Annotated in this window: 51 protein-coding genes (2 of these 51 cut by a window edge); 23 read left to right on the top strand and 28 right to left on the bottom strand. The window is 34.5% G+C overall.

Features of this window, described 5'->3' with window-relative positions; genetic code table 11:
• On the top strand, nt 1–827 hold the 3' portion of the coding sequence (locus ACF3OB_RS00500; protein WP_392447872.1) for a hypothetical protein. It extends 463 nt beyond the left edge of the window; the window shows 827 of its 1,290 coding nt (coding positions 464–1,290); the start codon falls outside the window, past its left edge; its stop codon occupies nt 825–827.
• 17 nt (nt 828–844) lie between these two features.
• Entirely contained in the window at nt 845–1,708 is an 864-nt protein-coding gene (lepB, locus tag ACF3OB_RS00505; protein ID WP_392447874.1) for a signal peptidase I, read from the top strand.
• Between the two features lie 86 nt (nt 1,709–1,794).
• Here the strand turns inward: lepB and ppk1 are convergent, their stop codons facing one another.
• Entirely contained in the window at nt 1,795–3,876 is a 2,082-nt protein-coding gene (gene ppk1 / locus ACF3OB_RS00510) for a polyphosphate kinase 1 (RefSeq protein WP_095893091.1), read from the bottom strand.
• 270 nt (nt 3,877–4,146) lie between these two features.
• Here ppk1 and ACF3OB_RS00515 point away from each other — a divergent pair, with 270 nt between their 5' ends.
• The 4 genes from ACF3OB_RS00515 (at nt 4,147) to ACF3OB_RS00530 (ending at nt 7,986) form a co-directional block, all read left to right on the top strand.
• On the top strand, nt 4,147–5,028 hold the full coding sequence (locus ACF3OB_RS00515; RefSeq protein WP_392447877.1) for a DUF4835 family protein: 882 nt from the start codon (nt 4,147–4,149) through the stop codon (nt 5,026–5,028).
• A gap of 65 nt (nt 5,029–5,093) precedes the next feature.
• Nucleotides 5,094–6,752, top strand: a complete 1,659-nt coding sequence (gene recN, locus ACF3OB_RS00520; RefSeq protein ID WP_172919514.1) for a DNA repair protein RecN — start codon at nt 5,094–5,096, stop codon at nt 6,750–6,752.
• A gap of 24 nt (nt 6,753–6,776) precedes the next feature.
• Entirely contained in the window at nt 6,777–7,340 is a 564-nt protein-coding gene (locus tag ACF3OB_RS00525) for an NfeD family protein (protein WP_042010335.1), read from the top strand.
• Between the two features lie 145 nt (nt 7,341–7,485).
• On the top strand, nt 7,486–7,986 hold the full coding sequence (locus ACF3OB_RS00530) for a DUF4112 domain-containing protein (RefSeq protein WP_392447878.1): 501 nt from the start codon (nt 7,486–7,488) through the stop codon (nt 7,984–7,986).
• Nucleotides 7,987–8,070: 84 nt separating this feature from the next.
• Here the strand turns inward: ACF3OB_RS00530 and guaA are convergent, their stop codons facing one another.
• From guaA to ACF3OB_RS00545, 3 genes are all read right to left on the bottom strand, one after another.
• On the bottom strand, nt 8,071–9,600 hold the full coding sequence (guaA, locus tag ACF3OB_RS00535) for a glutamine-hydrolyzing GMP synthase (protein WP_042010330.1): 1,530 nt from the start codon (nt 9,598–9,600) through the stop codon (nt 8,071–8,073).
• A 260-nt stretch (nt 9,601–9,860) separates the two neighbouring features.
• The gene (locus ACF3OB_RS00540) at nt 9,861–10,091 is read right to left on the bottom strand and encodes a DUF6341 family protein (protein ID WP_042010327.1); all 231 of its coding nucleotides are present in this window, start codon (nt 10,089–10,091) and stop codon (nt 9,861–9,863) included.
• Between the two features lie 45 nt (nt 10,092–10,136).
• Nucleotides 10,137–11,063: an ABC transporter ATP-binding protein gene (locus ACF3OB_RS00545; protein WP_392447880.1), complete on the bottom strand. Its 927-nt coding sequence runs from the start codon at nt 11,061–11,063 to the stop codon at nt 10,137–10,139.
• 179 nt (nt 11,064–11,242) lie between these two features.
• On the opposite strand from ACF3OB_RS00545, the gene ACF3OB_RS00550 reads away from it, so the two are divergent.
• Both ACF3OB_RS00550 and ACF3OB_RS00555 read left to right on the top strand, forming a co-directional pair.
• Nucleotides 11,243–11,611 (top strand): BlaI/MecI/CopY family transcriptional regulator, encoded by a 369-nt coding sequence (locus ACF3OB_RS00550; RefSeq protein WP_095896040.1) that lies wholly within the window; start codon nt 11,243–11,245, stop codon nt 11,609–11,611.
• A 37-nt stretch (nt 11,612–11,648) separates the two neighbouring features.
• Nucleotides 11,649–12,842, top strand: a complete 1,194-nt coding sequence (locus tag ACF3OB_RS00555; RefSeq protein ID WP_392447882.1) for a M56 family metallopeptidase — start codon at nt 11,649–11,651, stop codon at nt 12,840–12,842.
• A gap of 506 nt (nt 12,843–13,348) precedes the next feature.
• On the opposite strand, the gene pheS is transcribed toward ACF3OB_RS00555, so the two are convergent.
• Entirely contained in the window at nt 13,349–14,368 is a 1,020-nt protein-coding gene (pheS, locus tag ACF3OB_RS00560; RefSeq protein ID WP_172914327.1) for a phenylalanine--tRNA ligase subunit alpha, read from the bottom strand.
• Nucleotides 14,369–14,765: 397 nt separating this feature from the next.
• Between pheS and ACF3OB_RS00565 the strand changes: the two genes are divergently transcribed.
• Nucleotides 14,766–15,986: a 6-bladed beta-propeller gene (locus ACF3OB_RS00565; protein WP_095911575.1), complete on the top strand. Its 1,221-nt coding sequence runs from the start codon at nt 14,766–14,768 to the stop codon at nt 15,984–15,986.
• Between the two features lie 95 nt (nt 15,987–16,081).
• Complete coding sequence (locus ACF3OB_RS00570) at nt 16,082–17,302, top strand: 6-bladed beta-propeller (RefSeq protein WP_392447884.1); 1,221 nt, start codon at nt 16,082–16,084, stop codon at nt 17,300–17,302.
• Between the two features lie 263 nt (nt 17,303–17,565).
• Here ACF3OB_RS00570 and purH read toward each other — a convergent pair whose 3' ends face one another.
• Nucleotides 17,566–19,098: a bifunctional phosphoribosylaminoimidazolecarboxamide formyltransferase/IMP cyclohydrolase gene (gene purH / locus ACF3OB_RS00575; protein WP_042005533.1), complete on the bottom strand. Its 1,533-nt coding sequence runs from the start codon at nt 19,096–19,098 to the stop codon at nt 17,566–17,568.
• A 76-nt stretch (nt 19,099–19,174) separates the two neighbouring features.
• Here purH and ACF3OB_RS00580 point away from each other — a divergent pair, with 76 nt between their 5' ends.
• The gene (locus ACF3OB_RS00580; RefSeq protein WP_042005541.1) at nt 19,175–20,419 is read left to right on the top strand and encodes an ABC transporter permease; all 1,245 of its coding nucleotides are present in this window, start codon (nt 19,175–19,177) and stop codon (nt 20,417–20,419) included.
• A 19-nt stretch (nt 20,420–20,438) separates the two neighbouring features.
• Here the strand turns inward: ACF3OB_RS00580 and ACF3OB_RS00585 are convergent, their stop codons facing one another.
• On the bottom strand, nt 20,439–20,798 hold the full coding sequence (locus tag ACF3OB_RS00585) for a YraN family protein (RefSeq protein WP_042005531.1): 360 nt from the start codon (nt 20,796–20,798) through the stop codon (nt 20,439–20,441).
• Between the two features lie 2 nt (nt 20,799–20,800).
• On the bottom strand, nt 20,801–22,201 hold the full coding sequence (locus tag ACF3OB_RS00590; RefSeq protein WP_042005539.1) for an MATE family efflux transporter: 1,401 nt from the start codon (nt 22,199–22,201) through the stop codon (nt 20,801–20,803).
• Between the two features lie 126 nt (nt 22,202–22,327).
• Between ACF3OB_RS00590 and ACF3OB_RS00595 the strand changes: the two genes are divergently transcribed.
• Together ACF3OB_RS00595 and coaD are read left to right on the top strand one after the other, a co-directional pair.
• Nucleotides 22,328–23,308: a D-alanine--D-alanine ligase gene (locus ACF3OB_RS00595; protein ID WP_095893080.1), complete on the top strand. Its 981-nt coding sequence runs from the start codon at nt 22,328–22,330 to the stop codon at nt 23,306–23,308.
• Between the two features lie 64 nt (nt 23,309–23,372).
• Entirely contained in the window at nt 23,373–23,834 is a 462-nt protein-coding gene (coaD, locus tag ACF3OB_RS00600; RefSeq protein WP_392447887.1) for a pantetheine-phosphate adenylyltransferase, read from the top strand.
• 13 nt (nt 23,835–23,847) lie between these two features.
• Here the strand turns inward: coaD and dusB are convergent, their stop codons facing one another.
• The 6 genes from dusB to ACF3OB_RS00630 form a co-directional block, all read right to left on the bottom strand.
• The gene (gene dusB, locus ACF3OB_RS00605; protein WP_392447889.1) at nt 23,848–24,825 is read right to left on the bottom strand and encodes a tRNA dihydrouridine synthase DusB; all 978 of its coding nucleotides are present in this window, start codon (nt 24,823–24,825) and stop codon (nt 23,848–23,850) included.
• A gap of 6 nt (nt 24,826–24,831) precedes the next feature.
• Nucleotides 24,832–25,572 carry a 23S rRNA (guanosine(2251)-2'-O)-methyltransferase RlmB gene (gene rlmB, locus ACF3OB_RS00610; RefSeq protein ID WP_392448791.1) on the bottom strand — a complete coding sequence of 247 codons (741 nt, stop codon included), beginning with the start codon at nt 25,570–25,572 and terminating at the stop codon, nt 24,832–24,834.
• A gap of 107 nt (nt 25,573–25,679) precedes the next feature.
• Complete coding sequence (locus ACF3OB_RS00615; protein WP_392447891.1) at nt 25,680–27,338, bottom strand: MBOAT family O-acyltransferase; 1,659 nt, start codon at nt 27,336–27,338, stop codon at nt 25,680–25,682.
• An 8-nt stretch (nt 27,339–27,346) separates the two neighbouring features.
• Nucleotides 27,347–28,801, bottom strand: coding sequence for a lipase (locus tag ACF3OB_RS00620; protein WP_042005538.1), 1,455 nt, complete (start codon nt 28,799–28,801; stop codon nt 27,347–27,349).
• Nucleotides 28,802–29,200: 399 nt separating this feature from the next.
• Nucleotides 29,201–30,322, bottom strand: a complete 1,122-nt coding sequence (gene ribB, locus ACF3OB_RS00625; protein ID WP_095893076.1) for a 3,4-dihydroxy-2-butanone-4-phosphate synthase — start codon at nt 30,320–30,322, stop codon at nt 29,201–29,203.
• Between the two features lie 56 nt (nt 30,323–30,378).
• On the bottom strand, nt 30,379–30,933 hold the full coding sequence (locus tag ACF3OB_RS00630) for an RsmD family RNA methyltransferase (RefSeq protein WP_172914320.1): 555 nt from the start codon (nt 30,931–30,933) through the stop codon (nt 30,379–30,381).
• A 345-nt stretch (nt 30,934–31,278) separates the two neighbouring features.
• On the opposite strand from ACF3OB_RS00630, the gene ACF3OB_RS00635 reads away from it, so the two are divergent.
• Nucleotides 31,279–31,785, top strand: coding sequence for an outer membrane beta-barrel protein (locus ACF3OB_RS00635; RefSeq protein WP_042005518.1), 507 nt, complete (start codon nt 31,279–31,281; stop codon nt 31,783–31,785).
• 83 nt (nt 31,786–31,868) lie between these two features.
• On the top strand, nt 31,869–32,834 hold the full coding sequence (locus tag ACF3OB_RS00640) for a CPBP family intramembrane glutamic endopeptidase (protein ID WP_172918435.1): 966 nt from the start codon (nt 31,869–31,871) through the stop codon (nt 32,832–32,834).
• A gap of 205 nt (nt 32,835–33,039) precedes the next feature.
• Here ACF3OB_RS00640 and ACF3OB_RS00645 read toward each other — a convergent pair whose 3' ends face one another.
• The 3 genes from ACF3OB_RS00645 to ACF3OB_RS00655 all read right to left on the bottom strand — a co-directional run bounded on the left by ACF3OB_RS00645 (nt 33,040) and on the right by ACF3OB_RS00655 (nt 37,845).
• Nucleotides 33,040–34,320: a Glu/Leu/Phe/Val dehydrogenase gene (locus tag ACF3OB_RS00645; protein ID WP_392447894.1), complete on the bottom strand. Its 1,281-nt coding sequence runs from the start codon at nt 34,318–34,320 to the stop codon at nt 33,040–33,042.
• Nucleotides 34,321–34,972: 652 nt separating this feature from the next.
• Entirely contained in the window at nt 34,973–37,093 is a 2,121-nt protein-coding gene (locus tag ACF3OB_RS00650) for a beta-N-acetylglucosaminidase (RefSeq protein WP_392447896.1), read from the bottom strand.
• Between the two features lie 71 nt (nt 37,094–37,164).
• Nucleotides 37,165–37,845, bottom strand: a complete 681-nt coding sequence (locus tag ACF3OB_RS00655) for an SDR family NAD(P)-dependent oxidoreductase (RefSeq protein ID WP_095911571.1) — start codon at nt 37,843–37,845, stop codon at nt 37,165–37,167.
• A gap of 364 nt (nt 37,846–38,209) precedes the next feature.
• Here ACF3OB_RS00655 and ACF3OB_RS00660 point away from each other — a divergent pair, with 364 nt between their 5' ends.
• Entirely contained in the window at nt 38,210–40,138 is a 1,929-nt protein-coding gene (locus tag ACF3OB_RS00660) for a S9 family peptidase (protein ID WP_392420564.1), read from the top strand.
• A gap of 333 nt (nt 40,139–40,471) precedes the next feature.
• Here ACF3OB_RS00660 and ACF3OB_RS00665 read toward each other — a convergent pair whose 3' ends face one another.
• The 6 genes from ACF3OB_RS00665 to dnaA all read right to left on the bottom strand — a co-directional run bounded on the left by ACF3OB_RS00665 (nt 40,472) and on the right by dnaA (nt 46,471).
• Nucleotides 40,472–41,995, bottom strand: a complete 1,524-nt coding sequence (locus tag ACF3OB_RS00665; RefSeq protein ID WP_392447898.1) for a catalase — start codon at nt 41,993–41,995, stop codon at nt 40,472–40,474.
• 240 nt (nt 41,996–42,235) lie between these two features.
• A complete protein-coding gene (locus tag ACF3OB_RS00670; protein ID WP_042006955.1) occupies nt 42,236–42,955 on the bottom strand; it encodes a YebC/PmpR family DNA-binding transcriptional regulator in 720 nt (239 codons plus the stop codon).
• A 58-nt stretch (nt 42,956–43,013) separates the two neighbouring features.
• A complete protein-coding gene (locus ACF3OB_RS00675) occupies nt 43,014–43,667 on the bottom strand; it encodes a phosphatidylserine decarboxylase family protein (RefSeq protein WP_042006957.1) in 654 nt (217 codons plus the stop codon).
• Between the two features lie 152 nt (nt 43,668–43,819).
• A complete protein-coding gene (locus ACF3OB_RS00680) occupies nt 43,820–44,530 on the bottom strand; it encodes an SAM-dependent methyltransferase (RefSeq protein ID WP_392447901.1) in 711 nt (236 codons plus the stop codon).
• A complete protein-coding gene (locus ACF3OB_RS00685) occupies nt 44,530–44,997 on the bottom strand; it encodes a low molecular weight protein-tyrosine-phosphatase (RefSeq protein WP_095911568.1) in 468 nt (155 codons plus the stop codon). The genes ACF3OB_RS00680 and ACF3OB_RS00685 overlap by 1 nt, the downstream gene beginning before the upstream one ends.
• A gap of 55 nt (nt 44,998–45,052) precedes the next feature.
• On the bottom strand, nt 45,053–46,471 hold the full coding sequence (gene dnaA, locus ACF3OB_RS00690) for a chromosomal replication initiator protein DnaA (RefSeq protein ID WP_042006962.1): 1,419 nt from the start codon (nt 46,469–46,471) through the stop codon (nt 45,053–45,055).
• A gap of 182 nt (nt 46,472–46,653) precedes the next feature.
• Between dnaA and ACF3OB_RS00695 the strand changes: the two genes are divergently transcribed.
• A complete protein-coding gene (locus ACF3OB_RS00695; RefSeq protein WP_095912642.1) occupies nt 46,654–47,070 on the top strand; it encodes a thioesterase family protein in 417 nt (138 codons plus the stop codon).
• Here the strand turns inward: ACF3OB_RS00695 and ACF3OB_RS00700 are convergent.
• Both ACF3OB_RS00700 and ACF3OB_RS00705 read right to left on the bottom strand, forming a co-directional pair.
• The gene (locus tag ACF3OB_RS00700; RefSeq protein WP_392447902.1) at nt 47,067–47,897 is read right to left on the bottom strand and encodes a rhomboid family intramembrane serine protease; all 831 of its coding nucleotides are present in this window, start codon (nt 47,895–47,897) and stop codon (nt 47,067–47,069) included. The genes ACF3OB_RS00695 and ACF3OB_RS00700 overlap by 4 nt on opposite strands.
• A 22-nt stretch (nt 47,898–47,919) precedes the next feature.
• Nucleotides 47,920–48,822 carry a NifU family protein gene (locus ACF3OB_RS00705; RefSeq protein WP_042006965.1) on the bottom strand — a complete coding sequence of 301 codons (903 nt, stop codon included), beginning with the start codon at nt 48,820–48,822 and terminating at the stop codon, nt 47,920–47,922.
• A 224-nt stretch (nt 48,823–49,046) separates the two neighbouring features.
• On the opposite strand from ACF3OB_RS00705, the gene ACF3OB_RS00710 reads away from it, so the two are divergent.
• From ACF3OB_RS00710 to ACF3OB_RS00725, 4 genes are all read left to right on the top strand, one after another.
• Nucleotides 49,047–49,478 (top strand): cupin domain-containing protein, encoded by a 432-nt coding sequence (locus tag ACF3OB_RS00710; protein ID WP_231554065.1) that lies wholly within the window; start codon nt 49,047–49,049, stop codon nt 49,476–49,478.
• 23 nt (nt 49,479–49,501) lie between these two features.
• Nucleotides 49,502–50,263, top strand: a complete 762-nt coding sequence (locus ACF3OB_RS00715) for a class I SAM-dependent methyltransferase (RefSeq protein ID WP_095894399.1) — start codon at nt 49,502–49,504, stop codon at nt 50,261–50,263.
• 94 nt (nt 50,264–50,357) lie between these two features.
• Nucleotides 50,358–51,812 carry a sodium:solute symporter gene (locus ACF3OB_RS00720; protein WP_042344562.1) on the top strand — a complete coding sequence of 485 codons (1,455 nt, stop codon included), beginning with the start codon at nt 50,358–50,360 and terminating at the stop codon, nt 51,810–51,812.
• A gap of 151 nt (nt 51,813–51,963) precedes the next feature.
• On the top strand, nt 51,964–52,860 hold the full coding sequence (locus ACF3OB_RS00725) for a DUF6607 family protein (protein ID WP_392447905.1): 897 nt from the start codon (nt 51,964–51,966) through the stop codon (nt 52,858–52,860).
• 181 nt (nt 52,861–53,041) lie between these two features.
• Here ACF3OB_RS00725 and rlmH read toward each other — a convergent pair whose 3' ends face one another.
• From rlmH to ACF3OB_RS00740, 3 genes are all read right to left on the bottom strand, one after another.
• The gene (gene rlmH / locus ACF3OB_RS00730; RefSeq protein ID WP_095894397.1) at nt 53,042–53,515 is read right to left on the bottom strand and encodes a 23S rRNA (pseudouridine(1915)-N(3))-methyltransferase RlmH; all 474 of its coding nucleotides are present in this window, start codon (nt 53,513–53,515) and stop codon (nt 53,042–53,044) included.
• Nucleotides 53,516–53,727: 212 nt separating this feature from the next.
• Nucleotides 53,728–55,134 carry a S1C family serine protease gene (locus ACF3OB_RS00735; RefSeq protein ID WP_042006971.1) on the bottom strand — a complete coding sequence of 469 codons (1,407 nt, stop codon included), beginning with the start codon at nt 55,132–55,134 and terminating at the stop codon, nt 53,728–53,730.
• Between the two features lie 112 nt (nt 55,135–55,246).
• Nucleotides 55,247–55,954 carry an AAA family ATPase gene (locus tag ACF3OB_RS00740; RefSeq protein WP_392447908.1) on the bottom strand — a complete coding sequence of 236 codons (708 nt, stop codon included), beginning with the start codon at nt 55,952–55,954 and terminating at the stop codon, nt 55,247–55,249.
• A gap of 318 nt (nt 55,955–56,272) precedes the next feature.
• Between ACF3OB_RS00740 and csx27 the strand changes: the two genes are divergently transcribed.
• Nucleotides 56,273–56,932, top strand: coding sequence for a CRISPR-associated protein Csx27 (gene csx27 / locus ACF3OB_RS00745; RefSeq protein WP_392447910.1), 660 nt, complete (start codon nt 56,273–56,275; stop codon nt 56,930–56,932).
• An 8-nt stretch (nt 56,933–56,940) separates the two neighbouring features.
• A protein-coding gene (gene cas13b / locus ACF3OB_RS00750) for a type VI-B CRISPR-associated RNA-guided ribonuclease Cas13b (RefSeq protein ID WP_392447912.1) crosses the window boundary here: on the top strand, nt 56,941–57,671 show its 5' portion. The gene runs 2,845 nt beyond the window's last position; 731 of the gene's 3,576 nt are visible here — the first part of the coding sequence; it begins with the start codon at nt 56,941–56,943; its stop codon lies off the right edge, out of view.

A 57,671-nucleotide genomic window follows, 5' to 3' on the forward strand; every position in this document is an offset into this window, starting at 1 on the left:
TAGGGCAAACTATGTTGCTTGGTGACGTGCGAAAAAATCCTTTTTGTATCGGTTTTAACATCCCACAGCAAATACGCCGTAGCCCCGAAAAAATGCTTTTAGAAACAGATAAAACGCTTAAAAACAATGGTATACTTTTTAAATCTCCTTTGTACTTCTATGGATTTTCCATGTTAAAATTAACACACCCGCTATTTGAAAAAAACACCTCTAAGTTTGTTTTTGAAAAGGTTGATGATGAGTATCTTACCGAAAATGCTCATACAATTTTGGAATACAAGCAAGTGAAAGAAATATCGACCATTATGGGAAAATGTTCTAACATGAGCGGAAAAATATGGTTAGATGAAAATAATAAAATATTCAAAGAAACCGCTTCATTTGATGAAGATAATGTCTCTCGGCATATTTTAACCGTTGAATATGTAATTATTGGGGAATATCACTACCCTTCCAAAATTTCATACCACCAATTTGCTTTGACAAGAGAAGTGATTAGTCAAAAAACACACATACAACTGACGCACATCACTCCTGTGAAAAATGAATATGACGGCAGACACGGCTTCTTAAGTGAAATGTATCTGTATCCATCGCTGAAATATGATTCCAAATTTTGGAAGAAATACCCCATTGAAAACACCACAACCTATGATGATTTAAATAAAATGGCTGAAGGCATGTCGTTAGATGCCTTTTTTAGGAAAGCAACTGATTCCCCCGAAAATTTATTCAACAAACAAGGCGAAAATTACAAATACATAATAGACAGAGTCATCCCTACTATGGAATATTTCAAAAAAATTAGAGATAGAGATATGAAATAATATAATACGATTTTAAAATGAGGAATTATCCTAAAGTAACTTCAAAAATCATTACTTTACTATCGTATTGGATTATTACCTTTGGATTGTATGTTTTGATACGCATCTTCATTTTTGACTTCCATAGCGTTTCTTCTGTGTCGATGTCCCCTACAATTCTTCCAGGAGATCATATTATCGTAAACAAATTAGTTTACGGAGCCCGACTTTATAATATTTTTGATATTACAGATGGGGAAAGAACAACAATTTATCGATTGAAAGGATTTCAAAAAATAAAACGAAATGACATTGTTGTTTTCAATATGCCGTATCCAAAAACAAGAGAGAAAATGGAAATGCAATTACATAAGTTCCTCATCAAACGATGTATCGCTTTACCAAAAGATACCCTTTACATAAGAAATGGAGTTTATCATATCAACAATGATTCAACTATTCGTGTAGGCTATCTAAAAATCCAAGATAAATTGGAGAAAATAAGAAACACGTTTAATCATAAGCTATTCCCAAAAGACAGTTTGATTGATTGGACAATTAAAGATTTTGGGGGATTATACATTCCACAAAAAGGAGATGTGCTAAAACTGAATAGAACCAATGCAATTCTTTATAAAAACATAATTGAGTGGGAAAAAAATAGACCTCTTATTTTTGAAAATAATATGTTATGGGAAGATAAACAACCTTTATCCACACATACTTTTGAACATAACTATTATTTCATGGTGGGGGATAACGCTTCTGAGTCAAGCGATTCACGCCATTGGGGACTAGTGCCAGAAGAGTTTATTACTGGCAAGGCGTGGATTATCTGGAAATCAAAAGATTTACACAGATCTCAATGGCGATATAGTCGATTTTTCAAACTTTTGAAATAAACTTCAAACCATAAATATTCAAAAAGTTTAAACTCTGTGCCTAAATTTTATTGACAACCCAAGCACTGTAAATATTTAATATTATCCTACAAATCCCTATCTTGGGCGTAATAATCGTACATCGCCACTTGCGAACGAACTTTTAAATCGTCATTTCGGCGGTAGGCATTATCTTGTTTTTGTGAGATAATACGTGCTTTCACATTGTCCGACCATCCAATTTCAAAGGTGTCCATCAATTCTTTTTTGATAGCAGCATCATAAATTGGGCAACCGACCTCCACTCGGTGGGAAATATTACGAGTCATAAAATCAGCCGAAGAAATATAAACCTTCGGATTGCCATTATTTCCAAAAATAAACAGACGAGGATGCTCCAAAAACCTGTCCACAATACTGATAACTTCAATGTTTTCGCTCATTCCTGGAACTCCTGGAATCAAACAACAAATACCACGAACAATCATCTGAATTTTAACCCCTGCCCTACTTGCTTCATAAAGTTTGTCAATCATTTTATAGCTGGTTAAACTATTCATTTTCAGCTTTATGAAGGCTTCTTTACCGTTCTTAGCATTGGTAATTTCTTGCTCAATGAGTTTAGTAAGTATTTTCTTTGTATAATGTGGTGACACAATCAAATGTTTATAGCGTTGGATGATATAATTCGTATCAAAGAAGTTAAACACTTTATTAACCTCCTTAAGAATATCTTGATTGGCGGTAAACAGGGTGTAATCGGTATAGATTCGTGCGGTAGATTCATTGAAATTTCCTGTACTGATGAATCCATATCGTTTGAGTTCCTTCCCTTCTTCACGTTCAATAACACATATTTTACTGTGGACTTTCAACCCTCGAACCCCAAAAATAAGTTTTACACCTTCCGCTTTTAACAATTCTGCATATTTTATGTTTGATTCCTCATCAAAACGAGCTTGTAGCTCAATTTGTACGGTTACTTTTTTACCATTCTTAACCGCATTTATTAATGAGTTCACCACTTGTGAATTTTTTGCCAAGCGATAAACGGTAATTTTTACGGATTTCACTTTGGGGTCCAAAGCCGCTTCTCGCAAAAACCAAACAATATTGGAAAAAGTATGATAAGGTGTGAATTGCAAATAATCTTTTTCGGCTATCTTTTTGAGCAAACTTTCTCCTGACGAAAGTCCTTTTACGGGCAGTGGCTGAATGGGCTCATATGTCAAATCATAGCGTCCCATACTTGGAAAATTCATATAGTCACGTCGGTTGTGATATCTTCCTCCTGGTATGATGCTATCAGTGTCCACAATATCCATCTTCTCAAACAGAAATGCCAAAGTATCCTTGTCTATTCCTTTATCATAAACGAAACGGACTGGCTCTCCACTGCGTCGCCCTTCTACACTTGACGAAATTTTTTCAACAAAACTTTTACTTAAATCATCATCAATATCAAGCTCTGCATCTCGGGTGATTTTAATCATATGTGCCGTAAGTGATTCATAACTGAAGATGTAAAAAATTTGATGCATACAAAAGCGTATGATGTCATCAATCATAATAATATAATGCTTTCCATCCACTTTAGGCAACTCCACAAAACGATCAATAGTAGTAGGTAACTCAATGAGTGCATACTGTATTTTCTCTTTATATGCTTTCGAAGAAAAGAATTTTTGAATACCTTTGGTTTGTCCCTCTTCTTTCAAAATCATTTTGATTGCTAAATACGCCACATCATCCTTCAACTCAGGAAACGCTTCCAGATCATTTAGAATGATAGTAAACAAAGCTGGACGCACTTTGGAAAGAAAATAACTAGTCACAAACTTCTCATGTTCAGGAAGTAGCGTTTTTTCATTCACAATAAAAATCTGTTCTTTTTCCAATTCTTTAGTTACTGAACCTATAATGTTCAGACTCTGTTCCTGCAATTGGATAACCTCTTTGGTGATTTCTTCAAGCAATTCTTTAGCGTGGATGTCACTACTATCGTTCATCACAATACGCTTAATCGTAGCATAACGCACTTTGAAAAATTCATCTAAATTATTTGAAAATATTCCTGCAAAACGCAAACGCTCCAATAGCGGAACGCTTTCATCTGCTGCCTCTTGCAACACTCTCTCGTTGAATTTCAACCAACTAAGTTCCCTGTTTATGTATTTATTCTTTGCCATATTGATGTAATAAGAAAAACTAAAGATGTCTTTTTTGTCAAAATCCGCACTGTAAAGTACACGATTAAATAGAAATCTTTTTTAACATTTAATCCACCTTTAAGAAGCGTTTCTCAACTGCTTTTAGTACAACTCTTTTTGGACTGCACTGCCACAAAATTACGAAAAAATATTTAACATTCATAGAATTCATTTCACAAAACAAAAAAAGAACCCGAATTTCAATCTTCTCGGAATTTTATTTATATTTGCGTGAAATTAGTGTACATGATGAAGAAAATAATATATATCTGTACGTTGCTTTTCAGCGTTTTAACTTCGGCTCAAGAGTTAAATGCTGTGGTAACGGTAAACACCCAACAGGTGAACCTCTCCAATAGAAATGTTTTCAAAACATTGGAAAAATCTTTGCATGAATTTATCAATAATACTACATGGACAAGCATAAAAACACATGATAATGAACGTATTAGATGCAATTTTACTTTCGTAATTACCAAGTATGAGAACAATCAGATGGAGGGAAGTTTGCTTGTGCAGTCATCTCGCCCTGTCTTCAATACGGCATATCAATCGCCCGTAGTTAATTTGCAAGACAAAGATGTATCTTTCAGTTATCAAGAGTTTGAAACACTGTCTTTTACCAATAATTCGTTTGAATCGAACTTAACCTCCATCGTGGCATATTATGCTTATTTAATCTTAGGTTTTGATGCCAATACATTCGTGGAATCAGGAGGACACCCCTATTTTGTACAAGCTCAAAGCGTTGTAACAAATGCTCAAAGTAGTGGCTATGCAGGTTGGACAGACAATGGGGATAACAATCGTTGGATGCTCATAAAAGAATTATTATCAGAGAATTACACAAATTATCATAAAATTTGGTACAACTATCATCGTTTGGGATTGGACATAATGAATATGGATGAGAAAAAAGCAAAAGAGGAAATGCAAAATGCGTTGCTACAAATTGAAAAAATCCCAAGCCTACGACTTAATTCCTACGCTGTGAACATACTATTTGGGGCAAAAACGGACGAAATTGTATCCATCTATTCAGGAGGAACCATGTTCAGCACCAAAACTTTGAAAGAATCACTGCTGAAAGTAGCTCCCTCACAGGCAATTAAATGGAATATGATTAAATAGTTGCAAATTCTGACTATCCAAAACGTAATTCATAATTTCAAATTCTCACGAAAAAAAATAAAAACATGCTAAAAGCACTATCTATAAAAAATTTCGCTTTAATTGATGATTTACACATCAATTTCCCTGAAGGGTTCATCATCATCACAGGAGAAACAGGAGCTGGGAAATCCATACTATTAGACGCACTTTCATTGGTGCTTGGGAAACGAGCCGACATGTCAGCACTCCGAAATAAAGAAGAAAAATGCGTTATTGAAGCCGAATTTTCATTAGAAAAATACAACTTTCTGACTCTTTTTAGTGACTTAGAAATTGACTACGAACCGCAAACCATCATCCGTAGAGAAATTCTATCCTCGAACAAATCAAGAGCGTTCATTAACGATTCACCCGTGACCTTAGATACTCTTAGCCGATTGGGAGAGGTGTTAGTCGACATACATTCGCAACATCAAACACTTTCTATTGGAAATTTAGATTTTCAGTTCGATATCATTGACGCTATTGCTGGTAACAAACACCTAATCTCGGAATATGTATCCCTGTGGGAAAAACTCAAAAAAAACCAGAAAAAACTTCAGGAACTCATTGATTTCCAAAAGAATGCAAATAAAGAATACGACTATAATTTTCATCTACTAAAAGAATTAAAATCCGCTCCTCTGCAAAAAGGTATCCAAGAGGAATTGGAAGAAACCTATGAAGAGGCATCTAATAGCGAGGAAATAAAAGAATATATAAAAGAAAGTTTGCAGTTGTTGAGCGACGAAAATGTAGGTATCGTAAACCAACTGCGTGAATTAAAACGTGTTTTCACAAAACTCACCGACTACAAACAACAGTATCGCGATATTTTCGAACGCATTGAATCAGCCTTCATTGAATTGGATGACTTACAAAATGAGGTCTTTGACATCGACGAAAACATCGAAACTGACCCAGAAACTTTGGAAAAAGTATCACAGCAATTACACTTGATTTACGACCTACAAAAAAAGCACAAGGTCTCAACTGTGGATGAACTTATTGCCATTCAAACCCAATTGGAAGAAGCCGTTTCCCAAACTGAAAACATAGAAAGTTCAATTGAAGAACAACGTAATATTGTTGAAAATCAACAAATTGAAACTATCGAAAAGGCATCGGAACTGCACGAAACACGCAAAAAGGTCATTCCAGAATTAGATACCAAACTAACTAATTTCATGCATGAACTTGGGATGCCAAATGCACGTTTTCAGATAGAGTTACAGTCCACACAAACGTATCAAAACAACGGAATGGATCAGCTAACTTTTTTATTTTCAGCTAATAAAGGTGGAAATTTTGGAACTTTAAAAAAAGTAGCTTCTGGCGGAGAATTGTCGCGAATTATGCTTGCGGTGAAAGCTATTATGGCAGAACATACAGCATTACCAACCATTATGTTTGACGAAATTGATACAGGCGTTTCAGGCGAAATATCTCTAAAAATGGGGGAAATAATGAAAAATATGAGTAAAAATCGACAAGTTTTTGCCATAACACACCTGCCACAAGTAGCTGCCAAAGGTCATTATCATTTTAAAGTTTTTAAGGAAGATATTGAAGGAAAAACTACCACTCAACTAAAACAACTTTCAGAAAATGAGAGAATTATTGAACTTTCGGAAATGTTAGAAGGAAAAAACAGTGGTGAATCGGCAAAAAATCATGCAATAGAATTACTAAAAAAAGGTTAATAACATATTAAAAATCAGAACTCTATGGAACTATTTAATTCAATGGACATATTCCTAAAAACATTTTGGTATATCGCTATTCCAACATCAGTTATCTTTTTAATCCAAACAGTAATGACTTTCATCGGTATGGGAAGCTCAGATGGCATTGATGCGGACTTTGATGGAGATTTTGAAGGAGAAGATACCCCATTCCAGTTATTTTCATTCCGAAATTTGATTAACTTTCTCTTAGGTTTCAGCTGGACTGGAATTTCATTTTACCAACTTATTGAAAATAAGATTCTTCTAACTTTATTAGGAGTCGTTATCGGCTGTCTATTCATTTACCTATTCTTTTTGGTCATAAGAGCATTAATGAAACTCACCGAAGATAACTCATTTAAAATCAATGAAATAATAAACAAAACTGCAGAGGTTTATTTAACCATTCCACCTCATAAATCGGGCAAAGGGAAAATAACTCTCAGCGTAAAAGGTTCATTCCGAGAGCTTGAAGCAATGACTGACGGTGATAAGATTCCGTCAAATTCTATCGTAAAAATCGTTGGAATCGAAAACACTGTGGCCATTGTGGAAAAAGTCTAAAAGTGCTAAAACATGTAAAAAGGAAAAATACGATAATTAACCGATAAATGGCGATTTGTCCTATTTTTCAACGATATAACTTAATAAAATTAACTTTTTTAAAACAATCACTTAAATTAGTTACATGACTGAGAACACCAAAAATATGCAATCACAAAAACAAGTCAATCTACAGTCCTACAAAGAGTTAAAACGCTCAAAACTTGATAATAGTGTTCATTATAACATCATCAAGTATACAAAAAAATATATGGATGACTACTACCTTGATGGGATTATCGGACTGATTCCTGTGGTTGGAGATTTTTTTACTCAGTTCTTTAGTTTTTCATTTTTGTATGTATCAATATTCAAAATTCGATCTTATCGATTAACAGTCGCTATTCTTTTCAACTCTCTTTTGGACGTGTTGATTGGGCTTATTCCCTATTTGGGTATGGTATTAGATTTTGTTCATCGTTCGCACAAAGAAAATTTCGATTTAGTCATCGGCTTTGTGAACGATGACAAAGAAATCATCAAAAAAGTAAACCGTCGTGCCTTGTGGACAACTATTGGCGTAATTGTGCTTATTGTACTAATTATCATAATGATTGGCTTTGTGCTATCTCTTGTTAAGGATTTATTCGACCAGATTTTTGGGTAGCTAAAAAGGTTGCCAAATTGCTTTGACAACCTTTTGATTTGTTTAATATATATAACTATTGCTCTGCCATGAATGGGATAAAAATTATTCCCATTCAATGGTTGCAGGTGGTTTTGAGCTAATGTCATACACTACTCGGTTGACGCCTTTCACCTTATTGATAATTGCATTTGATATTTTTTGTAGGAAAGTGTACGGCAAATCAACCCAATCAGCGGTCATTCCGTCTACACTTTCTACAGCACGCAAAGCAACAACCTTTTCGTACGTACGCTCATCTCCCATAACACCTACGCTATTGATTGGCAACAAGATGGCTCCTGCTTGCCATACTTTATCATAGAGATTATGTTCTTTGAGACCGTTGATAAAAATGGCATCTACTTCTTGTAAAATTTGCACTTTTTCAGCGGTAACATCCCCCAAAATACGAATCGCCAATCCTGGACCAGGGAACGGATGTCTGCCTAACAATTCCTCATCAATACCTAAGGTTTTCCCCACACGGCGTACCTCATCTTTGAAGAGCATACGCAAAGGCTCTACTACTTTTAATTTCATAAAATCAGGCAATCCTCCTACATTGTGATGTGATTTTATGGTCGCTGAAGGACCTTTCACCGATAACGATTCAATAACATCAGGGTAAATCGTCCCCTGCCCTAACCATTTCGCATCTTCAATTTTATGTGACTCATCATCAAACACTTCGATGAAAACACGCCCTATGGTTTTTCTCTTGTCTTCAGGGTCTGACTTTCCTGCCAAAGCAGTCAAAAAACGTTCTGAGGCATCTACTCCTTTTACATTTAATCCCATCCCTTCATATTGTTTCAGAACATTCTCAAACTCGTTTTTACGAAGTAACCCATTATTTACAAAAATACAATGAAGTTGATTTCCGATAGCTTTGTTAAGCAGTACTGCTGCCACAGTTGAATCAACGCCTCCTGAAAGCCCTAAAACCACTTTTTCATCACCAACTTGCTCTTTAAGAGACTGTATGGTCATTTCCACGAAATTATCTGGTGTCCATGTTGGAGTAATTTTTGCTATTTTCGTAAGGAAATTTTCTAACAATTTTTTTCCATCAATTGAATGTGATACTTCAGGGTGAAACTGAATAGCATAGGTTTGTTCCCCATCAATCCGATAAGCAGCATTAACCACATCATTAGTACTCGCCAAACACACACCTCGAGTAGGCAATTCTTTAATTGTATCACTGTGACTCATCCACACCTGGCTATCTATTGCAATACCGTCAAATAAGGGTTCATTTTCCTTAATGAACGAAAGATTTGCACGTCCATATTCACGAATATTTGACGGAGCTACGTTTCCTCCATTGAAATGAGCCAAATATTGAGCTCCGTAACAAACAGCTAATAACGGTTTTTTACCTTTGATTTTTGACAAATCGGGTAATAATGCGTCTTCACTTCGCACCGAATAAGGTGACCCTGAAAGAATTACCGCTGAAAAATCATCTAAATTTTCAGGTAAATGATTAAATGGATGTAACTCACAAAAAAAATTCAGTTCACGTACTCTACGAGCAATCAACTGAGTGTACTGCGAACCGAAATCTAAAATTAAAACACTGTTATTCATTGATTTATGTAATGTATAGTCTAAAAAATAATCCGAATCTCAGGCAGAATTACAAAAAAATGTAAATCGCCGAATATTATGGGTAATAAATGCAAAAAAGACCGCCTGAAAAGTTAATCTCCGTGCTATCCTATCATTCCGATTAAAGGGAGGAACCCTATGAACCTTATGAATAAAGGTTTCCAAGAAATTAAAGATGGCAAAATGGTGTAAGACAAAACTTTTCGGACAGCCCTCTAAATAAAAAGTGCAACAAAAAATTATTTAAAAAATGAATGTGAAACCACGTCTCTACGTTCGTCATTTCTTTTGTTGTATTTTCTCAATTGCCCCAACCAATAGAACAGGAACACAAACCCAATGAGGATAAATGTCCAAGTCATAAAATTGGCTCCCCACCAACTTTCAAGTTCCAACGTACGCAAAAAATCCAATGGAGCAAACAGAATTTCCTCAAAAAAATATTGGATAGCTTCAAAAAATGCTTTCATATACAGATATGTTTTTTTAAGTATAACTAATTCGGTACAAATATATTAATTCTTTTTTGATAAATAAACTTTTTCATCTTTTTTTAATGGATTCTTATGGTAAAAATAGACAGGTTCGGCATTTGAAACAGCTGTTATTAAAAACATATCTCCTTGATAATAAGAAGATAATATCATTGCTTCCCAATCTGATTTTTCGACAACTTCAATTTCATATGGCTTGAGTAACAAAACGTTATTTTCTCTGCTATATCGAGTAACGTCTCCGAAAAGTGATGCTGTGTAAAAATCCTTATTTTGGCGATAAACATCTAACAAATTTCCGAACATTATTGAAATTCCATCTTTCATTATAAGTACTTTATCAGCAAAAGCAAGAGCCTCACGGCTATCGTGCGTAGCAACAATACAGCTGATATTTTTATCTTTTAAATAAGCAAATAACGTCCGTTGTAGTTTATTACGGCGAAAAGTGTCGATTTGGCTGAAAGGCTCATCAAGTATCAGCAATTCAGGTTCTTGTGCCAAAGCCATCGCCAAACCAATGCGCTGCTTTTCACCTCCGCTGAGCAAATGTGCCTTTCTGTCCGAAAAACGTTCCATTTCCACAAGCGAAAGTAACTCGCTTACACGTTGTTTTTTATAATCTAAATCAATGTTAGACAAGAATTTACCAATATTCTCTGCCACAGTATGATACGGACTCAAACCAAAATCCTGTGCCAAATACTTCATTTTTTCATAGCCGGGAACCAACTGACGCGAAGGTCCTACAACTTTTTTACCGTTGAAAAAAATGGTTCCCTCCGGCAGGTCGAATAATCCGTAAATGGCTTTCAGTAAGGTACTTTTACCGCAGCCACTCTCACCCATAATCGACAAATGTTCACCTTGTTTGAGCTGAAAAGAAATGTTACGAAAGCCCGCATCGGAGCCATCGTGTGTGTATGATATGTTATTAACTTCGAGCATCGTTTAAAAAAAGGCAAATATATAGGAAATAACTAAAACCACAATACTAACACATAATCAAACATTTACGAAATTAATTTTAGCTCAAATGAAAATTATTTTGAAAAAAGTTGTTGAAAAATTTTTTCTATCAAAAATTTGTTTCTACATTTGTAGTGTAAAATCTAAAATTGTAGAATATGAAAAAATTATCAAATACAGAAGAGCAGCTTATGGAGTATTTATGGCAGAAGCAAACCGCTTATATGAAGGATTTGATAGAGGCTTATCCTGACCCAAAGCCAGCAAATACAACCATCGCCACGCTCCTTAAACGAATGATTGACAAGGAGATGGTAGGATATCATCAGCGAGGAAACTCACGCGAGTACTATCCGAAAGTTTCTAAAAGTGCTTATTTTTCGCGAAAAATGAAAACCATTATCAGTGATTATTTCGGAAATTCAGCCTTTCAGTTTGCTTCCTTTTTTGCTAAGGAAATTTCAATGACTCCCGAGCAATGGGAAGAATTAAAAAAGATAGTAGATTCAAACCTTAAAAAGGAATAAAATGATACCGTATCTTATCAAAACGCTATTATGTGGTATGTGTTTTTACACATTGTATCACTTGTTGCTATCGCGAGAAAAAATGCTGATATTCAATCGGTTTTTCTTGCTTTTAGCTTTGATAGCTTCGTTTGTTTTTCCGCTGATTACCATTGAAATGCCTTTTCAACCCGTATTTGAAAAAACATTCGAGCAAACAGTCGTTACACAAGAAGTTAACAATTCCTCGATTTACGTAAATCCAACAACAGAGCAATTTATTACAGAAAATAACAACTTTACAAGTTTGATTATCATGTGTTTATATGGAGTGATTACGTTTCTGATGTTATTTCGATTCTTACGTAACTTACTTAAAATCTTCAATAAAATCAAAAAACATCCTAAACAACCTTATCAAGGAGCTTATTTGGTGATTTTGGAAGAAGAATGTGCACCTCATTCGTTTTGGAATTACATTTTTATCAATAAAAAAGACGCCTATGAACAAAAAGTTTTATTACACGAACTGACCCACATTCGGCAAAAACATTCTTTGGATTTACTTTTTGTCGAGTTTTTGAAAATCGTGTTTTGGTTTCACCCTGTGGTGCATTTGTTTGGGAAAGCTATCCGAATCAATCACGAGTTTTTAGCCGATGCTTGTGTGGTTTCTAAACACACAAATATTGCAGAATATCAAATGCTTATACTCAAAAGAGCTGCTTCTGCAAATGTCCCATTTTATAATTATTTCAATTTTTACAACACCAAAAAACGTCTGATTATGTTACAAACAAAAGTAAATCATTTTCGTAATTTATGTAAAATGGCGTTGCTTATCCCAACAAGTGTTCTATTCCTTGTGGTTTTTGCCGAAAAAAGCTACGCCCAAGAAGCGGAAAAACAAAAAGAGGTTTCTCCCTTACAAGTATCTACTAAATATAAAATAATAAAAGTGCAAGGGGTAGGTCTTCCTAACGGAAAAGGAGAAAAAACGACTGTTGTTTTGACAGATGAAGCAGGTAATGAAATTGTGGAGCAAATTACCAATAAATCAGAAAGAGAGGCTTTTACGAAGAAGTATGGTTTACAATTGCCGCCTCCGCCACCACCTCCGCCATCTGCTATCAGAGTAAAAAAAGCTGTTGAAACACCTCCGCCACCAGCTCCTTCAATACCTACTAAAAAAGCGAGCTATATGGAGTTGCCAGTTCCGCCACCTCCTCCAGTACCCGTCAAAGAAAAGTAATGAAATTTACTATAATGACTATTGATGCTTCGACTCCGCTCAGCAAGACAAACTCCGTGTCAGTCTGAGCGAAGTCGAAGACTTTTATATCGGTGATTTTAAATTCAAAATGATATAGCTTTATTTTTCTGTGAAAACATTAACAAAAAAGCAAGTCTTTTAAAACTTGCTTTTTTTATTGTAAAGTCATTTTATAAACTTTAAGCTATCATAAAATACACTTCTATAAGCAGATTCAACCCAATTAAAGTGTAAATAATTGTCATAACACCTATACCAAGACTAATGAAACCTTTAGTTTTTCGTTTTTTAGTCAGTAAAAAGTAGGATTCCGCCATCAAATACAAAGAAGAAATACCGCTCCACAGAAAAAGACATAAAAACAAAAACTTTTCCATTTTAACGCCATCCATTTTTGAAAAGACATATCTTATGATGAAAAACACCAAAAAGAAACCTAAAAAACGAACAAGAAAATGTATTATGTTTGATTTCATCTGTTCCTCTTAAAAAGAACTTTTAAACTGCTCTAAAAAACGGACATCGTTCTCATAAAACATACGAATATCTCCAATTTGATAAAGCAACATCGCTATACGTTCTACTCCCATTCCGAAAGCAAAACCGCTGTACTCTTCACTATTTATATTGCAGTTTTTCAATACATTAGGGTCAACCATTCCACAACCCATAATTTCGAGCCAACCCGTTCCTTTGGTGATACGATAATCAATTTCATTATTCAAGCCCCAATAAATATCCACTTCCGCAGAAGGCTCTGTAAACGGAAAATACGACGGACGCAAACGAATTTTTGACTTTCCGAACATTTCTTTAGTGAAATAAAGCAATGTTTGCTTCAAATCAGCAAAAGATACGTCTTTGTCAATGTAAAGTCCTTCTACCTGATGGAACAAACAATGCGAACGTGCCGAAATAGCTTCATTTCTGAATACACGTCCTGGAGAAATGGTACGAATTGGCGGTTGGTGGCTTTCCATATACCGAACCTGTACCGAACTAGTATGCGTACGGAGCAAAATATCAGGATTGGTTTGAATGAAAAACGTATCTTGCATATCACGAGCAGGGTGATATTCAGGTAAATTCAATGCCGTGAAATTATGCCAATCGTCTTCAATTTCAGGTCCTTCGGAAACGTTAAACCCAATGTTAGAAAAAATTTCAATAATTTGATTCTTCACTAATGAAATTGGATGACGTGCCCCGATTTGAATTGGAGTAGCGGGACGGGACAAATCGCCGTAAACACCTTGGCTTTCGTTTTGTTGTTCCAAATTGTCATGCAGAGCCTGTACTTTGGATTCTACCTTGGATTTAAGTTCATTTAGAATTTGTCCGAATGATTTTTTCTCTTCATTAGGAACATTTTTAAACACTGCAAAAAAGTCATTTAAAACACCTTTTTTTCCTAAATACTGGATACGAAATTGTTCTACCTCTTCCTTTGTTGCTCCAACAAAGGCTTCCACTTGAGCGATATGCTCTTTAATTTTATCAATCATTATCCGTTAAGATTTTCTCTCTGTTAGGTGGCAAAAGTAATGTTTTTTTACCAAATTCGAAAATAGTCATATAGAAATTTTACTTCGACAGATTCTATTTGCAAAGGCTCTTGATAAACCATATTGGTAACACTTGAGAACTGATCGTCATTTAAAGTAGCAGTCAGTCAATCTTTACAAATGAACCTACAATAAAAATATTTTCATTCGTTTGTTTTTAATAAGCATCATCTCATCAGTAATTCAAAATATTAATTATCAAATAAATACATAATTTAATACAGGTACATAAACAAATTCACTTATATATTTCAATATCATTTTGTACATTTGCAGGAAGTTAAAATTTACACAAAACTTATTTCAAAATTTATTCAATATCTTAATCTGATTGTAAATGAAAAACATCACCTACATAGGTTACTTGTCATTTTTACTATTAAGTTGCCAAAGTTCGAACGTAATCGGTCGTTACTCAGAGGAACAAGTTGTTTTATTAGAACTTGAAAATACAAAAATTATTACCCCAAAAACAGAAACTATCAAGAAAATAGACTTAAATCCTTTTCTTGGGAAAAAACAATTTGAGTTTGGAAACTTAGTAAACGAAGTAAAAATTATCCCGTTGGAAACCAATAACAAAAGTCTGGTTGACGGTATTTATAAAATCATAACTACGGAGGAATATATTTATATAATGGATAATTTCAAAGACGGAGGGATTCTGATTTTTGATAGAAATGGAAAATTCATAAAACGATTTTCTCACGGACAAGGGCCTGGAGAACTTTCCCGATTGTACGATATTGATTACGATTTTAAAAATGATGAATTAGTAGCCTATCAACATTCTTTTTTGTTGTTTTTTGATAAAGTGGGAAATTTTCTTCGGCAGAAGAGACTCCCTTTAGGGTTTAACAATTTAGTAGTAACTGATGATGGTTATATTTTTAAAACCCTTTCAAAACGAGGAGATCCTCATTTAGAGGATAAAAGAGATTACACCTTATTGCTAGCGAGTAAAAATTTTAAATTGAATTTTGTTGCCCTTCCTGAACGAAAAAAAATAAAGGCTCTATCGGCTTACACTTATCTTTATAAAAATGGCGATTTAATCAGTTTAACAGGGCAAATGACTGATACCATCTACAAATATAACTCCAAAACAAATGAATTAACCTCCGAATTTGTGTTAAATTACGATAAAAAAGTCCCTCGTAAGTATCTTTATGGAGAAACTTTTGAAACGTTTACAAAAGCTACCCGAAATAACGACTACTATTTTAACATAGGAGAATACTTTGAAACTTTTTCGCAAAATGTTTTCTTTTTACATAATAACTATACTGAACTGAAAACCGTTGTATATCGTGATAAAAAAACGGGAAATATGGTGGGAGGTAATAACGCTAATCTTAAACCAAAAGAAATCCCTCCAATAGCTTTTCCCAAAGCCGTGTACAAGGATTATTTTGTTTCTACTTACATTCCAAGTTCAGAAGATTATGAAATCTTAAAAGATAGTAAAACCATCTCAGCAGAAGACAAAGAAAAAATAAAACATTCAAAAGATGATGACAATCCCGTGTTGGTATATTTTAAATTGGAAGAGTTTTAGTTTTTCCTTATTGAGAAGTTTGTTTATAATACTTATCTTCGTTAAACATAATATTTAACTGTTTAGAAAAAGAATCTTTTTAAAATAAACGCCGTATGAAACAAATATGCTTTTTAGTTTGTGTACTTCTTTTTAATAGTTGTCAAAACACACCTGAAAAAACTCGCTATACCCAAGAACAAATAGCTTCCCTACAATTGGAAGAAACAAAAATATTGACCCCTAAAATGGACTCTATCAAGAAAATAGACTTAAATCCTTTTCTTGGAAAAAAACACTTTGAGTTTGGAAATTTAGTAAGCGACGTAAAAATTATCCCGTTGGAAACCAATAACAAAAGTTTAATTGGTGGTATTTATAAAATCATAACTACGGAGGAATATATTTATATAATGGATAAATTCAAAGGTAGGAATATCATCATTTTTGACAAAAGCGGAAAATTTATAAAACGATTTTCTCACGGACAAGGGCCTGGAGAGCTTTCCCGATTGTACGATGTTGATTACGATTTTAAAAATGATGAATTAGTAGCCTTTCAACATTCTTTTCTGTTGTTTTTTGACAAACAAGGGAAGTTTCTTAGACAGGAACGACTCCCTTTAGGGTTTAACAATCTAATAGTAACTGATGATGGTTATATTTTTAAAACCTTATCACAACAGGGAGGAAACACACATTTGGAAGAGAAAGAAAAATACACATTATTAGTAACGGATAAAAAATTTGAGTTGAATTTTGTTTCCTTACCTGTAAACCAAGAAACAAGAGCTCTTTCCGCTTACACTTACTTACATAAAAATGATAATTTGTTTAAAATTACAGGTGAATTTACAGATTCTATCTACAGTTATGAACCAAAAACAAACAAATTAACAACAGAATTTGTATTAGATTACGATAGAAAATTACCTCTAAAATATGTTTACGGGAAAACATTCGAAGAGTTTGACCGCATCACTCAAAATAACAACTATTACTTCAATATAGGCGACTATTTTGAAACTTTTTCCCAAAATATTTTCTTTTTAGAAAATTATTATATAGGATCACAAACTGTCATTTACAGGGATAAAAAAACAGGAAATATGGTCGGAGGTACTGATGCTAATTATGATCCAAAAGAAATTCCTCCGATTGCTTTTCCGAAAGCGGTGTATAAGGATTATTTTGTGTCCACATACATTCCTGGTTCCAAAGACTATGATTTTTTTAAAGATAGTAAAATCATCTCAGCAGAAGATAAAGAAAAAATAAAACTATTAGAAGATGACGACAATCCCGTGTTGGTATACTTTAAATTGAGAGAGTTTTAGGATATGGAAAACAAATTTCTACAATTGTTTTTAACTTGGAAAAATAGTACTCGTTTAATTATTTAGATAAAATTGTATTAGTCGCCAGAGAATTAAAAAACAAACCCTAAATACAGACTTAAAACGCTGTATTTAGGGTTAATCATAAAATTTTTGATAGGAAACTTTAAGCGTATTTCATAACAAAAACTAAACAAGTAAGAGTCATAAAAACTTCAATAAAACCTTAATCAAGTAATGATTTCTAATTAGGCCTTATGTGTCTAATGCTTAAAATGGCGTATTCCTGTGAAAACCATTGCCATTTGGTGACTATTGCAATAATCAATACTCAACTGGTCTTTAATCGACCCTCCAGGCTGAATAACATCTGTAATTCCTGCTTTATTAGCAATTTCGACACAATCAGGAAAAGGGAAAAAAGCATCACTCGCCATTACAGCTCCGTTTAAATCGAATTTAAATTGCTTCGCTTTTTCTATGGCCTGCATCAAAGCATCCACTCTACTTGTTTGTCCAGTACCACTTGCCAACAACTGTTTATTTTTTGCCAAAACAATGGTATTTGATTTGGTATGCTTACATATTTTTGAAGCGAAGAACAAATCTTCCAACGCTCCATCTGTTGGTCTCTGTTCAGTTGCGTATTTCACATCAGCCAAACTATCTGTACTAAGGTCCTTATCTTGTACCAAATAGCCGTTCAAACACGAGCGAACAGAAGTTTCTGGCAGTGTTATATCTTTCTGCACTAATATAATACGATTTTTTTTCTGTTCCAAAATTTCCAAAGCATCATCGCTATAAGAAGGAGCAATGATCACCTCAAAAAACAACGAATTCATGTCATTTGCTGTTGCAGAATCTATTTTGGTGTTTGAAATCAATATGCCTCCAAACGCCGACACTGGGTCACCTGCCAAAGCTGCCGCGTATGCCTCTTGAATGCTTTTACGAGTAGCAACACCACAAGCATTGTTATGCTTCAAAATAGCAAAAGTAGGATCCTCATGTTTGAATTCCAAAATCAGATTCACAGCTGCATCTACATCTAATAAATTATTGTAAGACAATTCTTTACCATGTAACTTTTCGAATAAAGCATCAAAATCACCATAGAAAAATCCTTTCTGATGTGGGTTTTCGCCGTAGCGAAGTACCTGCCCTTGATTTTCACTGATTTTAAGTACAGGAATTTCTTCTGTTTGGTTGAAATAATTGAAAATAGCTGTGTCGTAATGAGAAGATACCTGGAAAGCCTTTGCTGCAAAATTTTTGCGTTGCTCCAAGGTGGTGGCTCCGTGTGAGTTTAGTAAAATATCCAATAAGTCAGGATACTGCTCCACCGAAGCTACACATAATACGTCTTTAAAATTTTTAGCTGCCGCACGAATCAGAGAAATACCTCCAATATCTATCTTTTCAATAATATCACTTTCAATTGCACCACTAGCAACGGTTTTTTCAAATGGATACAAATCTACAATAACAATATCTATTTGAGGAATTGCATACTGAATCATCTCAGCAACATCACTGTCATTATCCTGACGATTAAGAATACCGCCAAAAATCTTAGGGTGTAGTGTTTTTACTCTTCCTCCAAAAATCGAAGGGTAATCCGTTACTGTTTCCACGGGAATCACCTCTACGCCTAAATTTCTGATGAAAGATTCTGTACCACCAGTTGAATACATAGTTATCCCTAAACTATTCATTTTATGAATAATAGGTTCTAATCCTGTTTTGTCGAAAACAGAAATCAAAGCAGATTTAGCTTGTTTTGTGGGTTTCATTAAAAAAAATGTCTTATATTTGGGTGCAAAAATAGTATTTTTACACAAGATAATAAAGCATCTCTATCAAAAAATTATGTTTATATACCTACAGCTACTAAAAGAAAGTTTCCGTTTTGCAACCAAGTCATTACGAGATAATAAGCTACGTACTTTTTTATCTTTATTAGGTGTTAGTGTTGGAATATTTCTGATTATTTTAGTACTTTCAGCGGTGGATTCATTAAATCGAAACATTCAAGAAAATCTTGCAGGATTGGATAAAAACTCTATGTATGTATCGAAGTTTTCATTTGGCCCTACAGATGTTCCTCGTTGGCAACGGCTTAATTTTCCACAGGTTACATATCAGGAGTATGAGTTTTTAAAAAAAGATATTCCCAATGTGGAAGCCATGTCTTATGCAATTTTTGGAGTAAGTTCTTCCATAAAATACGAAGGAAAAACCATTGAAAATGTTCCTGCAAGAGCAGATACTTCGGAAATATCAGAAATTGAAGATATTAAAGTTGAGAAAGGACGATTGATGACTGAATCCGAATCAAGAGTAGGAGCTCCGGTTATCGTTTTGGGACATCAGATAGCCCAACAACTTTTTGAAAACGAAGATCCTATAGGAAAAGAAGTTCGTTATTTAAGCAAAAAGATGGTGGTTATTGGCGTTTTGAAAAAATACGGCTCAGTGAGTGATAATGACGAAAAAGTATTTTTGCTTTCTACTTTTGTTAGAAGTTTTATGAACACAGGCACACAAGGGGTTCCCAGCGGAATTGCCATAAAACCTAAAAAAGGAGTTAATATGCAAGAATTTGAAGATATTCTTGTACAGCGTTTTAGAAAATACAGGGGCTTGAAACCCGAAGAAATCAATAATTTTTTTCTGAATAAAATGTCCTCTTTTACAGATATGATTGACCAAACTATAGGCATGATGAATTTGGTAGGGTGGATTGTTGGTGGATTTTCGATTTTGGTGGGTGGTTTCGGAATTGCTAATATAATGTTTGTAAGCGTTCGAGAAAGAACAAGCCTTATCGGGATACAAAAATCGTTGGGAGCTAAAAAGCATTTCATTCTGTTTCAGTTTTTGTTTGAAGCTGTACTTTTAGCATTGATTGGAGGTTTTTTAGGATTGCTTTTTGTATGGCTTGGAACGATTCTCGCTTCTCAACTAACCGATGAACTCACTTTTGTGTTATCAGTTCAAAATGTAATTATTGGTTTGGGGGTGTCGTTTCTTGTCGGACTGATTTCAGGAATAATTCCCGCGTTGAATGCCTCGCAGTTGAACCCTGTGGAAGCTATCAGAACAGGAATGTAAGTCACTGAATAAAAGTAATTTAAAATGGATAGAAAGCATCTTCGATATAATTGATACTGCATCCAGTTTGGTTCTTTACTATTGAAATGATATCAAATTGCACTTCCGTATCCAAATCGTTTTTTAAAACATACTGATTTGCTGCTTTAACCACTAAGTTAATTTTCGATTTGTTGACAAAACTCTCTGGTTCTCCATAGGCAACGGAGGTTCTGGCTTTAACCTCTGTTATATGTAAAATATTGTTTTTTAAAGATATAATATCTATTTCAGCGTGAGCATAAATGAAATTCTGAGCCAAAATGGTGTGTCCGTTTTCGATGAGAAAATCAACCGCTATTTGCTCGGCTTCCTTTCCAAAATCATTGTGTTGTGCCATAGTTATTTTTGATCTTTTGGTAAGGTTCTCTGAATCATTCGTTTAGAAATAATATTAAATCTCCATAGTAGCCATACAGCAGCAACAGTTAGTCCGAAAAGTAAACCTATCCAAATCCCCATGGTACCTAACTCAGTCTTCAGTCCTAAGTAGTAGCATACAGGAAAACTCAATATCCAGTAGGCAACAAAAGTAATATACATAGGCACTTTTACATCTTGTAGTCCTCGCAATGCCCCCAAAGCGGTCACTTGTAATCCGTCAGAAATTTGAAAAATAGCTGCAATCAGCAAGAGCTTAGCCGCCTCACCGATAACGAAAGCATTCTCCGTTAATTTTTCTAAATTATCCATCTCTAAATATAAGGTCGGCAACCAAGTTCTAAAAACAGTTAACAATAATGCAAAAAAGGATTGAGTGAACAGTACCAATACGAATACGGATAAACCTATGCGACGTAAATTAAAAAAATCCTTAGTGCCTAATTGATTTCCGACACGTATCATGGCCGTTACTCCCAAACCGTTAGCAACCATAAAAGTCATTGATGCTAAATTTAACGCTATTTGATTGGCTGAAAGCTCTTTCTCTCCCAAGATACCACTCATCCAAATAGCAGCCGTAAAAATGCCTACCTCAAAAATCATTTGTAACCCAGAAGGAATCCCTATGTTGATTATTTTCTTTATATTTTTTCTATCAAACGTATTCCACTGTAAACCAACAACATACTCTTTTGTCTGTTTTATCTTTTTTAACATCCACCAAAGTAATATGGGCATTAAAAATCGTGAAACAAGTGTCCCAACTCCTGCTCCTATAACTCCTAAGGCAGGCATCCCAAGTTTTCCATAAATGAATATATAATTGAAAATTATATTAATAATATTACCTATAAGAGTGACATACATGGCATATTTAGTCAGGGACAGACCATCAGCAAATTGCTTGTATGCCATAAAAAATCCAAGTGGAATAAGAGAAAAAGCCACCAAAAAAGTGTAAGGAACAGCAAGTTTAACCACATTCTCAGGTTGTCCTGTTAAATACATCAAAGGCTCAGCGAAAAACAAGAGTAAAAATAGGAAAAAACACAAAACACTATTGAGTAAAATACCGTGTTTTAGAGTCGATTTTACTTCCTCTTTATCACCTTCCCCATCAGCTTTCGCAACTAAGGGCGTAAGTGCTGTGGAGAAACCTATCCCAAAAGACATAGCAATGAAAATAGCACTATTTCCCAATGCCACTGCAGCCAACTCTGTAACGCCCACTTTACCGACCATTACATTGTCGATAAATCCAACAAAAACGTGCCCTAACATCCCTAATATAACAGGGTAAGCAATGATTAAATTCTGTTTAAATTCTTTTGTGTAGTTCGAAAGTTTATGGAATATCACAATCTCTATTTTTTTAACAAGGGACAAAGATACAGAAACTATTTTTATCAACCACGAAAAAAATGTTCTTATGAGTTCGCTATTTCAACAAAAACCTATATCTTTGGCTGAAAATATTTCGAATCAATGAAAAAGAAAATTGCAGTAGTAATGGGAGGATACTCAGGGGAATGCGGTGTTTCTCTCAAAAGTGGGCAACTGATTTTACAGAATTTGGATAAGGAAAAATACGAAGTTTTTGAGGTACATATTCTCAACGAAGGTTGGTTTTTGATAGACAAATCGGGAGGCAAATCATTTTCTATCAACAAGGGAGATTTTTCGGCTACTAAGGACGGTGAAAAAATAACCTTTGACCTTGTCGTCAATACAATCCATGGTACTCCTGGCGAAGATGGACAGCTCCAAGCCTATTGGAAACTGATAGGAATTCCCTACACAGGTTGCGATTTTTATCAATCGGCATTGACATTTAACAAACGCGATACTCTCTCCGTTTTGGCTAAATTCAACATCCCGAAAGCAAAATCAATCTATGCATCGAAAAAAGATAAATTAGATTTCAATCTGATTTCTAAGGAATTAGGACTACCTTTGTTTGTAAAAGCAAATCGATCAGGGAGCAGTTTAGGGGTTTCCAAAGTGCGTACCTCCGCTGAATTTGAAGAGGCTTTACTCAATGCTTTTCAGGTAGATGATGAAATCTTGATTGAATCTTTTCTTAGTGGACGCGAAATATCTGTAGGTGTTATGCGTCTAAATGGAAAAACCACCGTTATGGGACATACCGAAATTATCTCTGAAAATGATTTCTTTGATTATGAGGCGAAATATCTTGGAAAATCAAAAGAAATTACCCCTGCTCTACTCAGCAATGAACTTATAGAACGCATTGATGGACTGACTATAAAAATATATGATATTCTGAATATGAAAGGGTTCTCACGGATTGATTATATCATCATGGATAATATTCCTCATTTTATTGAAATAAACACCAACCCTGGACTATCACCACAGAGTATTTTCCCACAGCAGGTAGCTCACAAAGGATTAAATTTTTCAGACTTATTAGACTCAGAGATTAATTCTGCCTTAAGTAACTGATTAACAAAATATTTCTCTTAGTAACCGAATAAAAATATACTTAAAACGATAACATATAAAGAGCATGAAAAGAGCATTATTCCCTGGATCATTTGACCCGATCACCTTAGGGCATTACGACATTGTTTGCCGTGCGTTGGATCTATTTGATGAGATTGTCGTTGCTATTGGAGTGAATAACGATAAAAATTATATGTTCTCAATAGAGGAACGTAAAACCTTTATCGAAAAAGCCTTTGCCGACAAACCTAAGGTTAAAGTGACTACTTATCAAGGACTTACGGTAGATTATTGTAAAGAAATTGGAGCTTCGTTCATTTTGCGAGGGCTGAGAAATCCAGCTGACTTTGAATTTGAAAAAGCTATAGCTCATACTAATCGTAAGTTATCGAAAATCGAAACCGTTTTTCTACTTACAGCTTCAAGCACGTCCTACATTTCATCATCTATAGTTCGGGATGTGATTCGCAACAATGGAGATTACACCGTTTTAGTGCCTAACAGTGTGATTGTCAATACGAAGTAGCGTTTTTTCAACGCTACCCCATTTTTTCTGCAACTTCCTCCAACACAGCCAAAATCTCCGAAATAGAATCCAAAGTCACCATCTTTTGACGGTATTCTTTGAAATTAGGAATTCCACGGAAGTAATTAGCATAATGGCGTCTCATTTCTAATACGCCTTGTCGCTCACCTTTCCATTCGGATGCCCATGTAAGATGTTTCTTTACAGCTTGTACTCGGTCGAGAATAGTAGGAGCTGACAAATTTTCGCCTGTACTAAAATAATGCTTTATCTCATTGAAAATCCAAGGATAACCGATTGCTGCACGACCTATCATGATGCCATCAACTCCAAATTTTTGGCGGTACTCGAGTGCTTTTTCGGGGCTGTCGATATCTCCATTTCCAAAAATAGGAATCTTTACTCGTGAATTCTCTTTAATTCGAGCAATATGAGTCCAATCGGAGTGTCCTTTGTAGAGTTGTGAACGTGTACGAGCATGAATTGAAATTGCCTGAACTCCAACATCTTGTAATCGTTCCACAACTTCATCTATGTTGATAGAGGCTTCATCCCACCCCAAACGAGTTTTCACCGTCACAGGCAATTTTGTACTATTAACAACCGCTTTTGTAAGACGTACCATCAGGTCAATATCCTTCAAAACCCCTGCCCCTGCTCCTTTTGAAACAACTTTTTTCACAGGGCAACCAAAGTTGATATCCAACACATCGGGTTCAACAGCTTCTACAATTTTAGCAGAAAGAGCCATCGCCTCTTCGTCACCTCCAAAAATTTGAATACCTACGGGACGCTCATAGTCAAAAATATCCAATTTTTGTCTGCTTTTAATCGCATCACGAATCAATCCTTCAGAAGAAATGAATTCGCTGTAAAGCATATCTGCTCCGTGAATTTTACATAACCTACGGAATGGTGGATCACTAACATCCTCCATTGGAGCTAACAACAACGGAAATTCTCCTAACTCTATATTGCCAATTTTTACCATAATCCTCTATTTTGTCAATCGTTGTCGTACCACTTCATATAAAAATACTCCACAAGCCACTGATACATTCAACGAACTTATATCGCCCAACATGGGAAGTTTTGCCTTTTCATCTGACAATTTTAACAATGCTGGTGATACTCCTACATCTTCTGCTCCCATAATGATTGCTAATGGCTCGGTCATTGTGACATCATAGATTTGCTGATCTGTTTTCTCAGTAGCTACAACTGTTTTAATGCCACTTCCTTGTAGGTAATAAATCGCATCACGGAGGTTATCAACCTTACATATAGGCACTTTGAATACTGCTCCTGCAGAAGTTTTGACCGTATCCGCCGTAACAGAAACGCTTCCTCTCTTAGGAATGATAATCCCTGAAACCCCTGTACATTCAGCAGTTCGGATAATAGCTCCAAAATTACGGACATCAGACAGATGGTCTAATATCAAAAATAATGGTGTTACTCCACTTTCAATGGTATTAATAACTAAATTCTCAAAATCGTGATATTCCACAGGTGACACATTAGCTACCACTCCTTGGTGATTTTTTTTCGTCAAACGATTTAGTTTTTCTATGGGAACATACGAAATCATAATCTGTTCCTTCTGCAATAAAACTTGCAACTCTTGAAACAAACTACCTTTTAAACCCTTCTGTACGAAAACCTTATCAACGGTTTTTCCTGCTGTAATAGCTTCAATCACGGCACGAATGCCAAATATTTGATAGTCTTTATCCATCATTCTGTGTTCAGAGATTTTTAATTGTTTAAGATTCAAGGTTTAAGGTTTAAGGTTTAAGGTTCGTTATCGTAATTCGCAATTCGTAATTATTAATTATTCGTTCATTAAAACTGAAAATAGATAAAAGGCTGAAAATCCGAAGAGTAGGCCTGATAACACATAATCACTGTTACAACAGCAATCCCAGCTTTCACAACGATATGACTCTCAGAAAAAATATGCTCTATTTCATCCTTCCAACGATTTGGTAACCAATGAACTATATAGCCTATAAGCATAACCGTAAACACGGATTTATAATGCCACAGTACGTCAAAAGCCATCCCCCATTGCATATCATTAGCTACTTGGCTAAACCATTCTCCAATAGATTGCATATCCTTCCCACGAAAGAAAACCCGTGTGAAAGTAATAAAAGCAAAAGTAAATCCTATTTTCCAAACAGTTGCTAACCAATGGGTAGATTGCTCGTACGGACTTACCTTTCTCCAATATTTGTATGCCACTACACCCAATCCATTCAAACCTCCCCAAATTACGTACTTCCACGAAGCTCCGTGCCACAACCCCCCGATGAGCATTGTGAGCATTATGTTGATGTTTGTAATTACGTGTCGTTCAAAACTCTTACTGTAAAAGGACAATAAGGAGCCTCCTATAAGCAAGACTCCCATAATGATTGAAAACCAAAAGCTATTCATGGCAACCACCACTCCCACAATGAAAATTAAGGAGATGATAAACGTTCCTACGGAACTTTTTCGGTTTCCTCCTAAAGGAATATACAAATAATCACGCAACCATGTGGACAATGAAATGTGCCAACGTTTCCAGAAATCTCCACAGTTAATAGCCTTGTAAGGCGAATTAAAGTTTACCGGAAGCTGGAAACCCATAAGCAATGCTACTCCTATGGCTATGTCCGTATAACCCGAAAAGTCACCATAAATTTGGAGAGAATAACCTATAATTGCCATTATATTCGTAAAACCTGAATACATGGTTGGATTGTCAAAAACCTGATCCAAAAAATGCAAAGCTATGAAATCGGCAAAAATCATTTTTTTAACAAGACCTTTGAGAATCAAATAAATCCCTCTGTTGAACGCTTCATTGGTAATAACTGTTTTCTTTGTAATTTGAGGTACAAAATTTTCAGCTCTGACGATTGGTCCAGCTACTAATTGTGGAAAAAAACTGACATACAAGCCAAAATCAAGAATGTATTTTAACGGAGCTATTTTCTTTCGGTAAATATCAACGGTATAACTAATTGTTTGAAAGGTATAAAACGAAATTCCGACAGGCAAAATAATGGTACTGGCACGGAAGTAACCCTCTGAATCAAAGCCATTTGCCCAATATGCCAGATAGTTAAATACCTCATATTGAGTATTGAAAAGTGTATTATGAGTATCGGTTAAGAAATATGCATACTTGAAATAAGATAAAACGAATAAATTCAAGATTATACTGATGGTAACAGCTATTTTTCGTTTGCGTTCTTCTGTCTGCTGATAGATATAATTCCCTAAATAAAAATCAGTTATGGTACTAAAAACCAACAACAGAACAAATAAACCACTGGCTTTGAAGTAGAAATACATACTTGCGAAGAGCAAAAACAGATTTCTCATTCGTCTTCGGCGGTAAATCACGGTGAAAATAGCATAGACAATAGCAAAAAATATCCAAAAATCAATTCGGACAAAATTTAACGGATGATTTTCATCAAATGTAAATATATTTTGAATAAAATCCATACTAAAATCTATTCAATTGCTAAAATATTCTCATACAAAGAGTTGAAGAATAATTCAGAGATGCGTTGCGTTCCCTTAGGTTTCAAATGTACATAGTCGGACGATGCCAAATTTTCTGATACCCAAATCGGCATTGAGTTTTCACCTCCCATAGCCTCGTAAATACTCCAAAAGGCAACACCATTTTCTAAGCACTTTTTCTTCATTTCCTCATTCAACTTTGGTAAAAACGGATAAGTCACCATTTTCCCATTTTCGGAAGTAGACATATCACTGGGCCCTATAACTATAAAAATAGCATCCGGATTACTGCGTTTCACCCATTTTATATTTTGAATAAGAGAGTGTGCATAGTCCGTAACCTGTTTATCTTTGCGAATATACGGAATAGTGTTTCCTCCATATTGAAAGATGAATATATCCGCTTTTCGGTCGGCTGACATTTGTTCGAAATTCTCTCGGTTCAATCGAGTAAACACACGTCCAGCTTCGCCACGCATAGCGACATTGTCCATACTAACACCTGTATCCCTATCCAAAGTAATTCCATAAAAATCAGGACTAAACTTGCCTTCTAACTCCACTCTGATTTCCTTTGGAGTATTCGCAAAATTCAGTTGAAAATTATGATATTTTCCATCCGTTTTTAGAAAATCCTCCTTCAACAGTTTCCCATTTTCATAGACAGTAATCTTAACTTCGTGGGTATTGTTTCCGTAATGTAACCCAAACTTAGTGTAGGTTTGTAAGCGTTTGTACACATTTCCAAAAGGTTTGACCACAAAGTGTGCTTTTTTGACGCTGGTGGTGTCTGCATCATAACTTGTAAATCTTGAAAAAGTAGCAAACAAACCGTATTTTTCGTGGGGTACTTTTGATTTTCGATTTCGGTCAAACGAGGCAAAGCGCAACCAATTTTCACTCGTACTTATGTTTACACTGGTTTGTGAGTAAACAACCTTAATTGGAATAAAACCTGGCCCTCCTCCACCAAAAGCATTTTGAAATCGATTGCGAACGTATTTAGTAATGCGATCACCTTCAATCTGTGAATCACCATAATGTATAATCCGACAGCTGGATTTATTTAATTTTTCGCGTAGTAGTGTAATAAAATCAGTGACATTATCAGGATAATACATCTTGCCTTCAACATTAGTAATGAGTTCTGGCTTCTCTTTTTTCGGAGTAGTCAAATCACTCGTAGTTTTGGTTTTCACCGCAAGGACTTCTGTATCTTCAACAGAAACAACGCTCTCAATAATATCCTTGGCTTTGCTATTATCACTACGATTGTTGCGAATTAAAATATCTGACGTGGGATATTTAATCATTGTATTTCCTAACACAATTCCTTCTTTTACAGACCCTTGTAACGTCAAATAGCGTTCACTAAAAAAAGTAATCACAAAGAGTGTCATAAGCACTCCTAGTATGAATATGACTATTTTTTTGGGATTCATGTTGTTTCCTTTTTTATTCAAGCCACGAAAATACAATTTTTTAAGAAATTACAAGCAGTTTCTATTTTTTTTTTGAAAAATATTATCGTAAAACGTTTTTTCATCTAAGAAAAACAAACCGTGCTGAAGCAAAAAAACTCCGATAACAATTTTAGCGATATTCTAATTTCACTGAATTATTTCCTTATTTTAAAAATCTAAAAATGAAAATACCATAAAAAAGACCTTCCTAAAAAAGAAGGTCTCTTTATTATCTTAAGAAGCATTGATAATAATATGTATAAATGAAAAAATCTTAAATAAATGATTATCAGATATGATTCTAATCACACGATCTTTTCCTTCTCATGATTGAACTGTTGAGAAACCTATGCTACAAGTGAAACTTCATGCTTATGACTAATAGGATATCTGTTCAACTATTTCAAGTCCATATCCTGACATTCCAACATAATGAGATTGTTTTGAATTTGTCAATAAACGAAGTTTACGAATATTTAAATCGTGCAGAATTTGTGATCCCATACCAATGTCTTTAGTATCTGCAGATGTTACAGGAGCATAGCTACCACTCTGTTTTTCTTTAATTTCAGTGATACGTTTCAGTAAATTCTGTGAATAACCTTCTTTGTTGATAACAATCACTGCCCCTTTCCCTTCTTCGTTGATTTTCTTGAAAATTCGTTCTAAGGGATTCTCTTTTTCAGAAGCTAGTACTTCCAAAATATCATTACTAATGAATGAGGCGTGTACTCGAGTCAAAATAGCTTCATCCGATTCCCAAGTACCTTTGGTAAATGCCAAATGAATTTGTTTGTTTGTTGTTTGTTCGTAAGCACGTAAACGAAATTCACCATAAGGTGTTTGGAGGTGAAAATCCTCTTTTTTCACAATTAAGGTATCTTTTCGCATACGATACGCTATCAAATCTTCAATAGAAATGAGTTTCAAATCAAATTTTTTAGCTACTTCTGCCAATTGAGGCAATCGTGCCATCGTTCCATCCTCATTGAGGATTTCTACCAAAATCCCAGCAGGTTGCATTCCTGCTAACCGAGCCAAATCAATAGCAGCTTCCGTGTGTCCCGTTCTGCGAAGTACGCCTCCTTCCTTAGCTCGAAGTGGGAAAATATGTCCTGGTCGTCCCAAATCAAATGGTCTTGTTTCAGGATTTACGAGTGACAAAATTGTTTTGGCTCTGTCGTGTGTTGAAATACCTGTGGTACAACCATGTCCTTTTAAATCGACCGATACAGTAAATTGAGTTTGGTGGAGTACGGTGTTATTTTGTACCATCATCGGTAGATCCAATTCCTCACAACGTTTTTCGGTAAGTGGAGCACATACCAATCCACGTCCATGAGTGACCATAAAATTAATCATCTCCGGTGTTGCTTTTTCAGCTGCTGCGATAAAATCTCCTTCATTTTCACGATTTTCATCATCCACAACGATGATGACTTTCCCTTTTTTTATGTCTTCAATAGCTTCTTCTATTGTGTTTAATTGAATTTTGCCCATTGTTTGTTTTATAGTTAAAGTGCAAAGATATGATTTTTTTGAAACAATAAATAAGATTAGTTCGTATCTTCTTCGGTGTTCTCAAAAAAACTGAACACACTACCACCATATTTTTTGTCATATGAAAAATGAGGTAAGGTTTCCAATTCTACGTGTTTGGAGTGTTCGATGATGAGAATCCCATTTTCATTTAAGAGATTTTTGTTAAAAACAAGCTGTATAATTTCGTTAAACTTATCTTGTTGAAAATCATACGGAGGATCTGCAAAAATTACGTCAAAAGTTTGAGTTGTTTTTTGCAAAAAAGTGTAAATGTCTGATTTTATAGCATTTATACCAAATTTTAATTCATCACTTATTTTATTAATAAACTGTATACAACCGCTGTGACTGTCCACCGAAATAAGGTGTTCACATCCTCTACTGGCAAATTCGTAGCTGATATTTCCTGTTCCTGAAAACAAATCCAACACAGATATTTCATTAAAATAATATAAATTATTCAGTATGTTGAACAAAGCTTCTTTAGCAAAGTCAGTAGTTGGACGAACGGGGAGTTTTTGCGGAGCCACCAATCGTTTGCCTTTGTTTTTTCCTGAAATGATTCTCATTTGTAATCTAAAACTAAAAATTTGTGCAAAGATAAGCTCTTTTCGTCTAAAAGAAAAAACAAGGTTATTCTTTACTATCAAACATTTTATAATTAACAGTTTACATTAAAAAAAACGAAATTTACAACCTCATAATTCGTTTATTTGAACCATTTTTTAATCTTGAAACGTTAGTAAAAAACATAAAGCTCCCGTAAATTAAGTTCCAAACCACACAAAAACATACAATAGCTCTAAAAGTACTATTTCATGCGTTTTATCAACGAAAAAAACTTTGAAATTTGGATTATAACAAAAAAACATTATCTTTGCCCAATTAACTTTTTTTAAAAAATAACAACTAATATGAAAAAAATGTTTTTACTTTTGGGGCTATTAGCCTCGTTTACAGTTGCTTCTGCACAGAACGATTTAGGAGTTGGCAACTTACAGCTGAACGCGGGATTTGGGCTTTCAAGTTGGGGGACTCCTGTTTATTTAGGGGTTGATTATGGAGTTGCAGAAGATTGGACTGTAGGAGGTGAGATTTCCTATCGCTCAACCAACTACGGGGTTGCAGATAGAAATGTTAAGTATACCAATGTAGGTGTGGTTGGTAATGTTAATTATCATTTTAATCGTTTGTTCCAATTACCTTCACAATTTGATTTATATGCAGGAGGAAGTTTGGGATATTATTCTTGGACAAATAATTACAAAGTGGAGGGCTTCAATCATCACTACACATCAGGATTTGGATTTGCACTTCAATTGGGAGGACGTTATTTCTTTACCAACAATTTTGGTGTGAACCTTGAATTAGGAGGAGGCACTGTTTCGGGAGGAAAATTAGGAATCACGTATAAGTTCTAATTTTAAATTTATTTATCAAACAAATTGACTTATTTAATGACAATAAAACTTTAAATAAGTCAATTTTTTATTTCTAATGAATTATGTATATAGAAAATGCTTACCACGGAAAAAGCCCTAAATGGCTTTATCTCATTTATTCCTTAGGTTTCCTTGGGTTTATGGGACTGAATTTTTTAGTATTGCTTTTTTTTGACTATCAAACGTTGATGCAAAATCAAATTGAGAAAAAAGGCGAGTTGCGTTACTTTGCCGAAGATTTGATGTCAGGTTTTGTGTTGTTTTTAGTAGCATTATTAGTTTGGGTACGCTACGTTCATAGGCAACCTTTACGTGCATTTCATACCTCACGGCCTCGTGTGGATTGGAAGCGATTTTTCTTTGCTTTTACTCTTTGGGGCGGTATCTTGGTGTTGACTACTTTTATTGATTATTGGATGAACCCACAGGATTATGTGTGGAATTTTCAAGCAGATAAATTTTTTATACTATTGTTATTATCGGTTTTATTAATTCCTATTCAAGCTGGTTTTGAAGAGTATTTTTTCAGAGGGTATTTGATGCAAGGGATAGGTATTGCTGTTAAAAACCGCTGGATACCGCTATTGGTAACTTCTATTTTGTTCGGACTAATGCACAGCGCAAATCCAGAAATTGAAAAATTAGGTTATGGATTTATTTTCTACTATATAGGAATAGGATTATTTTTAGGTATGATAACCTTATTTGATGAGGGATTGGAGTTGGCATTAGGATTCCATATAGCTAATAACCTCATTACGGGATTATTAGTAACTACCAATTGGGGAGTTTTTAGGCTCCCTGCTCTGTTTGTTAATACGGCTGACCCAACGGATGGAGCTTATTATCAGTTATTGTTTTTGGGAGTTTTTATTTTACTTTGTTTCTACATGTTTTCAAAAAAATATGGCTGGAATCTGAAAGATTGGAAACAAAAACTCTTTGGAAAAGTAATGTCTGAAAAAGAGTTTTTTAATAAAATAGCCCCTGAGACACATGCCCAATCAGAAAGAGAGATAGTGAAATAAAGGCAGCTTACTCTTAAATTCTCACAATAGTTTTTAAGGGTAGAAACAGGAAAATATTTACATTAGAATTCCGTTTTTAAAACAAAACCCCGATTTTCAGCTTTTTGCCGAATTTCGGGGTTTGTTTATAGCAGATATTCAAAATATTTATCTGATAATACAACAGTTTGTAGGTTTTCTAAAAAATACAAATTTGATAGCACTACTATGGGAATACACCTCTTTCTTTGTACACCTGTTCTAATTTTTCTAATGCTACTATATAGGCTGCCGTTCTGTAGTCGGTTTTATATCTTTCTGCACAAGAAACTACGTTGTCAAATGCTGTTTCAATTTTATCGTTAAGTTTTTCCAAAACTTCTTCGATTTTCCAAATCTCAGCCCGTTTGTTTTGTAACCACTCAAAGTAAGAACCAATAACTCCTCCACTATTACAAAGGATGTCAGGAATTATGTGGATACCCTTTTTCAAAATAATTTCTTCAGCTGCAGCATCTGTTGGTCCATTGGCTCCCTCAGCAATAAGCGTAGCTTCGATTTCATTGGCATTATCTACTGTGATTTGATTTCCTAATGCTGCAGGAATCAAAATATCACAAGGTGTTTTCCAGAACTCGGCATTCTCAATTTTTTGAGCTTTTTCGAAACCTGCAACGCCTCCTTTGTTAGTTTTTGCGTATGCCGACAATTCCTCGGGATCAATACCATTTGCGTTAGCAATAGAACCTGTATGGTCTTGTACTGCAATCAATTTAGCACCTTCTTTATGCAAGAAATGAGCCGCCCAATATCCTACGTTACCAAAACCTTGAACAATATAGGTCTTGCCTTTCAAATCAACGTTGTTTTTCTTAGCCCATTTTTTAATAGCCGTTACAACTCCAAATCCAGTAGCACGATCTCTTCCTGCTAAACCACCTGAAACTACAGGTTTTCCTGTAACCACGTGTAGATTTACAGATCGATTTGCAGGTGATTTTGCTGAGGCATAGGTATCTGAAATCCAAGCCATTATCTGAGCATTAGTATTTACGTCTGGAGCTGGAATATCATAATCAGGACCAATGTTATCACCTAAAGCATAAGTAAAACGACGTGTAATACGCTCTAACTCACCTTTTGAATATTTTGAAGGGTCAATCTGAATTCCTCCTTTTCCACCTCCGTACGGAAGTCCAGCAATTGCAGATTTCCAAGTCATCCAAGTTGCCAGAGCCTTAGCCGCATCAATATCCACGGTTGGATGATAGCGCAACCCTCCTTTGTAAGGCCCCAATGCATTATTGTGCTGTACGCGATAACCTGTAAAAACTTCTATAGAACCATCGTCCATCTTCACAGGAAAGTGAACTACGATTTCATTTTGGGTAGAAGCTAAAATCTTGCGAACCCCAGGATCCAAATTCATTTTATCAGCGGCCTTGTTGAACTCGTGCATCACGTTTTCATACATTCCTGTTCTTTTCTTTTCTGTTTCGTTACTCATATTTTTTATATTTATAATAAAAATGAGCGTAAAAGTATGTACTAAAATTGAATTATCCAAAAAAAAGATAAGTGTTTTTATATGAATTAGCAAAAAACGAAATTTTTAGAAAGATAAAGAAAGTAACTATTTTTAGATTATGTAAAAAGTTATTTAACTTTTTTCAAAATAAGTTGATTTTTATTTCATAATATTGCTTTATTGATGAGTAAAATAAAATGTAAAAAAGTTTTTCTAAAATAGATTTTCTCTCTAATCTGACCTTTCTGTATATACCTCAAAACTCCTTTCAGTTTTTTTCTTACTCGGTTATTTTCTTTAGCCAAGGAGAATATATGAGTTTCTGTGACGCAATTACTTTAGAAAAATCGCTCTTTTGAAAATTTTAAAACTTTCTTCAATAAAAAGTAAAAAAATCGCTTGTTACCCCTAAAAACTTTATATAATTGCAATTTATTTTGAGTTAAAAAAGTCGTTTTCAGATTTTATCCTAAATTTTGAGTCTGTTTGTAGTAAAAATGAAAAATATTCTATTGACATGGAGAAGTTTATAGATTTTCCGAAAATATCTGAAAGAAAAAAGAAGCTACCCGATTCGTAAATTTTGAATTTCAGGGCAACTTCTTTTTATTTTGCTCATAAACTATAATAATTACTCTGCTACAATTTCAAAATGTTTTAACCGGATTTGAAAAGGAGTATCAGCGTTATTAATAAAACGAACGTATTTCACATTGTGGACATTTTCTGAACTATTCCAACGACTATTGCGGAGGCTTCCTGAAATATCTTTCCAATCAATTCCATTAGTAGAAATCTGTATTCTTCCTTTCTCAAAATGCTTAGCATCTCCAAGATCTACTGAAATAGTTTTAACTGAAGCTACTTTTTCTAGTTCAATACCTAAAAAATCATCTTTTTTCACTGAAATATACTCCAATGCTGGAGAAATGCGTACTCCCCCACCCTTTTGAAGTAATGGTTGATATTCTATCTGTTGAATATTAGTTATGAGTTTATTTGGATTGAAATTTAAAGTCAAAGCTAATTGTTCTCCAGTTTCTTGATTATATTTTCCTACTGAATATTTCAATATTTCAGCAATCAAAGGCTCTACAACCAAAGTCGCCACACGCACCCCAGGTTGGTATGGATTCTGATTATAGGTTTGATCAATATTAAATTGTTGTTTCTGTAAATTTTGTAATCTTGCATATCCTGCTTTGAATTTTGCATACCCTTTTTGATGTAGAGCTTCATATAACTCAATAGCTTGTTTTCCTTGCTGTCCCACAACTTCTAATTGTAGTAACCATGGGCGTAGTTCTTCTATTAAAAGAGGATTTTCTTTTGTACTTAATAATTGTTTTGCTGCCGAAATGATATTGTCAAACTCTTTTTGTACACGTTCTATTTGTGGATTTTTTTCCCTTGTTAGATTTTTCAAAAACTCTTTAGCAACGGGAGCAAATTCAACAGATTCTACTCTTCTGTACTGATGTCCGTTAACTCCTAAATCGGAACTATGCTTAGCAAACGTAAGTAAAGCTTTTTTGTTTTGAGGCATTAATCTTGCCATAGCTTTATGCCAAGCTCGTTCAGAATCGTAGGTTGCTACGTTCCAGGTGTAATCAGCTACGCCGTAAATTGCAATCATCGAAGCCTCAGGATGTTCCATCGGATTGGATACAAAACCTGACATATCGTCTTTGATATCATTCGTATTTCCATAGGCAGCTCCTAAAAGCATATGATTTCGCACATAGTCTGACACTGGGAAGTTCCACCAAATGTAGGCTTTACGTTTTATTTTAGCATTTATCCATTCCATGGTGGCTTTGTCGATATCTGCAACGACTGTGTTACCTGTCCACATTATGTGAATAGATGGATGTAGTACTTCTCCTAAAGTTTCTAAATATCTTTTCTCAGGATTTGACCAACCTTTGTTATATTCAGTAGGACACATTATTAAAGGATTAACGTCTTTTTTCTTTTCTACAAACTCGGTATGTAAAAAGTTTAACAATTCGGCTTGTTTCTGTGGATTTGTACCTTCACCTGAAATATCATCAAAAAAAACTGCAAAAGCTCGTACACCTAACTGATACATATCCTCAAATTTACGCAAAAGATGCTGACGGTCAGTATCATTCCATTGGATGTCCTTACCTGGGTGTATAGCCCATACGAAATCCACGTAGTTTTTATTAGCTTCCTGTACCAGCTCTTGCAATTGTTCAGCTTCTTTTGTAGGATAAGGTTTTCGCCAGTTGGGTGAGCTGTGATATGGATCGTCCTTCGGGCCATAGATATAGGTGTTAAGTTTATTCTCACCGTAAAATTCTATTTGGCGCAATCGTTTTTCGTGACTCCAAGGAGTTCCATAGAATCCTTCAACTACCCCACGATATTCCAAATCAGGATAGTCAATAATTTCTCCCAAAGGAATCTCCGAGTTTTTACTAAGCTGTTGAAAGGTACGGAGACCATAGTAGACTCCTCGTGGGTCATTCCCTACGATGTACACTTTATTTTTTTCAATACGCAGGTAGTAACCTTCTTTCTTATTGGGTGCTTTATGAGCATGTTTTTTAAACGTTTTATCGTCTTTTTCACTGAGAATAATTCGGAAAGGAATGGATTTTTTAGTAGAAATTTTCTTTCCTGTAAAAATCATTTTCTTGGGTATTGGATTCAGGAGTGAGTCATTAGCACTCATCTGCGTTACAGATAGCAACAGACATGCTAAAAAAAGAATTTTTGTTTTCATCATCATATAATTTTAATTAAGTTGAGTCTTTATTGAGTTGAAATATAATTGTTTATAATAAAAAATTTTTTTTAAGGCGTAGAATTAGAAACCTGTATTATTTTTCCATTAAAAAACGTATATCCCTGTAAAGCAAATTCACTGATATAAATTGCCATCTCTTCGGCTGTGACGTTTGCTTGATAATTAGGAAAGGCCTCTGCTAACATTTCTGTTTGCACTGCTCCCAATGCTAATACGTTGAAAATGATTTCTTTTTCCTTATATTCCTCTGCTAAAAGTTCGGATAAAGTTATTAAGGCTCCTTTCGATGAGGAATAGGCTGATAGTTCTGCAAATTTCATACTTCCTTGTACTCCTCCCATGCTACTGATATTCACAATATGAGCTTTTTTCACCATAAAAGGAATTATCTTTTGGATGAGCATCGCCACACCAAAAACATTTACTTTATACACTTCCATAAAATCAGTAGTAGTAAGCTCTTCGAAAGGTTTTTTGATTAATTTTCCAGCATTATTGATTAAAATATCTACTTTTCCCCATTCCTCTCGAACAAAATCAACCACTTTTTCTAAATCTTCCTCCAATGTAATATCAAAAGGAAAAAAATGAATGTTTTTATGATTCAATTTCAGCAAAGGAAGTGTATTTCGAGATAATGCCAACACCTGATGCCCTTGATCTGCCATTTGTTTGGCTATCTCTAAGCCGATTCCTCTACTTGTGCCTGTGACGATTACGTTTTTCATGCTTATTTACTTTTTTTGTCGTGCAAAAATAAGAATAAAAGAGAGATAAATCAACTGAAAATACTGTTTTTCATTTGACAACATTGCTTTTTTTCATAGATTTGCAAACATAATATTGCTTTGGAATAAAATTGATTGAACATTCTGTTTAAGAATAGAATATTTCCTTTAATTTTAACTTGTAATAGCATAAAAAATATATTCTTAAAGAGAGAAAATTGGTATTTAGATCACTTTTTGGGGAAATATCATTTTAAATAGTAAAATATGTATCAAAAACTTTAAGAATGATTTATTTGTGGTAAAATTTCAATATTTTTAGAATCTAATTTGTGTAAGTTTTAAAGAAAAATAGAAAAATCAAATGAAAAAAAGATTAATTATGCTTGTTGCAGGGCTTATAGCTAATACTATGGATGCACAACAACCGCTAACACCTGAAAAACTATGGGAATTAGGGCGTGTGGGAACGATGGGATTAACTCAAGACAAAAATTTTGTGCTTTTTAGTGTTGCATACCCTAATGTTAAGGAAAATTCGTTTCGTCGTGAATTGTTCAAATTGTCGGTCAAAGGAGGTGTTCCGATTCCTATTTCAGAGGAGGAACTCAAACGTGAAACTACGAAATTTAATGCAACTAAAGACAAAAAGTTAGTTCATAAACCCGTAAAAATCAATAAAGTATTTGCTTCCGATTTTTATAATGACTTAGACAAATCAACTGGACAGAATTATAAAAGTTTAGATCATCGTCATTGGGACAAATGGATGGACGGGGCATACAACCATGTTTTCATTGAGAATATGACTGATGGAAAACAAGTCGACATTATGGAAGGGCTACCCTACTATTGTCCGCAAGAACCTTTTGGAGGAACGAGTGACTACATTTGGAGCAACGATGGAAAGAAAGTACTTTATGTAACTAAGGCTAAAGTAGGTACAGACTATGTAGTAAGCACTAACACAGATATTTACGAATATGATCTTGCTACACAAAAAACAAAAAACTTGAGCGAAGGGATGATGGGGTATGACACACATCCATTATACAGCTCAAAGGATGTTTTAGCTTGGTTGAGTATGAAAAACGAAGGCAACGAAGCTGACAAAAATGATTTGGTCATTCTTGAAAATGGACAAAAACGTAACATCACAGCTCACTGGGACAATACGGTAGCAGATTACATATGGAGTAATGATGGCAAAAAAATATATTTTACGGCTGTAGTAAAAGGGACTACACAATTATTTGAAATCAATCCGTTTGAGAAGCATCCGATGCCTAAACAACTCACCAAAGGAATGTTCGACATCACAGGAATCGTAGGTCAGTCAGCTAACTTATTGGTAGTTACTCGTACCGATATGAATCGTGCTGCAGAGATATATACTATTGATTTACAAGTGAATAAAAAGAAAAAAAATATAAAAAATTTCTTAGAAGTTAATCAATTGACTCACGTAAACGACGATGCTTACAAACAAATTGCCAAATGTGAGGTGAAAGAACGTATTGTAAAAACTACTGATGGTAAAGACATGCTTACATGGGTAATCTATCCTCCTAATTTTGACCCAAATAAAAAATACCCAACTTTACTTTACTGCCAAGGAGGGCCACAATCAGCTCTTAGTCAGTTCTATAGTTTTCGTTGGAACTTTCAACTGATGGCATCTCAGGGGTACATTGTCGTAGCACCAAATCGCCGTGGAATGCCTGGACATGGCGTAGAGTGGAATGCTCAAATCAGTGGTGATTGGGGTGGACAAGTGATGCGTGATTACCTTTCAGCAATCGACGATGTTGCTAAAGAAAAATATGTGGATAACAATCGATTAGGAGCTATTGGAGCAAGCTATGGTGGATATTCGGTATTCTATTTGGCAGGTATTCATAACAAACGTTTCAAATCGTTTATCGCTCATTGTGGAGTATTTAATTTACAAAGTATGTATGGTACTACCGAAGAAATTTTCTTTACTAATAACGAATTAGGCGGAGCATATTGGGAAAAAGACAATCCAAAAGTACAAAAATCTTATACCGAATTTAATCCTATTGAAAAAGTAGCCAATTGGGACACTCCTATTTTGATTATCCATGGAGGTAAAGATTATAGAGTTCCAAAAGAGCAAGGTTTTCAAGCCTTTACGGCAGCTCAACTATTAGGAATCAAAAGTGAATTACTGTATTTTCCCGACGAAACTCACTGGGTTTTACGACCTCAGAATGGAATCTTTTGGCAACGTAATTTTTTCAGATGGTTAGATGAAACATTGAAAAACTAATGATCATAACAATATTTTCAATTATAGCATAATACTGAAAAATAGTTGGTGAAAGCTTTTGAAACATAGTCTACCATAGGTTTAGGCAGAAGAAGCTCCCCTTTTCGGAAAGCTTCTAAAACTATCGTTTTACACATTAATCCTATTGCTGAAAAGTTGATCCTCCACCAGAGTTTTTTCCTCTTCGGACTAACAAGCGTAATATAATAATTAATTTGTAAAAAAACACCAACTATTTTTCAGTACATTACCTAAAATTGTCGGTATAATAATAAATAAGAAAAGGAGACTGCCTTTTTTGGACAATCTCCTTCTTTCTTTACTTTCTTAATTTTATTTATGTCCGAAAGGGCATTCCATTTTCTTATGAGCCACAGGACCTAAATTCAATGCTGGATGTTCGTATTTCAATACTTCTTCCATTGTAAGACCAAGTGCATCAGCTACTCCTTTTGCGTAAGCTGGGTCAGCGTGATAGCAATTTCGAATGTGTCTTATTTGAATGAATTTTTGAGCAGGGCCGATGGCTCTTGCCGTATTTTCAAATAAGGCTTTTTTCTGTTCATCATTCATCAATTGGAATAATTTGCGTGGTTGTGTGAAGTAATCATCGTCATCTTCACGGAAATCGTAATTGTACGCATCTCCATCAATTCTCAATGCAGGTTCTTGGAACTCTTTTTGTTCTTGCCACACACCAAAGCTATTCGGCTCGTAATGTTTGGTAGAACCATAGTTTCCGTCTACTCGCATAGCTCCATCTCTGTGATATCCGTGTACAGGACATTTAGGAGCGTTTACTGGAATTTGGTTATGATTTACTCCCAAACGATAGCGATGTGAGTCTCCATAAGAGAACAAGCGACCTTGCAACATTCTATCAGGAGAGAAACCAATTCCAGGAACCACATTAGCAGGGCTGAAAGCAGATTGCTCTACTTCGGCAAAGTAATTTTCAGGGTTTCTGTTAAGTTCAAATTCTCCAACAGGGATTAAAGGGAAATCTTTTTTGTACCAAACTTTGGTCAAATCGAACGGATTATAGTCCAAATTACGAGCTTGTTCTTCGGTCATAATTTGTACGAACATTTTCCATTTCGGGAAGTTGCCATTTTCGATGGCTTCGTACAAATCTTTTTGATGCGACTCTCTGTCCATTCCCACTAATTTAGCAGCTTCTTCATCGGTTAGATTTTCGATGCCTTGTTGTGAAATTAAGTGGAATTTCACCCAATGACGTACACCTTCTTTATTGATGAAAGAAAATGTGTGACTACCAAATCCGTGCATTGTTCTGTATGATTTTGGAATACCACGGTCACTCATCACGATAGTTACTTGGTGAAGAGCCTCAGGAAGAAGCGTCCAGAAATCCCAGTTATTGTCAGCAGAACGCATATTGGTACGTGGGTCACGTTTTACGGCGTGATTTAAGTCAGGGAATTTCAAAGGGTCACGGAAGAAGAATACAGGTGTGTTATTCCCTACCAAATCCCAGTTTCCTTCATCAGTGTAGAATTTCATTGCAAAACCGCGGATATCACGCTCAGCATCAGCCGCTCCACGCTCTCCAGCAACGGTAGAAAAACGTACGAACATTGGCGTTTCTTTCCCGATTTCAGCAAAAATAGATGCTTTTGTGTACTTGGTAATGTCGTGAGTTACTCTAAAAGTTCCGTAAGCTCCTGAACCTTTGGCGTGCATTACACGCTCAGGAATTACTTGGCGGTCAAAATGAGCCAATTTTTCTAAAAACCAGATGTCTTGCAAAAGAGCTGGTCCTCTTTTACCCGCAGTCATTGTGTCTTGATTATTCGCTACGGGAGCTCCCGTTGTAGTTGTCAGTTTATTGTTCATCTTTATTAGTTTTTACTGTTTATAATGCAAAGGTATAATTATAAAACATGCAAAAAGCAATAGCTTTTGCGATATTTTTTATATTGTCATAAGTAAAATTTATAACTATTGATAATGAGAAGAATCATGTGATATTCACATTATAATCTATTCAACTTCTAAGATAAAGATTTATGCAAAAAATAAGACTGTACGGAATCTTTCCATACAGTCTTTTTACTATTTTCTATTATGCGGAGATTATGATTCTGCTTCTTTCATAGTGTGGTAAACATTTTGAACGTCTTCATCTTCTTCAATTTTTTCAAGAAGTTTTTCCACATCAGCTTGTTCCTCAGGACTGAGTTCTTTGGTTACCTGCGGAATACGTTCAAAACCTGAGGATAGAATCTCAATACCACGTCCTTCCAACTCTTTTTGAATAGCCCCGAAACTCTCAAAAGGAGCATAAATATGAATCCCATCTTCATCTTGAAAAACTTCCTCAGCTCCGAAATCAATCATCTCAAGTTCAAGTTCTTCTACATCTAAGCCTTCAGCATTGATTCGGAAATTACAAGTATGGTCAAACATAAACTCTACAGAGCCAGATGTTCCTAAAGCTCCATTACATTTATTGAAATAACTTCGGATGTTTGCCACTGTTCGGTTATTATTATCTGTGGCAGTTTCAATTAGAATAGCGATTCCATGAGGTGCGTACCCCTCAAAAATAACTTCTTTATAGTTTGCAGTATCTTTTTCAGAAGCTTTTTTGATGGCACGTTCCACGTTTTCTTTCGGCATATTTGCTGCTTTGGCATTCTGGATTACGGCTCTTAACCGAGAGTTAGACTCAGGATGAGGCCCTCCTTCTTTCACAGCCATTACGATGTCCTTACCTATGCGTGTGAAAGTTTTTGCCATTGCTGCCCAACGCTTAAATTTTCTAGCTTTTCTGAATTCAAATGCTCTTCCCATAAATAATTGATATTCTTTACTTTATGTTTATATTTTAAATATAAATATGTTATTAAAATTAATCTTTTTTTGCCACAATATCAATACCGCCTTTAACTGTTTGTCCCAATTGGACATTGATTTGAGTATCTAACGGTAGATATAAATCCACACGTGAACCGAATTTAATAAATCCAGCATCAGCTCCTTGAATAGCTATATCGCCCTCTTTAGCATAGTTTACAATACGCTTCGCCAAAGCTCCTGCAATTTGACGATATAATATTTTCCCAAAAGTATGATTTTCAACAACAACGGTTGTTCTTTCGTTTTCTTCGGATGCCTTCGGATGCCAAGCAACTAAATATTTTCCAGGATGGTATTTGCTAAATACAACCTCTCCGCCTATAGCATAGCGAGTTACATGCACATTTATTGGCGACATAAAAATTGATACTTGTAAACGTTCATCTTTGAAATATTCTTTTTCGAATACTTTTTCAATAACTACCACTTTTCCATCAACGGGAGCGATGATGTGATTTTCATTTCTTTGCGTATTTCGCTTTGGATTTCTAAAAAATTGTAATACCAAAATCAAAAAAATAAGTGCAATACCTTGAATGAGTTTCTGTAACCAAAAAATATCTACGAAATAATGTGCCAGTAAAGCGATTCCTGCAGTTACTATAAATGTTCCTAAAATAATTTTAAAACCTTCTCTGTGAAACATATTTATAATGTGTTGATTATTAAAAATTTGAATTGATTATCCGCAAAAAAAATAAATCCGTATTTTGATATGGCAAATATATAAATAAAAATGAAAACTAATGTATATTTAATCACTATATAATAACGAATTTATTAAGATTCAAACAATTTCTAACTTCCTATGATGAAGATTGTCGGACGTTTTTGCAAAGAAATATTCATCTTTTTCCATTTCGTAACGGTCTGTGTTTTGATATATTCGGTCGGTAATGTGATTTCAGTTGCTATGCACAACATCGTATCATTTTGCAAAGTTTCTACCAAATCGGATAACATTTTATCATTCCGATAAGGAGTTTCAATAAAAATTTGTGTTTGTTTATATTCCTTAACTTTTCGTTCCAATGCCTTGATTGTTCGTCTTCGTTCAGATTTTTCTATGGGCAGATAACCATTAAATGCAAAATTTTGCCCATTCAAACCGCTTGACATCATGGCTAATAAAATCGATGATGGACCTACCAAAGGAATCACTCGTATGTTCTTTTGGTGTGCTAATTTCACAATCTCAGCACCAGGATCAGCAATACCTGGGCAACCAGCTTCGGAAATAACACCAACAGAAAAACCTGACATACAAGGATTTATAAAAGAATAAATATCATTTTCGAAGGTATGCTTATCAATGGTAAACAGCACCAATTCCTGCTGTGGCTTCTCAGGTGTAATTTGTTTGATAAATTTACGAGCCGATTTTTCATTTTCTACAATAAAATGAGTCAACTCCTTAACTATATTTGTTATCATCGGAGGTAATACATTACCTATTAAGCTATCTCCCAACAAATTAGGAATGAGATAAACGTTTCCTAAGTTACTCATTACGGATGCTTTGAATTTAACTTTTCAGCAATCACCTCACAAGCCTCGTCAATCATCGTAAAAACAGTTCTAAATCCATTTTTATCTCCATAGTAAGGATCAGGGACTTCTTTCTTTTTCATGGAATCTAACACATCTAATAAAAATGACACTTTTTCTTTATGTTTCTCATTTTCAGCTATGTTACACACATTTGTATAATTACTTCTATCCATTACAAAAATATAGTCAAAGTCTTCAAAATCTGTTTTTTTGAATTGTCGTCCTTTGAGATTTGCAATGTCAATACCATTTTTTCGAGCTACTTCTATCGAACGAGAATCAGGAGCATCCCCAACATGGTAGTTTGATGTTCCTGCCGAATCCACTTCAAATTTTGCAGGATCCAACTTAGCTCGTAAAACTCCCTCCGCCAACGGAGAACGACAAATGTTGCCTAAGCATACCATTAATATTCTTGTTTTCATTTCCTTAGGATAATAATAATATATAAAAAGAAAAAACTAATTCAATATCAATGAATTAGTTTGAAAATTTTGAGGTTAATTCTTCAACATATCGCTTGAATTCACGGTCTGTTTCCGTTAGATTTTCAACCGTTTTACAAGCATGCAATACGGTTGCATGGTCACGTTGCCCAATTTGTGAACCGATAGCTGTCAATGAATTTTTTGTATATTTTTTTGCGAAAAACATCGCCAACTGACGTGCTTGTACTACGTTTCGTTTACGAGTTTTTGACTGCAATTCCTCCAAACCCACATTAAAATAATCGGAAACGATTTGTTGTATGTGGTCGATGGTAATTTCCTTTCGGTGATTTCGTATGGAGCGTTCGATGATGCTTTGTGCTAATTCAATCGAAAATTCCTTGCGATTAAAGGCTGCTTGAGCAATAAGTGAATTACTTACACCTTCCAATTCTCGCACATTAGTTCTAACATTTTCAGCTAGATATGAAATAATTTCATCTTCTACTTCTGCACCGTCCGTGTAGAATTTATTTTTTAAAATTTTATAGCGAGTCTCATAGTCTGGAGTTTGTAACTCAGCAGACAGCCCCCATTTGAAACGCGACAATAAACGTTGTTCAATATCCTGCATGTCAACTGGAGCTTTGTCCGATGTCAAAATAATTTGCTTATTGTTTTGTTGTAAATGATTGAATATGTGGAAAAACGCATCTTGTGTCTTTAATTTAGATGATAAAAACTGAACATCATCGACAATCAACACATCAATGAGTTGATAGAAATGAATGAAATCATTAAGTGATGTTTTGTCCTTATCTTTTGACATGGTAGCGTTTACGAACTGTTGCGTAAATTTTTCTGCTGACACATAAAGCACTTTCTTTTTAGGATGTTTTTCCTTGATATCCACCCCAATAGCGTGTGCTAAATGTGTTTTTCCCAACCCTACTCCACCAAAAATAAACAGTGGATTAAACGCCGTTCCTCCAGGCTTATTGGCTACTGCCATCCCAGCTGAACGTGCCAATCGGTTCGAATTTCCCTCAACAAAATTATCAAAATTTTGGTTCAAATTGAGCTGTGGGTCTATAGTAATTTCGCGAATACCCGGAATTACAAACGGATTTCGAAGTTCAGGATCTTTATTTTGGATAGGTAAAGTAAGTGATTGCCTTGCTAATTCTGGACGGTTAGTACTCGGCAATTGTTCTCTGGTTAGAGAGTTGATTACATAAGTCAAACGGGCTTTTTCTCCGAGAGAAAAAGTCATGGCAGACTTCAAAAGAGAAATATAATTTTGCTCTAAGTACTCATAGAAAAATTTAGTAGGAACACCTATTTTTAAAGAATTATTTTCCAAACTAATAGGCACAATGGGAGCGAACCAAGTGTTAAATGGTTGCTCTTCAATATTGTCTCTGATGAAATCAAGACATCTCCCCCACGCTTTTTCGGCTAAATCTTTCATTATTAAATAAAAAAGGTTATATTTGGAACTTCAAAAACAGATGTAGTAGTATCTCTGTGAATTGAGACAGCAAAGTTGTGAATAAAAAATGAATAAAAAAAATCATTTTACTATTGTTTTTCTCATTTTTTTTTCGCAAGAGTTAAATGTTAATACTTGTTAATTATATACTTTTCAATTCTATGGAAAATTTGCACTTCGATTATGTACTGAGAACCCGCTATGGTGAAACTGACCAAATGGGAGTTATTTACTATGGTAATTATCCTCAATACTTAGAACTTGGGCGGGTGGAATGGTTGCGCTCACTGGGAATTTCGTACAAAGAAATGGAAAAAGAAGGCGTGATGTTACCTGTGGTTTCTTTGCATATAGACTACAAAAAACCAGCATTTTACGACGAACTCATTACCATCAGAACTCAACTAAAAGAACTTCCAAGTTCAAAAATAACATTTGATTATCAGATAATTAACGAAAAAGGCGAGGTAATATCTACAGCAAATACTACTTTAGTTTTCGTAGATGTAAACACGTGGCGACCAGTACGCTGTCCTCAAAGGATTTTAGCTGCAATACAGCAGAAAATGAAATCTTAAAGATTCATTTCCTTACTGGCTTCAAATAGAAATTTTTTCTCTTCCTCAGTTAAACTTGTATAGCCACTGGAGCTAATTTTCTCTAAGATAACATTAACCTTATGTTGTTTTATCTTTTGAGATTCACTCAATTTCGATCGTGATTCTGAGGGCTTTATAGCTTTTGAGGAAATTTGTTTTTTTGTTAATTTTTTATAATTGTTTCGTTTCAGTTGCAATGGATATTTACCTAATAAAGCTAAAAAACATCCTATAAAAGCTCCACCTATGTGAACAATTTTTCCGCCAGGATCGGAAGCAAATTGAATTATGTCAAAAGCTAATAAAAGCAACGCGACATACCACAAACGCATACGAATGGAGAAAAAAACATTGACCACATAGGTAGGAGCCATAACACAAACAAAAAAGAGCATTGCTATAATAGCTCCCGACGCACCTAAAAGGATAGAATTTTCAAAAAAAACAGAAGGCAAAAAATATACTGATAAAAAACAGATTCCTCCGAAAAATATTCCCGAAAGATAAACCTTTAGAAATTGCTTATTATTGAATAAATTAAAAAATATTTGCCCTACCAAATACAAAAAAAGCATATTCCAAAACAGATGTTGCCAACGTGCATGGAAGAAGGCATACGTAAAAATAGTCCAAGGTTTTGTTAGAAAAACATCCCACTTTTGAGGCATACCTACCCATTGATTGAGTTGTTCTTGCGAAATTAAACCTAAAGAAACTACCGAATATCCAACAATGAATAACAAAATGTTGACAATAGCTATCTGCTCTGCCGTATTTAAGCTTTTTATTTTACGATTGATATTCAATTTATGATGATTTTGAAAGGTTTTATCCGTTAATAGCTATCACTCGAATTTCAGAGTTTTGCAATTGATCTTGCAACAAATTCTCAATGCCATTTTTTAAAGTCATTGTTGAAGATGGACAACCGCTACAGGCTCCTTGTAAAATCACCTCGACCTGATGAGTTTCTTTATTGTACGACACAAATTGAATGTTTCCCCCATCGGATGCTACGGCAGGTTTTACATATTCATCCAATAAGGCTACGATTTTTTGCGAAGTAATGTCTGTTACTAATGGTGATTTTTCTATTTGTTTTTCATTCGTAACTTGTTCTTTTTTAGTCTCTTTATCTAAAACAACTTTATTTCCATCTGCCAAGTAGGTACGAATAAACTCGCGTAATTCCATAGTGATTTCAAACCATTTTACCGATTCATCCTTGGTTATTGAAATGTAATTTTCATCAAAAAAAACTTCTTTAACAAAAGGAAAATCAAACAATGCCTTTGCTAATGGCGCATTTTGTGTTTGCGTTACATTCTTGTATTCCAAAACCACAGGTACAATTTGTTTATTAACCACAAACTTCATTACCGTGGGGTTGGGTGTACTCTCTGCATAAACCGTTATAGGTAATTTTTTTAGTGGCTGTTCTGTAGTAATCAACTCATTACCGGAATTTATATATACCGAAATCTGTTCAGCCAACTCTTCTTGAACATCCGCCCATTCTACAATCGGATAGCGTTTCAAAGCAATAAAATTACTGGAAATATATACTGTCTTGATAAAAGGCAGATAGAAAAGCTGTTGTGCTAAAGGTGAATTTTTAGCCTCATCAATGTTATTAAATTCGTAGCTACCTTTGACCAAAATTTTTGATGCTTCCAGTTTAATAATTTCCGGATTACTGGTTGGTTGTATGGATATTGTCACTTCACTCATTGTTCTATTTTTTTTGGCAAAGCTATCCAATTTTGTGATGTTTTAAAAATTTATGAATACAATTTATTCATCCATTAAAAAACTCTTTATTAAAAATGCTGATTTTCAACACTATAAAACATACAGACAAAATTAATTTGAAAAATAAAAGACTAAAAATTCTTTTATTAATTTATTTTGACTACATTTGCAGTATTAAACTATTAAGACTAAATAAATATATTATGCGAAAATATCCATTATTGCTCGTTTTATTACCGCTTGGTTTACAAGCTCAGATGAAACAAATTATTGAAAAAGAAGAAAATGTTATTACTGATGTGATGACAGCTTCAATGTTGAAAGACGTCACCTACAAGGACGACAAACCTAATGTGGAGGTTATTTTAGAAACTGAGTTCACTAAAGAAGTTCGGATAACCTTCAAAGAGGGGCAAATAATGAAACGCCACAAAGCTCCTCGTGCCATCGTAGTACAGGTTCTTGAAGGAAAAATTAATTTCGAAGTAGGAGAAACTATTTACCAACTAAACAAAGGTGATTTCATTACACTCAAAGCCACTATCGTACATGAGCTAAAAGCTCTTGAAAACAGTGTTGTTCGTCTGTCTCTTTCTAAATATGAAACTCAAGAGATTGAAAAGTCTAAGAAATAATTATAACCGATTATTAATAAGTAATGAACAAACAACAAGGACACTGGCTTTTAGCCAAAATGGGGAAAAAAGTATTACGACCAGGAGGAAAAGAACTTACCCTTAAAATGATTGATAACTTGGTTGTTAACAATGATGATGTGGTAGTGGAATTTGCTCCAGGATTGGGATTAACTGCGGAAATAACATTAGCAAAAAATCCGGAAAATTACATAGGTATAGAACTTGATGAAGAAGCCGCTGAAAAGTTACGGAAAAAATTTGCGAAAAAAAATGTGCAAATCATCAACAAAAATGCTGCCGAAACCGAATTACCTGAGCAAGTAGCCAATAAGGTGTATGGTGAAGCTATGCTAACGATGCAAGCCGATCACCGCAAAAGGGAAATCATCCGTGAGGCACATCGCATTTTAAAACCAAGAGGGCTATATGCCGTTCATGAGCTTGGATTGACACCCAATGATATTGACCCAGAGGCTAAAGCTACCATTCAACGGGAACTCGCTCAAGTTATAAGGGTTAATGCACGACCTTTGACAGTGAGTGAATGGAGTGACATAATTGAAAGCGAAGGTTTTAAAATAATAAAAGTGGAAACAAATCCAATGCATCTACTTGAAAAAAAACGTATGATCCAAGATGAAGGTTTTTTCAGAACTCTAAAAATAGGATTTAATATTCTTACCAATCCCGATGCACGGAAACGCATTCGAGCGATGCGAAAAGTATTCCGCACGTATGAAAATAATCTAAACGCAGTAGCGATTGTAGCTGAAAAAAAATAATTTTTTAGTTTTCTAAAAAAATGTACTTTTGCTGAGGATAAAGATGAACATAACTCATTTTTATCCTCTTTTTCTTCAAAAATGATTTTTTTATATGAACGTACAATTGATTCTATTTGTAATTCTACTGTATTTCGGTATACTGATCTCTATCTCTTATTTCACATCACGCAAAACAGGTGATGAAACCTTTTTTACGGGTGATCGCAAATCCGCTTGGTTTTTAGTGGCTTTCGGAATGGTAGGTAGTGCTTTATCGGGAGTTACCTTTGTATCATTGCCTGGATCTGTGGCTAATAATCATCTGTATTTTTCTCAATTTGTGATGGGAAATGTAGTAGGATATATGTTCATCGCATTTGTACTAACTCCCTTGTACTACCGCTTGCAATTGGTGTCTATTTACGGTTATTTGAAAGAACGTTTTGGTAAAGTTTCTTACAAATCGGGGTCGCTTATTTTCTTGGTTTCACAATCGTTTGGTGCTGCATTACGATTGATGTTGGCTACTAAAATACTCCAATTAGCATTTTTTGACAGAATTGGTATTCCTTTTTACTTAACAGTAATTATCATCATTGTTTTTGTTTGGCTTTATACCTTTAAATCGGGGATAAAAACTATCGTTTGGACAGACACATTACAAACTTTTTTCCTGATTATAAGTATTGTAGCCATTGGAATAGGAATCTCGGATACGCTAGATATGTCTTTTTCTGAAACTGCACAGCAGATTTACAACCATAAATATTTTGACTTTTTCAATTGGGACACTAAATCTGGGAATAATTTTTTCAAACAGTTTATTGCAGGTTTTTTTGTATCGGTGGCTATGATTGGATTAGATCAAAATATGATGCAAAAAACACTAACTTGCAGAAATATTTGGGATGCTCAGAAAAATATGCTCACTTATAGTCTTGTGTTGGCAGGTACACAAATTTTGTTTTTATGCTTAGGAGTTTTATTGTATATCTATGCTGAAAACATGGGAATTATATTGGAAATTGACCCTAAGGGTTTGGTATTAAATACCGACAATTTGTTCCCTAATCTGGCTTTAAATTATTTGGGTATTGTCGCAGGAATGTGTTTTTTATTGGGCATCATTGCAGCATCTTTCTCAAGTATTGATTCAGCATTAACGGCATTGACGACATCCTTTACGTATGATTTTTTGGATATGTCGAAAAAAACATCTCAACAGAAAAAACGTTACAAAAATTTAGCTTTGTTCGGTTTTTCGATTGTTATTTTTTGTATCATAATGATATTTTCTCAAAGTAAGGGAGACGTTATCTCTCTGATTTTCAACATTGCTGGATACACCTATGGACCTTTATTAGGCTTGTTTATCTTCGGAATGTTTACAAATATGAAAATCCATGACAAATGGGTATGGCTGGTATGTATAGCCTCTCCCCTACTTACTTATGCTTTAAGTATTTACTTAAAAAATCATTTCAAGTTTGATTTCGGTTTTGTAAGCATTGCTGTTAATGGAATTTTAACTTTTTTCGGACTATTGTTATTACACAAAAGGAATTAATTTAATTGCTAAATAACACAATCAAAGAAGATTATCCGAAACCTTAGTAGATTTGAGATGCTTCTTTTAGAAAATTAAAAATATCTTTATTTATTTTAATTCTTAATAAACTTTTATATCTTTGCCGAGAATTAATCTAAACATAAATAAAATGAAAAAAGTAAACATTTTAATTTTAACACTCAGTCTATTTATCAATGGATATGCACAAAACAAAAAAGACATTGCTGCCATAAAAAACATGTGTGGTTGCTATGAGGTAACTTTTCGATATGCTGAAACTTTTCGATATGGAGCTGATTCCACCTATGTTCCATCAAAGCCCAGCCGTTCAAAAGCATTGGAATGGGTAGAAGCTGTTGAAGACAAAAAGGATAAAATTGTATTACAGCATTTATTAATTGTTGGAAAGAAAGGTAACGAACGTATCATCAAACATTGGAGACAAGATTGGGAATATCAAAACAGAAATTTTTACACCTATGAAGTTGGAGATGAGTGGCTTTTTTCACAAAAACCGAAAAGTGACGTAAAAGGTCAATGGACACAAAAAGTGTTCCAAGTAGACGATAGTCCTCGTTACGAACAAACAGCTACATGGGTACACGTTGACGGAAAAAGTTTTTGGGAAAGTGAGGTTGTTTCTCCTCTACCTCGTCGCGAAGAAGAAGTGAGAAGCGATTACAATGTGATGTTCCGAAGAAATCGACATGAAATCACCAATTATGGTTGGTTACATGAACAAGACAATGATAAAATTCTCCGACGTGATGGAAAAGATGATTTAGTAATTGCCCAAGAGAAAGGATATAATACCTACAAGAAAGTAGATGATGAAAAATGTAAAGCTGCTAAAGATTTTTGGCAAAAACACCACGAAAAATGGGGATTAGTACGAGCAAAATGGAATGAAATATATGCTAAAAACGCAACACTACGTTTTGAAACAAAAGTAGACGGAAAAACCCTTTTTGAGTATCTTTTCGACGAAGAAAATTACAAAACCAAAGAAAAAATAGACGAAATCATTCAAAAATTTGTCCTCTAAGAAATAATTTTTAAGAAAAACACACAAAACGAATTCACTCACTTTAAATGCATCTTTATCCGACTTTTTTAACAGAGAGAGAGACTATGTGAAGAATTCTGTTTTGTGTGTTTAATTTTTGCTTTAAAATCAAACAATTAACCTCTATCCAAGTTATCTTCCAATTTATCGAAAAAGGCGACTATCTATGATGATAAGGTTCATTCTTGAGAATAGTAAATGCTCGATAAACTTGCTCAACAAAAAATAATCGAATCATCTGATGCGAAAACGTCAATTTCGACAAAGAAAGCATTCCATTGGCTCGTGCATACACCTCTTGAGAAAATCCATAAGGTCCTCCAATCACAAACGTAAGCTGTTTGATGCCTGTATTCAATTTTTTTTGAATGTATTCTGAAAAACCAACAGAAGTATATTCTTTTCCTCTTTCATCTAAAAGGATTAGTTCGTGCGAAAGCTCTAATTGCTTCAAAATCAACTCTCCTTCTTTCGTTTTTTGCTGTTCTTCACTCAACGATTTACTATTCTTAAGGTCGGGAATGGTTACCAATTCAAAATTTATGTAGTGCAACAATCGTTTTTCATAATCTGAAATAAGTTGTTGCAAATTTGAATTATCGGTTTTCCCTATTGTAATTAGTTTGATATTCATTTCTTACTTTTTAGAATATATATATTAAAGAAAAGCAACGGCTCCCCTAATTTTTATTTTTTACCGACTACAATAGGCTTCAATAAAAAATTCTGAGTTCCAAGTTGGAGTACAATTTGAAAATAAATGAGACTATCCAAGAAAATTGTTTTATGGGATACCGATAAAAACTTCAATCCCTTTGGATAGTCTCATAAAAAAGATTATTCTTTTTAGAAGAAAAGTCGTTCTCTTTCTCCTTTTTCATTGATTAACTCCAATGAATTTCGGTTTCTTGATGAAAGACTTGCTACGATATTTTTCAATTCATCAATGTCTTTAATAGGTTTTGAATTTACTGCAACTAACACCTTTCCAACCACCGAAACATTGTTATATTCATAAAATTGGGAAGCTCCCGTAACTTTAACTCCTGTTTTGGTTTTAAATTTCTTTTGGTCAACTTCGGAAAGGTTTTTAACCTCCAAGCCCAAAGTGTTAACCACATAAGTAGTATTTTTCTTTAAGTTAACTGTCGTATTACGTTCTTTTCCTTCTCGGTCGTATATCACTTTAAGCTGATCACCTGGACGCTTAGAAGCAATATAACCACTCAAGTCGGAGTACTTGTGAATACGAACATTATCAATTTGCTTGATTATATCTCCTTTTTTAATACCTGCAGCCCCTGCTCCTGATTCCTCATCTACTGAATCCACATAGAAACCTTCGGTTTGTTTTATGCCTAATCTTTCTGCATTGATAGAGTTCAATTCGGTTCCTCGAACCCCCAATACACCGCGTTGTACGTTGCCGTATTCAATCAAATCTTCAATCACCTTTTTGGCTATATTACTCGGAACAGCAAACGAATATCCCATATAAGTACCTGTTGTTGAAGTAATAGCTGTATTTATGCCTATTAAATCACCTTTTAGATTTACCAAAGCACCTCCGCTGTTACCTCGATTTACAACAGCATCAGTTTGAATAAACGATTCTACTTTATCATTACTTCGTTCACTAATATTACGTGCTTTAGCACTGATAATCCCTGCTGTTACGGTTGAGTTCAAATTAAAAGGATTCCCTACAGCTAACACCCACTCCCCTATTTGAGTGTTATCAGAATCAGCAAAGGTTAAAAAGGGCAGTTGTTCTTCGGCTTCAATTTTAAGCAGTGCTATATCTGATGAAACATCAGTGCCTATCAACTTAGCCGTGTAAGTTTTGTTGTTGTTGAGGGTAACTTCCAAAGTAGTAGCATCAGCTATGACATGGTTGTTGGTCACGATATACCCATCGGGAGTGATAATTACTCCTGAGCCTGTTCCAACTTGAGTTTGGCTTCCTCCACCATAAAATAAATCAAAAACGGAATTTCCTCCACCTTGTTTAGTAGCTACATTTTTGATGTGTACCACACTATTGACAGTTTTATTTGCTGCCTCAACAAAACTGTTTTCATTCAATTCAAAACGAGTTCCGCCAACATGGTTATTGGTTTGTACAAAATTTGGTTTTTCAGTTAGCACGGGCTGTGCAACGGAATCTGTTTTGTCAAGAAACAACTTATACCCCCCTAACGATAGTATACCGCCTAAAAAAGCAGCCGATACAATACTTGCATAATTCTTCATACGGTTTAAATTTTAATCAATTATTTTAATATTATATTTTTAACAAAGTCATTTCATATTGTGCAATAATTATGCCAAAAAGCACGGATAGACTAAGGTCATTTTAAGAAAATCAATACGAATTTTCTAATGAATAAATAATTGCTTTTTTCATTTGTGTATGAATATAATCCCTTACTTCAGCGTAGGAAATATCATATTTCCGGTCGATATTTGTAAATTTTTCGGGAAAATCAGCTAAAATTTTATCATAATAGGCATCTAAACGCTCTCTTGACGGCATTTCATAATCTAATTTCAATTGAAAACGCCGTAGAAGAGCAAAATCAATAAAATCAATATGGTTAGTAGCACAAATTAACACACCTTCTTTTGGAAAATAATCAAATAATTGGATAATCGTATTCACTAAACGACGCATTTCACCCACATCTCGTTCGTCGTCAGTACGAGTTTTACCGATTTGGTCAAATTCATCTAAAAATAAAACAGCCTTTTCGCGTTGAGCTTTATCAAAAACTGCTTTTAAATTTTTTGAAGTTTCTCCAATACGAGAATTTACTAAATTACTCAAATTCAATATGAAAATAGATTTTCCCAACCGATTAGCGATTGATTTTGCGGTGGTTGTTTTTCCACAACCAGAAGCTCCATAAAATAAAATTTTGTTATCAGCTTGTAGGCCATATTTCATTAATTCGGCAATATGTTCGTGTTCTTTGATAAGTTGTTGCAATGCCGTTTTATTTTCATCGGACAGAAAAATATCCTCGAAGGGAATTGATTCCCTATCATGGATTATAAAATCGCTTGTTACCATTTCTTTTAAATTACAATCGCTGACAAATTTACATCTATTTTTCTAAAGTTCATAGCAAACAAAAAAATGTCTGTCGTAATTTTGCACATAAAACGACTTCACGCGTTTTTTTTCGTATTTAGATTAAATGTTGCAAATAAAAAGTGTATACCTTAAAATTCAAATTTCTTGTCTATTTCGAAAAAAAATGAGTGAGATACTCTAAATAATATAAGGTCATTGTTTTTTTTCAGACCTCAAAAGTTGAAAAAAACACTGTGAACACCGCCTTTTATTGAAATAATTAACTTAAATTTGTAGTCTAAAACTTTATAATTTATGGACAGATTATCTATTTACGAATTGCTCTCTTTTGTAGTTCCGGGAGTCATTATGATTGAGCTGATAAATTTTTCAGCGGAATATGTTTTTGGGAAAGCCCCACTCATTACAGCAGGAAACCTTAGCGACGGTCTGTTGTTTTTTGCCATTGCCCTATTTATAGGATGCTTGATTCATATCATAACATTTCGGCTGATAAAGAGAAAGTGGTATAAGAAATTGGCATATAAACCCATTAACGAAATAGAGAATAATGCTTATATAAAACAAATATTCACTAACCTTAAAGAAGAATATTCTAAGATTCATAACATTAACTCTATTGATGAAGTATCTAAGTTAAATGTTTTTGAAAGTGGTTATTACTACTTGGAAGCACAAGGTAAAATATCCCAAGCAAAAAATTTTCAGAGTATTTATTTCTTGTTTCGGAACATCGTAACGCTTTCGTTATTTGTACTTCCCGTGAGTGTTATCTTTTTGTTGATATCCTTTTTTATGAAAGATTGTACGCTGAGTGGCAAAATCATTACAATTATTATAGGAACTTTGGTTATAGGCGGATTATCATCGGTTATAGCCCAGTGGTTTCGGGTAAAAATGACAGACAGAATCTTCGGACTTTATTATGCGGAATTAACACACCATAAAAAATAAAATAAACTATGGAAAACAAAACATCTTTAGGGAATAACATTTATTACAACCCTTTTAAGCCAGAGGATAAACCGTATTTTGCGGGTTATCTCAATGCAGCAATGGAAAATATAGATAGTGTATTTAGAGAATTGGGAAAAAGATTAAAAGGTAAAGAGTACACTTCGGAGAATTTTTTTGATGCTATCTTTAAGGAAAATATTTCATTAGTGGAATACGAAAGGTATGTGAAATTGCTTTCGGATTATTTCCCTATGGCTCGTCTTTTGGATAAAAAAGAAGTTCCTATAAAAGAACGAAAAGAAAATTTTAAAAAGAATTTTAAAGGCATTATAAAAGCCGTAAGAGATTTAAGAAACTTTTATACGCATAAGGAACACGGAGAGGTAGAAATTACAGATGAAATATTTGGCGTATTGGATGAGATGCTGAAAAGCACGGTTTTAACGGTGAAAAAGAAAAAAATAAAAACCGATAAAACAAAAGAAATTCTGAAGAAAAGCATAGAAAAACAATTGGATATTTTATGCCAAAAGAAATTAGAATATCTAAGAGACACAGCAAGAAAAATAGAGGAGAAGCGTAGAAATCAAAGAGAAAGAGGAGAGAAAAAATTGGTAGCTCCATTCAAATACAGTGATAAAAGGGATGATTTAATAGCAGCGATTTATAATGACGCTTTTGATGTTTATATCGATAAGAAAAAAGATAGCCTAAAAGAATCAAGTAAAACAAAATA

Source organism: Capnocytophaga canis (genome assembly GCF_043187445.1).
Taxonomy (GTDB): Bacteria; Bacteroidota; Bacteroidia; order Flavobacteriales; family Flavobacteriaceae; genus Capnocytophaga; species Capnocytophaga canis.

Coding starts and splice junctions, on each gene's coding strand:
- lepB (WP_392447874.1), top strand. CDS start 845: ATGAGGAATTATCCTAAAGTAACTTCAAAAATCATTACTTTACTATCG.
- ppk1 (WP_095893091.1), bottom strand. CDS start 3,876: ATGGCAAAGAATAAATACATAAACAGGGAACTTAGTTGGTTGAAATTC.
- ACF3OB_RS00515 (WP_392447877.1), top strand. CDS start 4,147: ATGAAGAAAATAATATATATCTGTACGTTGCTTTTCAGCGTTTTAACT.
- recN (WP_172919514.1), top strand. CDS start 5,094: ATGCTAAAAGCACTATCTATAAAAAATTTCGCTTTAATTGATGATTTA.
- ACF3OB_RS00525 (WP_042010335.1), top strand. CDS start 6,777: ATGGAACTATTTAATTCAATGGACATATTCCTAAAAACATTTTGGTAT.
- ACF3OB_RS00530 (WP_392447878.1), top strand. CDS start 7,486: ATGCAATCACAAAAACAAGTCAATCTACAGTCCTACAAAGAGTTAAAA.
- guaA (WP_042010330.1), bottom strand. CDS start 9,600: ATGAATAACAGTGTTTTAATTTTAGATTTCGGTTCGCAGTACACTCAG.
- ACF3OB_RS00540 (WP_042010327.1), bottom strand. CDS start 10,091: ATGAAAGCATTTTTTGAAGCTATCCAATATTTTTTTGAGGAAATTCTG.
- ACF3OB_RS00545 (WP_392447880.1), bottom strand. CDS start 11,063: ATGCTCGAAGTTAATAACATATCATACACACACGATGGCTCCGATGCG.
- ACF3OB_RS00550 (WP_095896040.1), top strand. CDS start 11,243: ATGAAAAAATTATCAAATACAGAAGAGCAGCTTATGGAGTATTTATGG.
- ACF3OB_RS00555 (WP_392447882.1), top strand. CDS start 11,649: ATGTGTTTTTACACATTGTATCACTTGTTGCTATCGCGAGAAAAAATG.
- pheS (WP_172914327.1), bottom strand. CDS start 14,368: ATGATTGATAAAATTAAAGAGCATATCGCTCAAGTGGAAGCCTTTGTT.
- ACF3OB_RS00565 (WP_095911575.1), top strand. CDS start 14,766: ATGAAAAACATCACCTACATAGGTTACTTGTCATTTTTACTATTAAGT.
- ACF3OB_RS00570 (WP_392447884.1), top strand. CDS start 16,082: ATGAAACAAATATGCTTTTTAGTTTGTGTACTTCTTTTTAATAGTTGT.
- purH (WP_042005533.1), bottom strand. CDS start 19,098: ATGAAACCCACAAAACAAGCTAAATCTGCTTTGATTTCTGTTTTCGAC.
- ACF3OB_RS00580 (WP_042005541.1), top strand. CDS start 19,175: ATGTTTATATACCTACAGCTACTAAAAGAAAGTTTCCGTTTTGCAACC.
- ACF3OB_RS00585 (WP_042005531.1), bottom strand. CDS start 20,798: ATGGCACAACACAATGATTTTGGAAAGGAAGCCGAGCAAATAGCGGTT.
- ACF3OB_RS00595 (WP_095893080.1), top strand. CDS start 22,328: ATGAAAAAGAAAATTGCAGTAGTAATGGGAGGATACTCAGGGGAATGC.
- coaD (WP_392447887.1), top strand. CDS start 23,373: ATGAAAAGAGCATTATTCCCTGGATCATTTGACCCGATCACCTTAGGG.
- dusB (WP_392447889.1), bottom strand. CDS start 24,825: ATGGTAAAAATTGGCAATATAGAGTTAGGAGAATTTCCGTTGTTGTTA.
- rlmB (WP_392448791.1), bottom strand. CDS start 25,572: ATGGATAAAGACTATCAAATATTTGGCATTCGTGCCGTGATTGAAGCT.
- ACF3OB_RS00615 (WP_392447891.1), bottom strand. CDS start 27,338: ATGGATTTTATTCAAAATATATTTACATTTGATGAAAATCATCCGTTA.
- ACF3OB_RS00620 (WP_042005538.1), bottom strand. CDS start 28,801: ATGAATCCCAAAAAAATAGTCATATTCATACTAGGAGTGCTTATGACA.
- ribB (WP_095893076.1), bottom strand. CDS start 30,322: ATGGGCAAAATTCAATTAAACACAATAGAAGAAGCTATTGAAGACATA.
- ACF3OB_RS00630 (WP_172914320.1), bottom strand. CDS start 30,933: ATGAGAATCATTTCAGGAAAAAACAAAGGCAAACGATTGGTGGCTCCG.
- ACF3OB_RS00635 (WP_042005518.1), top strand. CDS start 31,279: ATGAAAAAAATGTTTTTACTTTTGGGGCTATTAGCCTCGTTTACAGTT.
- ACF3OB_RS00640 (WP_172918435.1), top strand. CDS start 31,869: ATGTATATAGAAAATGCTTACCACGGAAAAAGCCCTAAATGGCTTTAT.
- ACF3OB_RS00645 (WP_392447894.1), bottom strand. CDS start 34,320: ATGAGTAACGAAACAGAAAAGAAAAGAACAGGAATGTATGAAAACGTG.
- ACF3OB_RS00650 (WP_392447896.1), bottom strand. CDS start 37,093: ATGAAAACAAAAATTCTTTTTTTAGCATGTCTGTTGCTATCTGTAACG.
- ACF3OB_RS00655 (WP_095911571.1), bottom strand. CDS start 37,845: ATGAAAAACGTAATCGTCACAGGCACAAGTAGAGGAATCGGCTTAGAG.
- ACF3OB_RS00660 (WP_392420564.1), top strand. CDS start 38,210: ATGAAAAAAAGATTAATTATGCTTGTTGCAGGGCTTATAGCTAATACT.
- ACF3OB_RS00665 (WP_392447898.1), bottom strand. CDS start 41,995: ATGAACAATAAACTGACAACTACAACGGGAGCTCCCGTAGCGAATAAT.
- ACF3OB_RS00670 (WP_042006955.1), bottom strand. CDS start 42,955: ATGGGAAGAGCATTTGAATTCAGAAAAGCTAGAAAATTTAAGCGTTGG.
- ACF3OB_RS00675 (WP_042006957.1), bottom strand. CDS start 43,667: ATGTTTCACAGAGAAGGTTTTAAAATTATTTTAGGAACATTTATAGTA.
- ACF3OB_RS00680 (WP_392447901.1), bottom strand. CDS start 44,530: ATGAGTAACTTAGGAAACGTTTATCTCATTCCTAATTTGTTGGGAGAT.
- ACF3OB_RS00685 (WP_095911568.1), bottom strand. CDS start 44,997: ATGAAAACAAGAATATTAATGGTATGCTTAGGCAACATTTGTCGTTCT.
- dnaA (WP_042006962.1), bottom strand. CDS start 46,471: ATGAAAGATTTAGCCGAAAAAGCGTGGGGGAGATGTCTTGATTTCATC.
- ACF3OB_RS00695 (WP_095912642.1), top strand. CDS start 46,654: ATGGAAAATTTGCACTTCGATTATGTACTGAGAACCCGCTATGGTGAA.
- ACF3OB_RS00705 (WP_042006965.1), bottom strand. CDS start 48,822: ATGAGTGAAGTGACAATATCCATACAACCAACCAGTAATCCGGAAATT.
- ACF3OB_RS00710 (WP_231554065.1), top strand. CDS start 49,047: ATGCGAAAATATCCATTATTGCTCGTTTTATTACCGCTTGGTTTACAA.
- ACF3OB_RS00715 (WP_095894399.1), top strand. CDS start 49,502: ATGAACAAACAACAAGGACACTGGCTTTTAGCCAAAATGGGGAAAAAA.
- ACF3OB_RS00720 (WP_042344562.1), top strand. CDS start 50,358: ATGAACGTACAATTGATTCTATTTGTAATTCTACTGTATTTCGGTATA.
- ACF3OB_RS00725 (WP_392447905.1), top strand. CDS start 51,964: ATGAAAAAAGTAAACATTTTAATTTTAACACTCAGTCTATTTATCAAT.
- rlmH (WP_095894397.1), bottom strand. CDS start 53,515: ATGAATATCAAACTAATTACAATAGGGAAAACCGATAATTCAAATTTG.
- ACF3OB_RS00735 (WP_042006971.1), bottom strand. CDS start 55,134: ATGAAGAATTATGCAAGTATTGTATCGGCTGCTTTTTTAGGCGGTATA.
- ACF3OB_RS00740 (WP_392447908.1), bottom strand. CDS start 55,954: ATGGTAACAAGCGATTTTATAATCCATGATAGGGAATCAATTCCCTTC.
- csx27 (WP_392447910.1), top strand. CDS start 56,273: ATGGACAGATTATCTATTTACGAATTGCTCTCTTTTGTAGTTCCGGGA.